Raw genomic sequence first — 57,671 nt, 5'->3', positions numbered from 1 at the left:
TGGCAAGCGGTATTGCCGTCAGGAAAATACGGTGTCCACCGCACGCGGGACCGTCATCCATACCGGGGCGGTGCGGTTCTGTCAGCCAGGCCGAAGAATTTTCGAGAACCGGACCGCTTCCCTGTCATGTCCGGCATCGGTCAGATGCGCGTGGACGCCGTATTTTCCCGCACCCAGTGTTGCCCAGGATTCGGGTAACTGTATTGTCGCGCAGCCATGATGCTGCGCAACATCCTCCATTGCCTCAATCAGGCGCGGGATCGCGGCGGCGCAATCGCCCGAATCCAGCGCGACGAACAGACGAACATATGCCGCACGGATGACGGGAAACGCATTGGCCACATCCTCCCATGAAAGGGGCTTGATTATATTTGACCGGTGCATGACATCTTCACGTAGGTCAATGTAAGTGTGTCATAGTTCCCGCAAGATAGTGAACCTGCATTGATGCAGGTCAATGCAGAGCGGACGGGCACGGCAAATTCACTATCGGGGGGCAGAAATGGACATGAAGGTTAACAGGCAGGCCGCCGCAAGGCCGGACTTGATCTCTAATCCCTGTGCTGCATGTTCCGTCCGCGATTTATCGATCTGCAGTGTCCTCAATGGGGATGAATTGCGGGATATTGCATCCATAGCGACGAATCTGGAATTCTCGCCGCATGATCCGATTATCGATGAAGGCGAACCGGCTGGGTTTTTGTACAACGTTACAGGCGGGACAGTTCGCCTGTACAAGCTGCTTCCCGATGGCCGGCGCCAGATAACGGGATTCCTGAACAACGGTGACTTCATGGGAATCGCCCTTAACAACAGCTATTCGTACAGCGCCGAAGCTGTTGACCGGGTCAAGGTATGCCGTTTTGCGCGCGGCAAGCTGGAAGTGCTGCTCGACAAATACCCGCATCTTGAACGAAGAATGCTCGGTCTGGCGTCGAATGAACTGATTCAGGCGCAGGACCAGATGATGCTGCTTGGCCGCAAGACAGCGAAGGAAAAGATCGTCACCTTCCTGCTGTCGCTCTCGAAGCGGCAGTTGAAGATCGGCGGCAAGGCGTCGCCGGTCGCATTGCCCATGAGCCGGACCGATATCGCGGACTATCTGGGGCTCACGACGGAAACGGTCAGCCGGACATTTTCGCTGCTGAAGCGGGATCACGCGATCCGTATAGAACAGGGCGGCATGGTTTCCCTGCCGGATATCGAGGCATTGCAGGACGTCGCCGACGGCTACTGATCGCAGCCGTCCGGCCGGTCAGGCGGAAAACAGCTTCGTATAGGCGCTGACCATGTCAGCCTGTGAATAGTGGCTTTCGGCATGCCGGCGGTTGGCCTGGCCGATACGGTCGCGCAGATCGGCATCGCCGGCCAGGGTCGACAGGATATCCGCGAGCGCCCGCGCATCGCGATTCACGATCAGCGGCCTGTTCGGGTCGGAAACGATATGCCGGACATCGCCGACATCGACACCGGCGACGGGCAACCGCGCGGCCATGGCTTCCAGTACGCTGATCGGCATCTGTTCCGTATCGGAAGACAGGGCGAATATGTCGAACAGCGACAGCACCGGCGCGGGGTCTGCGATATATCCCGTGAAGGTAACCTTTTCCGCGACGTCGAATTTTATCGCCGCGGCTTCCAGCGCCGGCCGTTCCGCGCCATCGCCGACGATGACGAGGCGGATTGCCGGATTTTTGGCGACGGAAATCGCAAAGGCCTCGATGAGGCGCGTCAGGTTTTTCTCCGGCCGCAACGCCGCGACGGTGCCGATCACGGGTCCCGCACCATCCAGTCCAAGCTGGCGGGCATATGCCGGATCGGGCATATTGTCGAAGCGCGTGCAGTCAATGCCGTTGGGAATAAAGGCGACATCCCCTGGCGGAAGCCGCCAGGTTTTCGTCGCGATTTCATACAGGGTCCGCGACGGGACCACGGTGGTCGTATTGCGCCAGAAGGCCAGCCGCCGGAACAGGACGCGCCGCTGCAACTGGCCCTCTGCTTCTTCGGGGCCAAATCCATCGACGATGTGGATATGAGGGCAGGAGCGCCCGAAATTCGCCATGGCCCATTCGATGGCGCCCCAGTTATAGGTAACCAGAATGTCGGGTCTGAGCGTGTTGAGGGCACGGCGGAAGGCCAGGACGTTGCCGGCGGTATTGCCCTTGGTAAAGCGGGTCTCGAAGATTTCGCAGGGCGCATCTTCATTGAACAGCTTCATGCTTTCGTATTGACCGTCCATGGCGAATAGCCGGTGTACGAATTCGCCAAGCCCGTTATTGACCAGTGTCGCGAAGCGAACCTGCTGGCCGCCGACGCTCAGGGTGGAAAATACATGCAATAGAATGCGGGGTGGTGTCTGGTTCACTGGCGCCATGGCCATGCTTGCTTTCGGAAATATTGGCGAAGAAGTCTCGTCACCCTGAACCGCGGGTCCTGCTGCCGCATGATCCGAGGAGTCGTAATGTGCTTATAGGACAGTTGGTATGGCGATTAAAGCGCGCGCCGCATTCGGCGGGACGACCGAACTCAACGAGCCATACGCTCAGTAATGCGGTGGCGGCGGTTCACCGGGGTCTTTAGACCCGGCAGTATCCCTCAGGTCGGTCAGCCGTTCCTCGAGGCGCTTCAGCTTCTGCATCAACCCGTCAATCATGTCCCATTGCTGGCGCATCATGTCGCTGATGTCGCGGATCGCGCCTTCCTGATGGGTCAGGAGGGATTCAAGCGCGATGAGTCGCTCTTCCAGGTCATCACGTTCCGGCATTTCGGCCACATCCTTTCCGCGGCGGGAAAAACGTCCCTGCCGTAATTGCAGTTATTTTTCCGTCATGACGAAGACGCCGTTCCAGTTGTCGGCCGGCGGGTTGGCGATGTATGCCCGCGCCCGCGCCGCCATGACGGATGCGGGACCGTCTGTATCGGACAGACCGCTCCAGATCGACGCAGCGGCTTCAAAATCCCGGTTCCGGTAGCGCGCCAGCGCTTCTCCATACGCTGCGTCGGGCGGGTTTCCGGTCGCCGGAACCGGTTCGAATATCCGCAGCGGCGCCGCCTTGCCCTTGACCGCAACCGCGTCGATTTCCCGTAGCGCAAAGACACCCTTCAGCCTGTCCGCCGTATCCGGCCCGACGATAATACGGCATTTATAGACGCCCGGCAGGCCTTCCAGCCGCGCGGCGATGTTCACGGCCTCGCCGACAGCCGTGTAATTGTACCGCTTTTCAGAACCGACATTGCCGACCACCGCCGGACCGGAATTGATGCCGACCTTGACGTCGAAGGCGTGTTCGCCCCGCGCAAGGGCCGCTTCGCGTTTACGCGCGATGATGTCGGCAATCTTCAGGGCGGCGGCGACCGCGTGTTCGGCATGATCGTCGTCGGCCACGGGGGCGCCCCAGATCGCCATGACGGCGTCGCCGATAAACTTGTCGATATACCCGCCTGAGGCATCCACCTCGTCGGCGATGATCTTCAGATAGGCATTCGTCGTCTCCACCAGGGCTTCCGGGCCAAGAATGCCAGACAGCGCCGTAAAGCCCGACAGATCGGCAAACATGATCGTCACGTCGCGCTGCTCGCCGCCCAGTTGCAGGGCGTTCTCGCTGTCCGCAAGACGGTCGACCAGTGTCGGCGCAAGGTAATGGCCAAAGGCGTTCTGGATGCGCTTGCGGCTGCGCTCCTCGACGACGTAGCGGACCATGTAGGCGGCAACTGCAGCGGCGCTCAATGCGATAACCGGGTTGGCGGCATCGAGCCACAGGTCCCGGATCAGGGCCAGGCTTTCCAGGCCCCACAGCAGAAGGCCGCCCAGTACCGTGGCGGCGACAGCGAAGACAGGCGCCAGCGTAAATCCGATCATTACGCCGGCAAGGGCCGCAACGCCGGACAGCGCGGCGGTTTCAAATGCCGCGACGCGTGCCACGATATGCCCGTCCAGCACCGATTGCGCGGCAACCGCAAACAAGTGCACACCCGGACTATTGCCCGATTCCGGCGCCGATGCCGGAAGACGCCGAAGCGTGCAGTCCCCGGCCGTCGCCGATGGCGCGTCGGGCGCCGGCAGAAACCGGCTGCTTGAAACGATGCGGTCCTCCTCCGGCAGGTTCGTGCCGACAAAGACGATCTTTCCCGCGAAGGCTGCTTGCAGGGTCTGCGGCGCCGCTCCGGCGCAGCGCAGCACCTCGATCAGGGAATAGGTCGGCAGGGCCTCGGGGTGCCGGGTGGGCGCCAGAATGATTTCCGCCGGAATTTCGGAAATTCCGGCACGGGCCAGTGCTGCGCCGGCGAGGCCGAGGAACGTTTCGCCCTCCGGGGATTCCCGACGGCCGATATGGGTGCGCAGAATGCCGTCATTCTGCGGGAACAGATCGAGCGAGCCAAGCGCGTTCTGGTCCAGGGCGAGGGCCGCCATATGGGTCTGCGTCGGCAGGAGACGCGACGAGTAACCGATGACGATTCTATCCCTGGCGGCGTTGAGGGCTTCCAGGAACGTCCGGTCGTAATCGTTTTGGAACCGGTTAGCCGAATAGGAAAATACCGCATCGAACACGATAGTCCTGGCGCCCGCCTCCTCCAGTGCCGGGATCATCAGCGCCCAGACCGGCCCGAACAGGGCGCGCGGATAGGGTGCCAGTTCCGGCGAATCCAGGCTTTCGGCGTCAATGGCGATGATGGCGACCTGCGGTTCCCTGCCGCCGTCCGCGTCCTGCCGTGCGGCGGCGCTTGCGGAAACCGCGGTATCGAACAACAGGCCCGCCAGCCATCCGGGCGATCCCAGGAAATAGCCGCCAACCGCCGCAGTTGTCGCGCACAGAACAGCCGTCGCGACGACATGCCGCCATTTTCTCGCGCGGGCCATCGGTACCGGCCGTTCAGTCGAGGCGGATCAGCGTAAGCGTTTCCGAATTGCCGCCGCTTTTCGATTCGACGGTGAAGGTTTCCGGCGCTTCCTTGCCCCGGATTTTAACCGTAACCGAATAGGCCTGCCCGTTTTCCAGCGGCGGCGCATCGTCCGGCCAGGCGAAGGTGCGGCCGGGATTTGCGGCTTCGGTGATTTTCGTCCCGTCCAGCGACACCGTGATCGACTCGACGGATTCGCTGCGGTCGCCCACCAGTACGAAGGTCGGATTGGCGCCGACACGCAAGCGGCCCGCATTCGAAGCGCTGCGCAGGACAAGGCCGCCGATTTGCGATGCGCCGGCCAAAACAATTGTCTTCGGACATTTCGCCCGTTTTGTGGTGACGATATTGCCGCCGCGCAGGAGGAACCGCTCCGATGTAAAGCTGAGATCGCCGCCTTTTACGACAACGGTCTGGCACGTCGCGTAATGGACGAATTCGATTTCGGTATCCGCGTTTAGCGTCAGTTTCGTATCGGTTTGCAGTTCCGAGAAATTCTCGATCGCCGGGCTGGTTTCCCCGTTAATCGACGTTGCCAGCGCGGCCGGGCTCGCTGCGAAAGACTCAACCGGCAGCGCCAGTGCGGACAGGGCCATGAATAGCCCCGCAAGTATCGACCTGCTCATCATATTCGGTCCCCATGTCGGTATCGTTCCGGAAACGGTACCGCAAGTACAATCTGTTGGAAATTCCGCGCCTGTTTAAGTACAATCGATCATATCACAGATCGCGATGGGAACGAAATCGCGGTACTGTCGGGAACTGTGGCGTTGCAGGGGTGGTGAGGAAACGCAGTGCCGTTTTTACGACGCATCGTGCTTTGCGCTGCCCTTGCCGGGATGCTGGTCATTGCGCCCGGTGGTTCGGGGGCGCACGCGCAGGACGCGGCAGGGAACGCGGACGATCTTCTGGTTGTCGATTGCCTGTTGCCGGGCAAGGTCCGGCGGCTGGGCACGCGCGTCACCTATGTCAGCGAGCGCAAGGCCGTCAAGACGACGGCGTCAGAATGCGCGATCCGGGGCGGCGAGTATACCCAGGCGGATCGCGCCAGCTACACAACAGCGCTGAAGATCTGGCTGCCGCTGGCCAATGAGGGCGATCCCGTTGCCCAGACCTATGTCGGCGAAATCTATGAAAAAGGACTGGGCGTCGAGCCGCAGCACAGTATTGCCGCGGAATGGTACGCCAAAGCGGCCGAGAAGGATTTCGTCCGGGCGCTGCTGAGCCTGGGCGCCCTGTATGAGGAAGGCCGGGGCGTTCCGCAGGACAAGGAAAAGGCTGTCGAACTGTATCGCCGGGCGTCGGGCCTCGGTTCGGCCGATGTGCCCTTCGTTCCCAGCGAGGTGAAGCAGGAACTGGCATCCCTGCGGGCGGAAAAGCAGCAGCTCGAAGCGGAACGCGATGCCCTGCGCCGCGAACTGGACGCCATTCGCCGCAATCTGCAGGACGCGCAGGCCAAACTGCGCGACGGCGAAGCCCGGGCGCGCGACGCGCAGAAGGCACTGCAGGCGACCCGCGACGAATTGATGCGCGAAGTCACCGCCGGCCGCCAGGACCGCATACTGGAAATCACCGAATCGATGACCGAGCGGTCCCGCGAACTGGAACGCAGCGAAAGCGAGGTGTCGCGCCTCAAGCAGCAGCTTTCGTCATTGCAGCAGAAGGCGACGACCCTGCAGGCGTCGATGGGGGCGGCGCTGCAGGACAGCGAGGCCAGGGTCGCGCAATACAAGGCGGAGGCTGACTCGGCCAGGGCGGCGCTGACCGAATCGCGCGAACAGCTCGCCAGCGCGGAAAAATCCCTCCGGGAGCAGCAGCGTCGCATGGCCGCGCAAAACAGCGAGGTGGCGCAGCTGAAGCAGCAGCTCGCCGCCACCGGCGACAGGTCCAGAACGAGCGCGAATCGCGAAAAGGAACTGGCCGACCAACTGGCGGCGCAGGAGGCGGCGCTGGAATCCGAGCGCGCCCGCGTGGAAACCCTGCGGACGGACCTTGCCGCGGTGCAGGGCGCCGCTACGGCGTTGAAGGCGGAATCGGAAAAACGGGCGGCGGCCGAGGCCAGGCTCCGGAAGCTGAAAGAACGCGCCGCGCGGGCGGAACAGGCGTTGCGCGAACAGCGCAAGGTGACGGGCACGAACCGGGATGAAATCGAGGCGCTGCGTGCCGCGCTGAATGCGGAACGGGAATCCGCAAGCGGCGACCGCGCGCGGGAAGCCGAACTGGCCCGGGAACTGGCCGGACGCGAGGCCGCCCTGCAGGCGGAACGGGACCGGATCGCGATGCTGTCCGCCGAGGTCGATACACTGACGACCGATGCGGCGGCGCTGCGCCAGGAAGCGGACCGCCGCGCCGAAGCGGAAGCAAAGCTGAAGGAATCGTCCGCCCGCCTTGCGGCAGTGGAACAGGCGCTGGCGGAAGAGGAAAAGCGCCGGGCGGGACGCGGTCTCCAGGTTGCCACGCTTCGCAAGAATCTCGCCACGGAGCGCGCCGCGCGCGAACGGGAAAAGGCGAAACAGCAGGAACTCCGGCAGCGGCTGGATAGCCGCGAAGCCGAACTGGCGCGGGAACGCGAGCGGGTGGCGCAGCTGTCCGCGAATGTATCCTCCCTGAAGGATCGGGCCGACGCGCTGCAACAGGCCGCCGACAGGCAGGCGGCGGCGGAAGCGAAACAACTGGCCGCGGGACCGGTAATCGAAATGATCGACCCGCCGCTGCCGGAGACCCGTACGGCCGGCCTGCCGACGATAACGGCGGAGGCCGGTGACGAACGGTTGATCATCGGACGGGTCAGGGGCGCCGGCGGAATCATGGCGCTGCTGGTCAACGATGCCGAACACAAGCCGGACGATGCGGGCCTGTTCCGGATCAGCGTGCCGCTGTCCGACGAAAAGACCACGGTCCGGGTTGTCGCCGTGGACGCGAACGGGAAACGGTCGACGGAATCCTTCATGCTGCTGCGCAAGGCGGTGGCGGCGCGCAGCGCCGTCGGGGCGGTGGCGCCGTTGTCGGTCGCTGCGGATGTGAATTTCGGCCGTTTTCATGCGCTCGTTATCGGCAATAACGACTACCGGATGCTGCCGCAACTCAAGACGGCGGTCGGCGACGCGCAGGCCGTCGCCGCGCTGCTGAAGCAGCGATACGGCTATGACGTGACACTGCTGGTGAATGCGGACCGCTATGCGATCCTGGCGGCGCTGAACAGGATCCGCGAGGACCTGAGCGAGGATGACAACCTGCTGATCTATTACGCCGGGCATGGGGAACTCGACCGGGTCAATAACCGGGGTCACTGGCTGCCGGTGGATGCGGAGCCGACGAGCACGGCGAACTGGATTTCGAATATCCAGATTACCGATGTCCTCAACGCGATGGCGGTGCGGCAAATCCTCGTGGTGGCCGATTCCTGTTATTCCGGCACGCTGACGCGGGCATCGTTGGCGCGGATCGATGCGGGCATGTCCGACGTGGCGCGCCAGAACTGGATCAGGCTGATGGCGCAGAAACGGGCGCGCCTTGTTCTGTCGTCCGGCGGCGTACAGCCCGTGCTGGACAGCGGCGGCGGCAAGCATTCGGTGTTCGCGAGTGCTTTTCTGGGTGCTCTTGAAGCGAATACGGGTATAGTCGAGGGGCAAAGACTGTACCGAATGGTATCGGAGCGGGTGACGAATATTGCCGCTGCAAAGGATTTTGAGCAGGTGCCGCAATATTCGCCGATCAAGTATGCGGGGCATGAGGCCGGGGATTTCTTCTTTGTACCGACAGTTAACTAGCGGATATACCGGGGTGGGATGATGATAGGCTGGGACCGATCCGGAAACGGAATTCGAAATGCAGGCCCGATTCGGGCTTTGACGGTCGCGGCGGGCAGTGCGGTCCTGTTTGCGGCGCAAGGCGCGTTCGCCGCGAACCAGGCGCTCGAAGACCTGTTCATTACCGCCTGTACCGGCGCGGTTGGCGACATGGCGACCTCATGCGGCAACGCGCCCGGATCGCTGTTGTCGGGCGACGCGGAATCATCCATGAACCCGTCACAGGCGCTGACAAGCAACGACCTGTCGCTCAGCCGGGCGAAGACGATGATGCGCGAAGCGCAGGAGCGGCTCGACAGGGAACGACAGGAAAAGGCCGGAATCCCGACCGGCCGCAATGCCGGCAATTCGGTGGAATTCGGCGCGCTCAGCCTGTTTCTGAACCTGACGGGCGAAATCTTCGACCGCGACCGGCTGCTCGATATCGACAACGAAAAAGGCTATGACGGCTGGAAAACCGGCTTTCAGTTCGGCGGCGACTACCGCGTCGGCGACAAGCTGGTGGTCGGCGCGCTGCTGGGCTACGACCACAGCGAGTCGAAATTCGATCCGGACCAGCCCGGTGTGGGCTTCAATCCGGGCGGCGACGAGGGCGGTACACGATCGGACAGCCTGCTGGTCAACGTCTACTCCAGCTACAACGTGACCGACAGCTTCCATATCGACGGAACGCTGGGCTACGGCTACACGGATTACACCTTCGACCGCAACGCGATCTTCCAGAACACGGCGCGGAATTTCGCGGCCGGAATCAGCACGGTCGGCGAAACCCATGGCCAGGAATACAGCGCCAGCGTCGGCATGGGGTACGACTTCTACCGCAATGCGTTCAGCTTTGGCCCCTATGTCCGGGTCAGTTACAGCCGCAGCGTGATCCAGGGCTATACCGAGGAGGATCGCAGCGGAACGGGGCTCAACATGACCATCGGCGAAGACTCCGTGACGTCGCTGACGACGACAGCCGGGTTCCAGGGCAGCTATGCCGCCAGCACCGACTGGGGCGTCCTGGTGCCGCAGATGCGCGTCGAATACGAGCATGAATTCGACAGGGACGTGCGCTCCATCACCACCTCCTTCGCGCAGACCGGGGCGGCGAACAGCCTCGCGGTTTCCACCGACAAACCGGACCGCGACTATGTCAACCTGGGCGCCAGCCTGCTGTTCGTCCTGCCGAACGGCTGGATGCCCTTCGTCGATGTGGAAACGCTGGTGTCTTACAAGGACCTCGACCGCCAGCGGTATACCGCCGGGCTGCGCGTCGAATTCTGACCCGGCGCATCCATCTTCGCCAGATGCCGTGTCGTGTTTAACCCGCCTCCCCGCCTGACCGGCGGGCCGGGAACAAAGCATTGGCCAATCCGGCGGGTCGTCTCCTAAAGTCACGGCAATACAGAAACATGATGGGGGAAAGCCATGTCGATGCAGTTCGGGATCATGATGCGGGGCCAGTTTCCGGCGGGGGACAATGTCGCCGACCGGTTCGCGGAAATGATGGAACAGGCGCGCCTGGCGGAAAGGCTGGGCTACCACTCCATCACCAAGGGCGCGCATTACAGCACCCATCCCCTGCAGGACCTGCAGCAGGTTCCCTTCCTGTGCCGGGTCGCCGCCGAGGCGCCCGGCCTGCGGCTTAACACCGGGGTGCTGCTGCTGCCGCTGCACAAGCCGCTGGACGTGGCCGAACAGCTGGGTACGCTGGACATCATCACCAACGGCAAGCTGATCTTCGGCTGCGGCGTCGGCTACCGCGATGTCGAACTGGCCGCCTTCGGCACCTCGAAGGCCGAGCGCGCCGGCCGCTTCGAGGAGAACCTGACCGCCATCAAACGGCTGTGGACCGAGGAAACGGTCACCATGAAGGGCTCCCATTTCGAACTGATCGACGCCGGCTGTTCGGCCAAGCCGGTGCAGAAGCCGATGCCGCCCATCTGGATCGGCGGCAGCGCCGACGCGGTCATCCGCCGGGCGGCGCGCATGGGCAACTGCTGGTATGTCGGTCCGAACGACCGGCTGGAGGAACTGGAAAGCCAGGTCGAGACCTACAGGCGCGCGCTGGACGCCGAAGGCAAGCCCTTCCCCGACGAGTTCCCGCTGCGCCGCGAGGTATTCTGCGCCCCCACCCGCGAGGAAGCCTATCGCCTCGCCGCTGGGCCGATCATGACCAAGTACAGGGCCTATCACGAATGGGGCCTCGGCCGGTCGCGGTCGGATTCGAAGGACGAGCTGGGCCAGCCCTTCGAGGAACTGCTGAAGGACCGCTTCTTCATCGGCTCGCCGGACGATGTGGCCGAGCAGATCGTCAGGTTCAACAGGCGCGTCGGCATGAACCACATCGTGATGAGCATGCACTGGCCGGGGCTGGAGGTCGCCCGCTCCATGGAGAGCATGCAGCTGCTGGCCGAGGAGGTCTTCCCCCGCGTCCGGCAGGGGCTCTGACCGCATGACCGCCGAAGCCGAACGTTGCGCCACCGGTCGGGCGATCCGCGAAATGGCATGAGCCGCCGTAACGGATTGCACCGCCGCCGCGTTGCCCCTATATCCACGCCGGGCGGGAGCAAGCGGAAGGACGGCGGCCGATGACAGACAGCGTGAACACGACGACACTGACAGACAGGATGCGGGCGGCGGTCGAATCGACGGTATTCCAGCGCGCCATCACGGCGCTGATCGTGGTCAACGCGATCACCCTCGGGCTGGAAACCAGCGCCGCGGTCATGGACGCGGTCGGCGGGCTGCTGGTCGCGCTGGACCGGGCGGTGCTGGGCGTCTTCGTGCTGGAACTGGCGATCAAGATCGCCGTCTACCGCACCCGGTTCTACCGCGATCCGTGGAACCTGTTCGACTTCATCGTCGTCGGCATCGCCCTGATCCCGGCGACCGGCAGCCTGTCCGTGCTGCGTGCGCTGCGGGTGCTGCGCGTGCTGCGGCTGGTCTCCACCGTGCCGTCGATGCGCCGGGTGATCGGCGCGCTGCTGCATGCAATCCCCGGCATGGGCTCGATCATCGCGCTGCTGGCGCTGGTCTTCTATGTCTTCTCGGTGATGGCGACCAACCTGTTCGGCGCGGCCTTCCCGGACTGGTTCGGCGGCGTCGGCGCCTCGGCCTTCACCCTGTTCCAGATCATGACGCTGGAAAGCTGGTCGATGGGCGTGGTGCGGCCGCTGATGGAAACCTTCCCGCTGGCCTGGATGTTCTTCGTGCCCTTCATCCTGCTGACGACCTTCACCGTGCTGAACCTGTTCATCGGCATCGTGGTGGATGCGATGCAGTCCCAGCACGCGGAGGAAAACGCGGCGGTCCGCGCCGCCGAACAGGCGCAGGTCGCGCAGGGGCAGAAAGACCGGGACGAGATCCTGGCCGAAATCCGCGCCCTGCGCGCGGAAGTGGCGGCGCTGCGCACACGCTGAGGCGCGCCCCCCGATTCCCCCGCCTGAAGGAGAGAGAAAAAGTATCGGATTATTGGCTTTTATTGGCATTTCCTGGCATCCCGCGCCGCGCAGACGGCTCCGCCGCCCCACCTCACCCCGACCCTCTCCGCCCCAATGGGGCAGAGAGGGAGTGCAGGCCGCCCTCGTCCACCCATTTCTTTGCACCCTCGCCCCAATTTGGGGGAGAGGGCAGGGTGAGGGGGCGCCGGGTCGAAATCTGCTGAAAGCGCATAATTTCCACGCGCCGCGTGTCCCCCACCCTCATCGTCCGGCCGCCCTCGCCGCCTTCGCCGCCTTCGCCAGCGTGTGTTCGCGCCAGGCGATGTAGCTGACGCTGGCCATCACGATCAGCCCCCCGGCCCAGACATACACATCCGGCGGGTCGCCGAAGATGAAGATGCCGATCAGCGTCGCCCAGATCAGGCGGAAGAACTCGAACGGCGAGACCACATGCGTCGGCGCGCGGCGCAGGGCCTCCGCCATCAGCAGATGCGCCAGCGCCCCCGACAGCCCGATGGCGATCAGCCAGGCGTATTGTTCCGGCGTCGGCCAGGTCCAGTCGATCAGCGCCGCCGCCAGCGTGACCGGCGTCATCAGCAGGTACATATAGGCGGTGATGGTCACGCTGGAATCGGTCCGCCCCAGGGTCTTGATGACGATGATCGCCCCGGCCCAGCACAGCGCCGAGCCCAGCACCAGCAGCGTGCCCCATTCGAAGCTGGCGGCGTCCGGCCGGATGATCACCACCGTCCCGGCGAAGCCCGCGATGATCGCCGACCAGCGCCGCACGCTCACCCGCTCGCCCAGCACGACGATGCCGATCAGCACGGCGAAGATCGGCGTGGTGAACTGCAGCGCCGTCACCGTCGCCAGCGGCGCCACCGACAGGGCGATGAAGAAGCCGAAGGCGGACAGCGTCTGCAGCCCGGCGCGGCACATATGCAGCCCCAGCCGCTCGGTCCGGAAGATCGCCAGGCCGGAGCGGAAAATCCACGGCACGAAGAACAGCAGCGCCGTGACCGTGCGGAAGAACACGATCTCCAGCATCGACAGGTCCGCCGACAGCCACTTGGCGGTGGAATGCTGGAAGATCAGCACCACCGACGCCGCGATCATCAGCGCGATCCCGCCGAGGCTGCCGGACAGCGCCCCCGCTTTCGGCGGCGCGGTCACGGCGCGTGGCCGCCGGCGGCGAAAAAGTGTTTTTCATCGGCATTTATCGGCATTTATCGGCTTTTCCTGGCATCGCGGCAGGCGCGACGCGCGCCGCGCCCCCCGATATCTAGCACCGATCGGTAAAAATTGGCATCGGTTCGCGGTTGCGGGCGTTCCGCAACGGCCGGCGAAAAAATTCTCCTCGATTAACATCGCTTAACATCGCTTAACATCGGTCATCATTTTTTATCGTTCCCGGCGGTACGCGTCTTCCACGGTTTGCCACGCACGGTTTGCCTCGTCCTGTGCGGCGAAAACTTTCCGCCCCGATTAACATTGCTTGACATTTGTTATCATCCCGGCCCGCGCGGCGCTGGCATGATTGACCGGCATTGGCGGGCATACAGCCGCTCAAGGCGGACCCCGTCTCGTCGAAGGCTGAACCGTCTTCGGGGGGAGCGGGAAGGGTGAGGGGCTCTCCGGTCCTGGAACGTCTCTGCCCTGCCCGCCAGGAAATAGGAAAAAATACATCAAACTATGTAAAATGTCAAGAAGTATGGGAAACGGGTAGCGTCTCGGTTTGTGCATTGATGCAATACACCACCCCGGACCCGCTGCACTGACCCGCTACGCGCAACGGGAGAAAAGATCATGAATCAGGACACAAAGACGTTCCGAGCGGCGGAAGGTGTGCTATTTATGCGATATGAACCGTCGCACATTCCTCTCTTTGTCAACGGGATTCGCCCTGTCCGGCGCGCTGGCGGCGCGGGGTTCAGTCATGGGTAACGTGCTCGTCAACGGCGATTTCCGCTATGCGCAACGATCCATGGTGCAGCCCGGCACACAGGTCATGTTCGATGGCCCTGGGGGCTTCACCTTCGACCGCTGGTGGGTCAATCAGAACAGCGATCAGGTGGACGTCAAGCAAATCCCGGGATTCATGGGCTTCCCGCACGCCTGCCGCCTCCACCGGAAGCCGGGCAGCGTTTACGAGGGGGACTGCTGCATCATGCAGACCATTCCTTCAGACGTTTCCATGCGGCTGGCGGGCGGGCAGATCACCGTCCCGATCGCGGCGCGCAAGTCGACGGGCTGGACCGATGGGGACGGGCTGATGTCGGTATCCGTGTTCTATGGCACCGGGTTCGACGAAGGCAGCCAGGCCTTCGGTAACGGGTCGTGGGCAGGGCAGGCGCTGGCCGGGCGGGCTCGTTACCCGCTGACCGCTGCCGGCGCGCAGTATTTCCCGACATTCGATATTCCATCGAATGCAACGGAGATGGCAGTCGTTATTGACGGCCATTTCGCCGGGACGGCCGGGCCTGAAGACTGGTTCGACGTGACCGGAATCCGGGCAATACCCGGCATTGCGGATTACGCGCCTATCCTGAATGCCCGCGCGGATCTGCAAGACTGTTTATCCTATTACCAGCGGCTAAACCGTTTCGGAAATGCAACGGTCATCCCCGGCGCCCTGGTTTGCGCGGATGCGACCAACGCTTTCGGCGTGATCCGACTGAAGTCCCCTCTCCGGACAAATATCGGATACGACGTGCATTTCAGCGCGATGGACACGTTCCATTTCAATCATCCGAATGCGCTGGTGCCGAGCAGCTTGTCATTCTTCGGGCATGAGGATTTCGACAAGTTCTACCTCTGGGCCATGTTCCCCGACACGTTCGACCTGAAAAGCGGGTTCGCCATGTACCTGACATGCAATGCATGGCCGGCGAAGGCGTATATCGACGTGGACGCGGACCTTTAGCGCGCCAATTGGTTCTCATCCCCGAGTACCGGACAAGATGGCGGGACGGTGGCGGCAATTCCGAAATCGGTGACAGTGCACTATTTTTGGCGCGAGGAAATAAAAAGTGCACTGTCACCGATTTCGCATCGACCTTTAACGCAGGTTGGCGGTGCATTACTGACGGATGTCAGCAAAGTACTTTCACTGGTTTTGATCGCCGCCATCCTTGGGAGTTGTCTCGCGATAAGTTACCTGACAGAGCGCCGCCTAGCTACATGGCGGCGTGCGGTAAACGCCTTGTTAGTTAGCAGGAAGCCGAGTTCACCTTTGGCGGAGCGTCCATAACAACTTTAGGTGGCAGCATTTCCGCTGCGCGCTTTCCTGGCGCCGCACCCGCCCCGCCGCCAAACCCGGAAACGTCTCATACCCGGCTTCCCGCACCGCGTCACACCGTCTGTGCGCCCCTGGCGTTCTCGACGCCATTTAGCATGGTCAGCCCGTCGAAAAGCTCCATGAACTGCGCATGGCGCAATTCGGCGCCGTATTCCGCGACATACCACTTCCAGAGATTGACGCTGTGCGTCGCGACGGACACGTGCGCCGCAAGGCCGAGGTATGAGTTTTCCGCATCGCCCAGGAACTTGATGAACAGCTGGGGCATGTCGTCCTCGACGAATCTCTGGTAGCTGAGCTCATAGGAGCTGATGACTCTTTGCGCGGCGACATAGCCCTCTTTCATCTTCTCCCGCAAGGCGCCGCGCCGCGCCCTTATACGCGATTGCTGTTCCTGCGGCAGCCTGACATGGTCGACCGGGTAGCAGAGCTGGTTATGCCCCACCCACTGGTACATCGTCTTCAGCCTGTCGAGCAGTTCGCTGAACCGGACCTGATAATAGCAGACGGCCTTCCAGGCGAAGAACACCTCGGGCGCCTTTTCGGGCGATATCTGCATCGCCCTGATGAAGGGTTCGATGCCCTCCACGTCGCGCGCCTGCCAGATTTTCGTGAGGAACCGTTCCACATACTGTTCGCGCGCCCTGTCGCCTGTCCCTTCCGCGACGGAACCCAGCGCCATCGTGACCAGCCGGGAGATCTTCTCCCGGATCGGGATCCTGATCTTGTCCCATTCCTGGTTGGAAATCGCGAAATAGTAAGGGTGAATGCCGCCTGCGATTTCCGCCTGCTCGGCCTTGCTCTTGAACAGGAACGGATCGAGGCTGTGCATCGAATCGAGCAGTGCAAGGATATTCATGTCCTGTTCAATGCGTTCGCGGATCTCATCGGTCTGGCTGCCGCTGGAAACCTTCTCCCCCAGGGCCCTGTAGAACCTGCCGTCGCTGAAGCTCAGCGATTCGCCGCCGTCATAGGGGTTGTCGAAATCATAGGGAAAATAGACGAGCGTGTTGACGATCATCGACTGGCGCGCCGTCGGCAGCGCCTTTTCGTAGCGCTTTATCAGGACGGATTTGTTCAGCACATCGTTCCGGAACAGCCGACCCACCGAGTCGTCGGGGGGAATCGACCTGCCGATCGCGTAGCAGTCGAGCGCGACCGACCGGCCCGACTCGATCATGTTGCGGAGTTGCGAGCGATCCATGTTCCGTGCCACCTGCGGCTGTTTTGCTACTTCATAATATATCCGGTTGATACAGGGAAGGTTTTAAAGCACCCGTTTGCATTGCTGGGTCGCCCGCTTGACGGCCATTGTCCGTCCGGCCTGTTCCGTGGCAACGCCATCGCCATCGCCATTCCCCGCCATATGGCGCGGCGAGGCGTGGAACCCGACGCCCGGTCCCGACGTTAAAGAAAAATATGACGGACATATGCCGCCGCGCGTCAAAGGCAGGAAAGGAGATGACACATGTGGTTCTGGTTGCTGATGCTCCTGTTGCTGGCCGTCATCCTCGCATGGCCGACCTGGCCCTATACGTATGAGCGCGGGGTGTATCGCCGCGGCGGCTACTGGCGGTACGGGCCGTCCGCCGCCGCCGCCGCAACAGCGGCGTTGATCCTGATACTCTTCTGGCTTGGTCTGCTCGTGATCGCCTGGCCGTGGGCGGCGACGCCGGTCGCTGTCGGGTGACGCCTGCGGGTCCGCACGGGGGCGCGGGCCGAAGCCTGAACCGAAATTTGCAAAACCTGAACGATGGAGGACGACAATGAACATCGAATCACTCAAGGATCTGTATGTGGCCGAGCTTCAGGAAGCCCGCTCGGTCGAGGCGCAGCTTTCCGACGCCCTGCCGAAAATGAAGGAGACGGCGAGCGCCGGAAACCTGAAGCAGGCCTTCGACAAACAGCTGGGCGAAACGCGCTCTCATCTGGAAAAAATGGACGCGATCCTGCAACGCCATGGCGCCGAGCCGCGCGCGCATCGCGACCAGTCGATGCAGACGATCCTTGCCGAGGCCGATAAATGGGCCGGCATGGTCGACGATCCCGCCTGCCGCGACGCCGGGCTTATCGCCTCGGCGCAACGTGTCGAACACTACGGGATGGCGGTCTACGGATCGCTCGCCACCTGGGCGAACCAGCTGGGCCTCGACGACGACGCAGGCGCGCTGCACGCGATCCTCGACGAGGCGAAGGCGGCCGACAGTTCGCTGACCCAGCTGGCGAAGGCCAGCGTCAACCCCGAGGCGCTGTAACGCCCTTACTTCGCCGCGGCGCCATGGCAGGTGCCAGGTCCCGCGCAGCGGTGCACTCTGTTCGGGACCTGCCCTAATTCGTCAGGACGGGCGGGAAGGCGATAAAGCCGCTGGAATTGCCGGACAGCTGGATACCCCCGTTCGGCAGGAAGGGCAGCAGGAACTGGTATTCGTAATTGACCTGGACCGACAGCAGGCTGGTGCCCGTCACGGGATCGATGGGCGCGGCGGCGGCGATCACGGCGGCGTCGCGATCGAACACGCCGGTCAGTTTCGACGCGGCATACGCCTCGATATCCGCCGCGGTGATCTGCCCCTCGCGCACGATGGCGAACCGGGTCGCTTCCTCCGCCGCATGCTGCAGGGCGGCCTGCGTGAAGCCCATCCGGCCCAGTTCCATGGTGCCGAAGATGGCCGTCAGCATGATGGGAACGGTCAACGCGAATTCCACGGCGATCGCGCCGCGGGCTTCCCTGCCCAGCCGGCGCAGGATGGCGGCGCAGGCGGCGGTAAGGTCGCCGGCTGTTTTCTTCATCGTCATCACGGTCGGGGTCATGTGCCGCATCCCTAGTTCAGGCGGACGGAGTTGGAGGCTTCCAGCGGGATCGTGTCCGGGACCAGCGGGTAGTTGAAGATCGGCGTATAGTCGCTCTTCAGCGTGATCTGCAGAAACGTCCGGCGCGGGCTGCAGGCCAGCGGCACGTCCGGTTCGGACACGCAGGTCACGGCCTGTTCATCGGGGCACTGGCAGAACACCGAGGCGCTGAGCTTGTCCGCGCCCGGGTCGCCGTCCAGGTAGCTGGCGGAATTGATCACCGCCTCCCGGATCGTCTGCAGGGATATGATCGACTCCTGTTCATCCGCGCTGGGGCCGATGGAGGGCCGCCGGACCAGGGCGAACTGCACGCCGGCCCGCACCGCGTTCGACAGTTCCGACTGCCGGGTGTAGGCCATCGAGAAGTCGAACACGCCAAGCGCCAGCACCGAGATCACCGACGCCATCACCGCGGTCTCGATCGAGACGATGCCGCGGCTGTCCCGCAGCAGGCGTCGCGGCGACACCGTGCGAAGGGCGCGCGCTTTGAATGACTGGAACATGAAACACTCCTCCTTCACGGTCGGGTCTACTGCAGCAGGACGACCTGCTCCTGGGGGGCGGAATCGCCGTCCAGCCCGACGGATTCGCACAGCGATACGGTATTGCGCAGATAGGACGTGCCGCTGAACTTCACGATGCGGGCGACGATCATGGTGCAGCCGTCGATATCCGATCCGCCGTTATAGGTGACCGGCTGGTTCTTGATGTAGACTGCCCCGACGAAGGTGAGCGCCGCGCCGCCGTTGAACTTGTTGTCGCCGGATTCGCCGGCGGCGGCATCCTGGTGCACGACGATCCCGGCGTATTCGCCGATGGTCGGCGCGGTCAGGGTGACGACGCTCTGCGCCCGGATGTCGATTTCGCCGATACTGGCCGGATTTTCGCTGGTCAGGACGATCGTGACGCCGTCGCCGGTCACATTGCCCTGGAACAGCACGTTACCGCTGTCGACGAAGTAGATGCCGGCCTGCATCGTGAGGGTCCGGTTCGGCTTGACCGTGAAATCGCCGCAGATCCGCACCGTGCCGCCCGACAGGGCGGGGCCGATGGTCTGGTCGCTGTCGACGGTGAGGCCGTTGAAGTCGCACGAGCCGCTGAGCGGCGGGAACTGCCTGTCCTTGAACGGGTCCGGGACGCGCGGCGAGAACGGCATCGGCGGCTGCTGGGTGATCAGTTCGCCGCTGCCGTCGACGACGATATCGCCGAACGACTGCGCCGGGTTGGCGATCAGCGTCGCGTTGCCGCCGACATACAGCGCGTCATTGCTGCTCGAATTCGAGGCGACGCCGCAGCCGACATTCGCATAGGTATTGCCGATGAATTCCACGGTCCGTCCGGCATCCTCGTCCAGCCCGATGACGCAGATACTGCCCAGCGTGCGGACGCCGCCGGTCGCGCTGGCGGAAACCGAGGGCTCGTCGTCCAGGAACAGGCCGGCCAGAAAGAAGGGCACCTTGCGCGTCACGGTGATATTGGCCAGGGGGATGGCGCTGCCCGGCGTCGCAAGGGGATCGGCATTGGCGACGGTCAGAAGATTGCCGGAGGTTTCCGTAAATCCGTTGCGGATCGCCTCGACCCGCGCGGCGGAATCCACGCCGGTCAGGTCGGCGCCTTCCCGTATCGCATAGGTCGCGGCGACGGCGGCGGCGTCGGCGATGGTCTGGGTCTGGCGCTTTTCCGAATACCACATGGCGACATCGATGCCCATGCCGGTAAAGCCGAGCACCGCCGTCATGGAAACCGCCGCCAGCGTGATCATCGAGCCGCGCCGGTCGGACAAGAGGTCCCTGAACCTGGATTGAACGGCGGGTCCGAACCTGATTTTCTTCATGATTCCCTCACGTATAGCCACGGCGTTTCCGCCCGGAACATGCAAAAATGAAACGAGTAATAACGGGCAGTAACACCTTCGTCATTACAATAATGACTGTTTTACAGGACAGTCAAAATAAATTTATTGTAATAATATCGGGGAAAAATGAGGTATTGTTTGAATAAATATTACGAATAATTTTCAGTGTATTTTGCGTATTTTGTGCATTTTGCGAATGCCGCAAACCGGGCGCGAACCGGCGCCTTCCCATAATCATGGAAAAAGGCCCGCCGGGGCCGCTCTGCCGGTGGCGGGCGCCCGGTTCAGGCGGAGGGGGCGTTCAATCCCCTTCAGCCATGGCGGTGGCGCGGCGCGACGGTTCCGAAGCCCGGCTGGTGCGCGTAATTGGCGCTCCAGAATTCCTGGATCAGGTCGGCCATCAGCGCCGGCTCGTATTTCGGCGGGTGGTCCGCGTCGACGAAGGGCGGCAGCACCGAAATCACGTTGGTCGATGTCGGGCTGTGGAAATAGGCGATGGCGTAGCGGTCCGCATCGCCCTCCACGATCACCCCGTGCGGGGTGGACAGGAAGCGGTCGTTGCTCATGCGCCGTGCGTAATTGCCGATATTGACCAGCAGCGTGCCGGGAATCAGCGGCGGCACCACCCACTCGCCGGACGGCATGCGGATGCGCAGCCCCGGCACGTCCATGCGCGCGAGGATGGTGAAGAAGCTGTTGTCCGTATGCGGCCCGGTGCCGAAGTCGTTGTCGCCGATCCGCGTCGGCGGGTAATGCAGGAAGCGCAGCTGCACATGGCCGCCATCGGTGAACATCGGCGCGAGGAAATCCGGCGCCATGCCCAGCGAAACCGAAAACGCCGGCAGCATCTTCTGCGCCAGCGCGTGCACCGCGTCGAAATACGCCATCACCCCTTCGCGGAACCCGGGCAGCCCGTCGGGCCAGGCGTTGCGCCCGCGCTTCGGCGTCAGCGGCATGGCGCCGGGCGCGGCCGGGTCGGTTTCGTGGGTGACGAAATAGGATTCGTTCTGGTTCGGCTTCGTCGCCCTGTGCACCGTCGAATGGCCCTGGGTGCTGGCGTTCATCGCCAGGTAGCCGATATTCCCCGCATCCAGCGACAGCGCCTGCTTGGCGGCCAGCGGCAGGGCGTGGAAGCGCTTCGATTCGGCGAAGGCGCGGGCGATCGGCGCGTCCGGAATGCCGTGGCGGCGAATGTAGAAAAAGCCCACATCCTCGCAGGCTTGCCGGATTTCCGCCGCCAGCGCCGCGCGCGCCCCCGCAGCCCCGGCGAAATACGGCCCGAGGTCGAGCACCGGAATCCGCGCCGCCGCCGCGTCCATATCCGCCGGTGCGTGCCGTTCGAACAGATGCATCGCCGTCCTCCCTTTTCGCCGCCACCGGGCGATGATAGCCGATGCGCCGCCCGGTTGTCAGCGCCCCGGATATGCGGCACGATTTGGGGAGGATGTCCCGCGCATCGCCTGTCCCCTTGCAGCACCTGTCAGGAAGCCCCCATGCATGAGCAGATGACCGGCCCGATCACCGACCCTTCCGCCTGGCGCGGTCCCGAATATGCGGGGCGCGACGACTGGGCCCATCACCTCAGCGCGGCCGAACTGGCCGAACTCGACGCGGCGCTGGACGGCGTCACCCGGGCCGGGCTGGCGCCGCTGGAATTCACCCGCGAGGCCTTTCCCCTGCCGACCCTCGGCCCGGCGCTGGCCGGCGTGCTGGACGAGCTGGAGACCGGCCGCGGCTTCGCGCTGCTGCGCGGCATCCCGGTCGACCGCCATGACGAGGCGGCGCTGTACCGGCTGTACTGGGGCATCGCCGTGCATCTCGGCGACATGATCTCGCAGAACGCGAAGGGCGACCTGATCGGCCGGGTGGAGGATGTCGGGGTCGATATCGACGCGGCCAACGCCCGCGGCTACACCACCAGCGCGCGGCTGCACCCGCACAACGATTCCTCCGACATCGTCGGGCTGCTTTGCGTGCGCCAGGCGCGGGAGGGCGGGCAGAGCACCATCGCCAGCAGCATGGCGATCTACAACGACATCCTGGCGCGCCATCCGGAATGGATCGACCTGCTGTATCGCGGCTTCCATTACGACGTGCGCGGCGAGGGCGTGACCGGCAAGGCGAACGAGGTGACAAGCCACCGCGTGCCGGTCTACAGCTTCTACGACGGCCGCCTGTCCTGCCGCTACAACAAACGCGCCATCGAGACAGCGGCGGAAAAGATGGGCCAGCCGCTCTCGGGGATGGAGAAGGCGGCGGTGGACGAAATCGCCCGCCTGACCCTCGACCCGGCCATGCGGCTGGATTTCGAGATGCGCCCCGGCGACCTGCAACTGCTCAACAACCACATGGTGCTGCACGCGCGTTCCAACTTCACCGACTGGCCGGAACGCGACCGCCGGCGCCTGCTGCTGCGCCTGTGGGTCAACCGCCGCGACGGTGAGGGCCGCCAACTCGCGCCCGATTTCGCCAACCGCTATAATACGGGGTCGCGGCGGGGGGTGGCGGTTGCGGAGTGAGGGCCCCGGTGGGGATGCGGCCAATGTGCGTAAGGCAAGGATCGCGGAGGACGGGCTAAGGTATTGGTGGCGGACCGGCATCATGGCGTAGGTGGCTTAGGGAGCGAGGGAAAAACATGCGGCGGACGAGTTCGGCGCGTTATAAATAATCGATGAGTATTTTGAAGTAATTTTAAAAATAAAAACCACTATTAAGCTCAAATATGAAGTTTGTATAATATTTCATTGCCTATAAAAGTAAAATTACAGTGGATGCACAATGGAGCATGGTTTAATTCTTTTTCTGTAGAATATTGAAATGAACGTTAGAATTGTTAACTAAATCATTTAAACGCAGAAAATTGTTTAGATTTTTATGTATTATGTAATATAACATAACTGGACACTATTATAATGAGGCTGCGAATGGCGACGCTGATTCGACAGGTAATATTAAAGAACTTTAAAAGTATATCAACTTGTCGGGTCGATTTACGTGATATTTCTCTTTTGGTTGGACCAAATGGCGCTGGAAAAAGTAATTTTATTGACGGCTTTCGATTAATTTCAGATGCACTTAATTCTACATTAGAATACGCGATACGCCAGCGTGGTGGGATTAACGAAGTTAGGAGAAGATCAGGTGGTCATCCGACGCATTTTGCAATTAGCCTACGTCTAAACTTGGGAAATGGGATGAATGGTCATTACGCTTTGCGCGTAGGGGCTAAGCCTGAGGGTGCCTTCACAGTTCAGCGCGAACAAGCGACTGTCTCTAAAGAAGGATTGACAGACGCGTTTTTTGTTGTCGAGGATGGCAATGTAATCAATGCTAGTGAAGAATTTCAAACACTCAGGCCTAAAGTAGAATCTGACCGATTGTATCTGACTTCGATTTCAGGTGTTGCAGAATTTCGGGTTTTGTTTGATGCCCTATCAGGGATGAGTTTTTATAATATTCATCCAGAACCGATTAAAGAGTTACAACCTCATGACAGCGGTGATAGGCTTGATCGAAATGGTTGGAATCTAGCGGCTGTGATTAAGAGGCTTCGGGAGGATCAGCCAGAAAATCTTCAGAGAATACAAGAATATTTAAAACAAATTGTTCCAGGAATTGAAGAAGTAAGCCATAAAAGCTATGGTCCAAGAGAGACTTTGGAGTTTCGACAGGCGGTACAAGGTCAATCTCATCCTTGGAGATTTCATGCAGCATATATGTCAGATGGGACATTGCGCTCTTTAGGTATACTTACAGCGCTATTTCATCAAACAGTTACTGAAGGTAAATCAATACCGTTTGTAGCAATTGAAGAACCCGAAATCACTATTCACCCCGCGGCTGCAAGTATAATTATGGACGCATTATTTGAAGCGTCAAAAAAAGAGCAGGTATTAGCAACGACGCATAGTCCTGACTTGCTTGATCATCCAGATATCAAGAGCGATTCAATTTTGGCGGTTCAAAATATAGAAGGTGAAACTCAGATTTTGCCTGTGGATGAAGCTGCAGTATCGGCTATTAGAGAATCTCTTTATACTGCGGGAGATTTACTTAGAGTGAACCAGTTAACACCTAATTCTAAATTAAAACCTAAGAGAATATCGGATAGAGACCTTTTTGGCCAATCCTAATGGCAGCAATATATTCAATTGTAGAAGGGCATGGAGAGGTGCGAGCTGTTCCTGTTTTGCTCAGGAGGATAGCTCAAGAGTTTTGTGGAATTTATGACTTAGATATTTTGGATCCTCATCGAGTTCCACGTGGACGAATGTTGTCCGATAATAGTGAAGATCTCAAGAAAGCTATCGAGCTTGGAAAACGACGAATTAGTAGTAAAGATGTCCCTGGGTTTATACTGGTTTTGTTAGATGCGGATGACGACTGCCCAGTAACGCTAGCGCAATCAATCTTTGGTCGAATTAAGAGGGATGATATAACTATTATTGTTGTTATAGCGAATAAAGAGTATGAATCTTGGTTCTTGAAAGCGATTAAGTCACTTAGAGGGACTCGGGGTATTTCTGATATAGCAGAACCACCAGATGATTCGGAGTCTATTCGTGATGCCAAAGGATACCTTGAACGAAATTACTTTGGGGATAATGAATTTTATCAAGAAACAGTAGATCAAGCTAGATTAACGTCAATATTCGATATTAATGAAGCACGATTATCTTCATCATTTGATAAATTTTACCGGGAAATATATGGTAACCTTATGGCTGATTAAATTTTAATAAAGCATATTGAATTTGTAGAGTGATGGTTTGTCTTCTTAACCTTCTTGCATTACTGAATTATGTACAGTGTGTACAGTGATGGTATTCGCGTGACAGTCGCCGCTCCGTCCGGGGTATTTTAAGCGGCTTTCTATTTCTAGTCCTCCTTTAGTTTCGTTGTTGCGGTATTGGGCGTCGGCAGGCCGTCGGTGAAGGTCTTGACCGGAATCACCGCATTCGAAGTTAATCACCACCGCCGCCCCATCATGCTTTCCGACACCGCCAATTCGGACTAGGGTTCCGTCTCAACAAAACAAAGCCACTGCCCTGCCCCGCCATTCCGGGGCGGCGTCAAAGGAGCCCCGCCATGCCGACACAAGCGTCAACCCCCGGAAGCCTCACCATCCGGGAGCCGGATGACTGGCATCTGCATCTGCGCGACGGGGCCATGCTGGCGGGGATCGTCGATTTCACGGCGCGGCAGTTCGCGCGGGCCATTATCATGCCCAACCTCGCGCCGCCGGTGACCACCATCGCCGCCGCCGAGGCCTACCGGGCGCGTATCCTCGCGGCGCTGCCGGCGGGGCGGCGCTTCACGCCGCTGATGACCGCCTACCTGACCGACGAGATCGATGCCGGCGAGATCGCGGCCGGGTTCGAGCGCGGGGTCTTTACCGCCTGCAAGCTCTACCCGGCGGGCGCGACGACCAATTCGGCCTTCGGCGTCACCGATGTGCGCAATATCCATGCGGTGCTGGCGCGGATGCAGGAGATCGGCATGCCGCTGCTGGTGCATGGCGAGGTGACCTCGCCCGATATCGATATCTTCGACCGCGAGGCGCGGTTCCTGGAGGATGTGCTGGCGCCGCTGCTGCGCGATTTTCCGGCGCTGAAACTGGTGCTGGAGCATATCACCACGGCGGAATCGGTGCAGTTCGTCCGCGCCGCCGGGCCCACCGTGGCGGCCACCATCACCCCGCACCACCTGCGCATCGACCGCAACGCCCTGTTCGCGGGCGGGATGCGGCCGCATGCCTATTGCCTGCCGGTGGCGAAACGCCGCCATCACCGCACGGCGCTGCGCGAGGCCGCGACTTCGGGCGATCCGAAGTTCTTCCTCGGCACCGATTCCGCGCCGCACCCCCGGCACGACAAGGAAAGCGCCTGCGGCTGCGCCGGCATCTTCTGCGCCCCCGCCGCGCTGGAAAGCTACGCGCTGACCTTCGACGAGGAAGGGGCGCTCGACCGGCTGGAGGGGTTCGCGTCGGAATTCGGGCCGCGCTTCTACGGGTTGCCGCTGAACGAGGGCACCGTCACCCTGCACCGCGAGGACCTTGCGGTGCCGGAGGCGGTGACGGGGGATGGCGGGGTCTGCGTCGTGCCGTTCCACGCGGGCGAAACGATCGGATGGCGCGCGGCGGAACGCGGCGGCAAGTGGAGCCGCGAGACGGGCGCGTGATGTTGAACAATGACAACTGGGGCAGCCGGGCGCGGTTCGGCATGTTCATTGTCGGCAGCGAGGCGGTGCCGGAAGCCGAATGGTGGGCCATGCTGCCGCCCGGCGTATCGGTGCACGCCGCGCGCGTTTCCGCATCGGCGCCCTGGGCGCGCTGGCGGGCGGGCCGGGCAGCGGTCGATCCGGCGGAGGATCTGGTCCGGGGCGCCCGGCAGTTCGCGGCCATGCGGCTGTCCGCCGTCGTGGTCGGGCACAGTTCCAGCAGCTTCATGGGCGGCAAGGGCTGGGACGAGGCGGTGGCGCGGAACCTGTCCGGCATGCTCGGCCCGGATATCGCCGTCACCACGAACGGGCTGGATACGATGGCGGCGCTGCGCGCCTCGGGCGTGCGGCGGCCCCTGCTGGTCATGCCGCCCTGGTACAATGACGAGGCGATGGCGGCCGGCATGCGCTATTACGAGGATCACGGCTTCGCGCCGGCGGGCGCGCTGCGCCATGACCCGGGCCCGGACTGGCGGGACGTGCCGCCGGGCGAGATGTACCCGCGCGGCATGGGATTCGCGCAGGAGGTCGAACCGCTGCGGGCGCAGATCGCCGCCGGCTGCCCGGCGGAGGCGGATGGCGTGCTCATCGCCGGGACGGGGTTCCGCTGCGTGGCGATCCTGGACGCGCTGGAGGCGGACCTGAAACGGCCGGTCCTGTCGGCGAACCAGGCCAGCCTGTGGCGCTGCCTGCAACTGTCCGGCGTGCGGGCCGATATTCCGGGCTACGGCAAGCTGTTGCGGCTTTGAGTCGTCACCGGTTCCGGTTCCGGTCGTACACCGTCCCGGCCTTCCATTCCGCCATCACCGGCTTGAAGCCGTCCTTTTCCAGCTTCGCGGTCCATTCCTCGCGCGTGTTGCTGAAATGACCGGCGAGGCTCATCTCGAAGTTGATCTCCATCATCTCGCGGAAGCCCATCTGGTTGGCGCTGCGGTTGATGGCGCGTTTCTTCATCATCAGGATTTCCAGCGGCACGCGGGCGATTTCCGCCGCCATGTCGTCGACCAGGTCGGCCAGTTCCGCCGCCGGGACCGATTTCGTCGCCCAGCCGCAACCCGCCGCCTCGATCCCGTTCATCGTGCCGTGCAGGAAGGCGAAATCCTTGGTCTTGCGCAGGCCCACCAGCGGCAGCCAGCTGCCCCAGATCAGCCCCTGCACCATGCCGGGCGCGGCCTCCACCGGGCCGATCTTCGCGTCATGCGCCACCGCGACGATATCCGCCAGCCCGGCCAGGATCGTGCCCGCCGCGATGCAGGGCCCGTGCACCTGGGCGATCACCGGCTTGGGGATTTCCCAGACCCGCATATAGGCGCGCAGCCGCTTGGAGAAATCGATCCGGTGGCCCTCGGTATCGGCGCCGGTCTCGCGCTCGCCGGGGACGAAATGCTCCCGGCCGTAGTCATGCCCGGAACAGAAGCCGCGCCCCGCGCCTTTCAGGACCACGACCTTGATGTCGTCGTCATCCTCGGCGGCGAGCATCGCGGTTTCGAACTCGCGGGTCAGCGCCTCGTTCAGCGCGTTGATCCTTTCCGGGCGGTTAAGGGTGATGGTGAGGCGCGATTCCGCCTTCTCGTAGATCAGGTGTTGGTAGGCGGTCATGTCAGCCTTTCTCCTTCGCCGGCACGGTGGCGATTTCATCGACCCAAGGCAGGGCGGAGCGGCGCCAGATCTGTCCCGCCGGGCGGAACCGCGCGCGCTGGGCGATCATGCCGACGCGCAACGAATAGGCGGGCGGGTTGTCCGGCGCGCTGGACGATATCGGCGCGCCGCAATCGCCGCAGAACATGTGCCGCCGCTTGCTGCCGCTTTCCGCCGTCTTGATATAGCTTTTCGGGCTCCCGCGCAGCAGCCGGAAGCTCTCCGCCGGCGCGCTCACATTGGCGCGGAAGGGCGATCCGCTGAGCTGCTGGCAATCGGTGCAGTGGCAGAGGCGGATGGAATCGGGGTCGACCTCCGCCTCATAGGCGATCGCCCCGCAATGGCACTGTCCGTCGATCTTCATGGGTTTCCTCCCGTGATGGCCGTCCTGCGGGAAAGCCTACCCCTGCGGCGATTGTGCCGCAATCGGGGGGCGCGGATCGGACTCGGGCGGGCGGGCGTCGGGCGGCGACATATGCGCGCAAGCCCGACGCCCCGCATATGCGCGCAATGCCGACACCCCGCATCGTGTCATCCCGGGCCTGACCCGGGATCCATGCGGCGGCTGATCTTTCAGTGCGGGTCGAGGCGCGATGCGGCGATGGATCCCGGATCGGGGTCCGGGATGACGGGTGCGGGGGCGCAGCCGGTCCGGGTTGACGGGACGCCGGGATGACGGGTGCGGGGGCGCGGCCTGTCCGGGATGACGGGGCGCCGGGATGACGCGCGGCGGGACGCGGACCGGACTCGGGCGGGGGTTCTGTGGTAGGGTGCGGGCGATGGGGCGGATTCTTTCGCTCCCGCAAATGAAATGGATAATTTATGACTGAATCGACCTCCATACGAAACATCCTCGACGGCGTGTCCGGCAAGCGGCTGTTGCAGGGTCTCGTGATCGGCGTCGTCGGTACGATCGGCTTCGGCTTCGGGCTGGGCGGCTGGACCCTCAGCGGCACCGTCGCCGAAAGGGTTCAGGTCGCCGAGGACGCGGCGGTTGTCGCGGTGCTGGCGCCGATCTGCGCCGAACGGTTCGAAAAGGCCGCGACGGCCGAAAACGGCATGGTGGCGGAACTCAGGGGCGTGAACGCCTGGGAACGCAACACCCATCTGATGCAGGCCGGCTGGGCCACCTTCCCCGGCGGCGAAAAGCCGGAATACATGGTGGCGCGGGAATGCGCCAGCCTGCTGAACATGGCCTACAAGTTCGAATAGGCGGTTCGCGGCGCGATGACGGCGCCGGCAGGACCCGCCTGCTCACTATCGCGAGGAACCTGCCGGAACCGGCGGGGCCACCAGTTCCTCGGCGGCGTCGTGCAAGGCCGCGCCGAGCGCTGCAAAGAAGCGGCAGGTGAAGGCCGCCCGCATCGCCGCCGCCTGGCGGGGGATATCCAGTTCCATTTCGCCGCTCGTGAGGGCGGAAAACGCGGTGGCGGCCGTCAGGTGGCGCAGGGCTTCCTGCTGTTCGGGCGTGCTGGGGAATGCGGTCATTTTCGACTCTCCTTTTGTTTTGTAACCGGTGTCGCAACGGTGCTGCGAATACGGGTGGTATTATCCCATCGGAATTTATTAATGCAATAAAAACACGATACGATATATTAATACGGTATACGTATGAATAGAGGCGTCGCATGATCCGTGACAGACTGCCCGACCTGGGGGTTCGCGAACTCCGCGCGCTGGTGTCGCTGGCCCGCTACGGCAATTTCGCCGCCGCCGCCGCCGATGTGGGGGTGTCGCAGCCGACCCTGACGCGGACCGTCCGCCGGGCCGAGGACGCGATCGGCGCCGCCATGTTCATGCGCACCACGCGCCGGGTGGCGCTGACGCCGGCGGGGCGCGAATTCATCCCGCTGGCCGAACGGCTGCTGGACGATATCGGGCTGGGCATGCGCAACATCCGCGAACTGGCCCTTGTGGAGCGCGGGCAGGTCGTGATCGCCTCGCAGATATCCATCGCGCAGGGTATCCTGCCGGCGGCGATCCGGACGTATTCGCACCGCTTTTCCAGCGTCGAGATCCGGCTGATGGAAGGGGTGCAGTCCAGCGTGCTGGAAGCGGTGCGCGGCGGCGGCGCGGATTTCGGCCTGGGCGACACGACCGGCGTTACCGACCCCCTGTCGGGCGAACCGCTGGGCGACCAGTCCTTTCGCGTCGTGCTGCCCCGGGGGCATCGGCTGCTGCGCCGCCGGACGGTGACGCTGCAGGACCTCGACGGCGAATCCCTGATCCGGATGACCCCGGATTCGGCCGCCTGGCAGTTGATGGACAGCGCCATCGTCTCCTCGGGAATCCGGATGTCGTCGCACCATACGGTGGGCCTGTTCACCACCGCCTTCCGGCTGGTGGCGGAAGGGCTCGGGATCGTGATCGCGCCCGCGATGATCCTCTCCAGCGTGCATCCCGAAGGGGTGGGGTCGCGGCCGCTGGCGTCGGGCGAGATGGTGCAGCATCAGGGAATCATCGTCCGCCGCGACCGGGAACTCACCCCGGCGGCGGCGGCCTTCCTCGGCGTATTGCGCGATATCTGGCCGCAGGACCGCGATATCGCATCGCCGGACTGACCGGCTGGTCTTGACAGGCGGGCCCCGCCGGCAGCGTAATTACGCCACGGGCTATGTTGCGGGAGTATTGGTATGGCGCTGACGGCGGAACACGACAGTCTCGGCATTGCGGCGCTCGATGGCGCCTTTGGCGCGGCGGTAGCCGGGGTCGACCTCGGCGGCACGCTGGCCGATGCCGAATTCGCCACGATCCGTGACGCGTTCCTGGCGAGCCAGATACTCGTCTTTCGCGGCCAGCAACTGGACAAGCCCGCGCAGATCCGGTTCACGGAAAGATTCGGGGAACTCGAACTGCCGCTCAACCGCGACTATCTCGGCGCGGACTATCCGGCGCTGCACGTCGTCACGAACCTCGATACAGAGGGCCGGCTGAAGGACAGAAAGGTACTGGCCAATCCCGGCAACTATTTCTGGCACACGGATGCATCCTACATGGCGGTGCCGGCGATGGCGACGCTGCTCTATGCCGTGCAGGTACCGCCCGCGGGCGGCGATACCGCCTTTGCGAACCTGCACCTTGCCTACGAAGCGTTGCCGGAAACAACAAAGGCCCGGATCGACGGAATGAAGGCGGTGCACAGCTGGGCGCAGTCGCGGATCAATTCGGGCAGCCGTCCCGCGACCGAAGAGGAGGCCCGGAGCGCGCCGCCGGTCGCCCATCCACTGGTGCGCACGCATCCCGATACCGGTCGCAAGGCGCTGTATCTGGGCAATCACACATCGCATATCGAAGGACTGCCCGTCGAAGAGGGGCGCGCCCTGCTGGGGGAACTGCTGGCGCATGCGACGGCGCCGCGTTTCGTCTACCGGCACCGGTGGCAGCCGGGCGACCTTGTCATGTGGGACAATCGCTGTCTTGTGCACCGGGCGTCGGACGATTTCGACTTCACCACACATGCGCGCGTCCTGCATCGCACCGTGTTGCGCGGAACCGTTCCGGTGTAGGGCTGCTGCGCGCCAGGCAGAAGGCAGGTTGCGTGATGCCCGGGGTTATCGGGCGGATGCGATAGCGGCGCTCAGTCCGCCGCCTGCGCCCCCGCCGCGCCGAAGCCGGCGTCCGGGCGCGCCAGCCCGTAATGGTCGCGCAGCGTCGCGCCTTCGTATTCCGTGCGGAACAGCCCGCGCTGCTGCAGGATCGGCACGACCTGTTCGATGAAGGTGTCCAGCATGGCCGGAAGGACCGGCGGCATGATGTTGAAGCCGTCGGCGGCGCCGTTGTCGAACCAGTTCTGGATCAGGTCGGCGGTCTGTTCCGGCGTGCCGGCAAAGGTGAAATGCCCGCGCGCCCCGGCCAGTTTCGACAACAGCTGCCGCAGGGTCAGCCCTTCGCGCCGGACCAGCCCGACGATCAGTTCGGTGCGGCTGCGCGCCGCCTCCACCGTGGCGGGATCGGGGAAATCCTCCGGTTTCAGCGGCGTATCCATCGGCAGGTGGGTGAAATCATGCCCGCCGAACCGGGCCGACAGCCGCTGGCGGCCGACTTCGGGATCGGCCAGGTCGTTGAGTTCCTGCTCCATGCGCTGCGCTTCGGCTTCGGTCGCGGCGACGATCGGGCTCAGCCCCGGCAGGACGACGGTCTGGTCCGCGGCGCGGCCTTCCGCCGCCGCGCGTCGTTTCAGGTCGGCGTAGAATTCCTGCGCCGTCGCCAGTTCCATATGCGCGGTGAACACCGCTTCCGCGTGGCGCGCGGCGAAGCCCCGCCCAGCATCGGAGGATCCGGCCTGCACCAGCACCGGCCGGCCCTGCGGCCCGCGCGGCATGTTCAGCGGACCCTCGACCCGGTAATGCGCGCTGACATGGTTGATCGGGCGGATCCGGTCCGTATCGGCGTACAGCCCGCTGTCGCGGTCGTCGAGGATCGCGTCATCGGCCCAGCTGTCCCACAGCGCCTTGGCGGCCTGCAGGTATTCCTCGGCGATGGCGTAGCGGTCCGCATGGCTGACCTGGCTGTCGCCGCCGTAATTCCGCGCGGCGTCGGCGGACCATGACGTGACGATGTTCCAGCCGGCGCGGCCGCCGCTGATATGGTCCAGCGAGGCGAACTGCCGGGCCAGGTTGAACGGCTCGGAATAGGTGGTCGAGGCGGTGGCGATCAGGCCGATGCGTTCGGTGGCCATGGCCAGCGCGCCCAGCGCCGTGATCGGTTCCAGCCAGACGCGCGGCGCCCGCTTCACATCCCAGCGCAGCGACAGCTGGTCCGCCAGGAAGATGGAATCGAACAGCCCGGCTTCGGCCCGCTGGGCCAGATCCGCATAATAGCGGATGTCGCTCAATGCCAGGGGCGAGGCGTCCTTATGCCGCCACGCGGCTTCGTGATGGCCACGGGTATGGATAAACAGGTTGAGATGCAGTTTTCGTGTCATGCGCGGATAATAAGGACCGGCGCGAGCTTCGTCCATGGGGCCCGCCTGTGATAAATTGTCATACCCGTATTGACTGTTCGCGACGTTCCGGAGCCGCTGTTCGGGCCGGATCAGGCGGTGCCGCGCGAAAATGTGAATGCCTGTACCGCGCAGGGGCCATATTCCGCTTGACGGGATACCGGGCCGGATCGACTCTCGGGCCCGGAAGTCCACCCGGTTCTTCGAAGGAGGCGTGCCATGCGTCATCTGTCAATTACGGTATTGGCGGGGGCGCTGTCGTGCCTTGCCGCCCCGTTGGCGCCGGTCGTGGCGCAGGACCTTCCGGCGGGGAAAGCCCGCGAACTGGTCGAAGCCGTCTGCACATCCTGCCACCTGCCCAACCAGATTTCGCGGAGTTCCGGCTACACCGCCGATGGCTGGCGCGAACTGGTATTGACCATGGTCGATCTGTCCGAAGCGCCGGCGGAGCGCGCCGCCATCATCGCCTATCTTGCCGAGAATTTTCCGCCGCATGAAAGGCGCGCGCCGAAACTGGTTTCCGGGCCGTCGCGGGTCGCCTTCACCGAATGGCAGGTGCCGACCCTGGGCCAGCGGTCGCGCGACCCGGTACAGGCGCCGGACGGTTCGATCTGGTGGGCGGGGCAGTTCGCCAACCTTGTCGGGAAAATCGATCCCGCGACCGGGGCGATGACCGAATTTCCGCTGCCGGACAATGCGATGCCGCACTCGGTGGACCTCGATGCGGCGGGCATGGTCTGGTACACGGGCAACAGGAACGGCACGGTCGGGCGGCTCGACCCCGCGACCGGCGCGGTCACGGAATTCCCGATGCCCGACCCCGCGGCGCGCGACCCGCATACGCATATATTCGACGCAAACGGAATCCTGTGGTTCACCCTGCAGCAGAGCAACATGATCGGTCGGCTCGACCCGGCGAGCGGCGACGTGCGGCTCGTGCCGACGGCGCCGGGCGCGAAGCCCTATGGCGTCAAGATCGACGCGGCGGGCACGCCCTGGATCGCCTGCAACGGCAGCAACTGCCTGATCCGGGTCGATCCGCAAAGCATGGCGCTGACCGAGGTCAAACTGCCGAACCCGGCGACGAGGGTCCGGCGGCTCGATATCGCCGGTGACGGCACGGTCTGGTACGTCAATTCCTCGCAGGGGCGGATCGGCCGCTACGACCCGGCGACCGGCGACATCCGCGAATGGCCGTCTCCCAGCGGGCCGAAATCGCACCCCTACGCCATCGCGGTGGTGGACGGCATCGTCTGGTACAATGAATCCGGGATGCGCCCCGATGCGCTGGTCCGGTTCGACCCGGCCACGGAACGCTTCCAGAGCTGGGCCATTCCGTCCGGCGGGGTCCATGCGGGCATCGTCCGGCACATGCGGCCGACGCGGGACGGCAACCTGCTGATCCACCAGAGCAGCACCAACCGGATCATTCGGGTCGACCTGAAACCGGCGGCGACGCAATAGGCGGGGGCGTTGGCGCCACCCCCTTGTGCGGGCATGGTCTTTCCTGAAAGAATTGGGACGCGCAACAGGGAGGGAGCCCGATGCATACGGCGCCACTGCATGGCGAATTCGCGGTCCGGATCGAGGGCATCGACCTGTCCGAACCGCTGGACGCGGCGGCGCTGGACGAAGTGCGCGACGTCTGGATGCGCCACCGGGTTGCGGTGTTTCCCGGGCAGGATCTGGATGACGAGGCGCTGGCGCGTTTCGCCGAACGGCTGGGGCCGCTTTTCGTGCATGTGCAGAAGCAGTTGCTGCGCCCCACCGGCCGCAAGGAAATCATGGAGCTGTCGAACCTGCCGGGGGCCCATGCGCCGGTGACCAGCGAACTGGACTGGCATACGGACCAGAGCTACACCCCGAAGCCGGTCTTCGGCACGATTTTGCATGGGCTGATTGTGACCGAGGATGGCGGCGAGACCGCCTTCGCCGATCTGGCCGGCGCCTGGGCCAGCATGCCGGACGATCTGCGCGCGCGGGTCGAGGGCGTGACCGCGGTTTACGCGGCGGAAGGGCCGCGGGTCCGGCCGCGCATCGTGCTGACCGACGAACAGCGCAAGGAAATCCCGCCGGTGCCCCATCCGCTGGTCCGCACCCATCCCTATCTGGACCGCAAATCGCTGTATCTCAGCCCGATGCATATCCGCACCATCGACGGCATGTCGGAGGAGGACACGGCGGCGCTGATGGCCGAACTGATCGCGCATGCCACGCAGCCGGCGCATGTCTATACCCATAAATGGACCGTCGGCGATGTGGTGATGTGGGACAACACCTCGGTCATGCATCGCCGCCTGCCCTTCCCGGCGGACCAGAAGCGCTACCTGATCCGCGCCGGATTCCACCTGCCGGAGGACCGCGCCGTGCCGTACTGAGAACCGGTCTGTCGCGCCCGCGTATTCAGGACGGCACAACCAGTTCGAGTTTCGGTTCATCGTGAATATCGGGCAGGGTGGAGAATGATTCCTTCAGCGCCTGCGACCAGCGCACGCTGATCGTCGCAAAATCCGGATCGCCGGTTTCAATCCGCCGCTGCATGCCGAATTCGAACGTATCCTTGCGGATGATGGTCAGGTCGAGGGGCATGCCGACGGACAGGTTGCTGCGCAGGGTCGAATCCATGGAAACCAGCACCGCTTTCAGGGCGTCCTTCAGGGGTGTTTCGATGGTGAGGACACGGTCCAGGATGGGTTTGCCGTATTTGTGTTCGCCAAGCTGGAAATAGGGCGTTTCGGCGGTCGCTTCGATGAAATTGCCGGCGGAATAGACATGGAAAAGGCGGTGGCGGCCGCCCCGCCGCTGGCCGCCCACGATCATCGATGCGCCCGAAGGCACGCCCTGCGCCCGCAAGGCGTCGCGATAGCGGCCCTGGACAACGCGCATGGTATCGCTGACCAGTTCGGCAACCCGGTACATGTTTTCCACGTTCAGGATGCATTCGACATCTTCTGTCTGCGCGCGCTGAATCGCCTGGTTGATCCGGGTGATAACGCCTTGCGTAATGGACAGGTTTCCGGCGCAGACAATCGTGATCGCCCGCTCGTTGTCGACCGCCCAGTTGAACGTCTTGCGGAAGCGCGCAATGTCGTCGAGCCCCGCGTTTGTGCGGGTGTCCGACAGGAACACCAGACCTTCCGAAATCGTCAGACCCACGCAATACGTCATTGCGGGGCCGCGATTTTGCGGCGCCGGGAAGACCGGGGGCCGGACTGGATAACGTCAGGATAGATGATGGGAGTTTCCTTTGGTTTGATTGCGGGCATTTGGCATTTCGCCCCTGAGGCGATGCCGCGGAAGCGGAAAGCCGGCAGGGCTTTTGCCAGGCATGCGCCGTTCAGGCCGGTCCGGTGACTTCGTCCGCCCAGACCCGAAAACCCTGCAGGGTGTTGGGGCCGAAGGTGGTGGCGATGGCGACATCGGCCGCGTCCCGCCCGCGCGCAATCAGGATCCGGCCGATCCGGGGCGTATTGTTGCGCGGGTCGAACATATGCCATTCACCGCCAAGATATGCTTCGAACCATGCGGCGAAATCGCCGGGGGGTAAGGGCGGCGGCGTTCCGATATCGCTGAGATAACCGGTACAGTAGCGCGCCGGAATATTGAGCGCCCGGCAAAAGGCGACAGCCAGATGCGCGAAGTCCCGGCACACGCCGATGCCTTCCTTATAGCCCTCGGATGCGGTTCGGGTCACCCGCGCATGCTCGTAGCCGAAGGTGATGTGGTTGTGAACGAAATCGCAGATCGCCTGGACCCGGGACCATCCCGGCGCGGTATTGCCGAACTGGCGCCACGCCAGGTCGAGCAGCCGGTCGCTTTCGCAAAACCTGCTGGGTAAGAGAAAGACCAGCGCCTCCTCCGGCAGCGACTCGACAGGGATCTGCATCGCATTGGGGGAAACCGGGTCGGGCAATCCGGAATCGCGCACGCTGTTGTCAGCCGAAATTCGAAAAACGCCCTCGGGCGCAAGCAGCCGGGTGCACCAGTTGCCATACCCGTCCCGGTAGCCGGAAACCGGCACGGAAGGATTGACCAGCACGTGATCCGGCATCGCAAGATCGGACACGCGGCTAAAATGGACGCTCAGCATCAGGATGACCGGAGTCGGCTGTGGGAAAGCGTATTGCAGTTCGTAACCGACTCGAAGATTCATCATGTGCTCCGTTGCAACGGAAAACCGGGAACGATCGGGACTGCAAGCGGCGGGCAGGCAAATCCCGAAACGTCGTTCTGCGATTTAAGAAGATACCGGTTCGGGATCGAAAATGCGTCGATCCCCGTTTGGATCAGATCGTGGTTTGAATGGAACCTGTTATGGTTCTATTCGAACCGGATGTGCCCCAGGTCCTGTGCGTCATATGGGCATCGTTCCGAAAATGACAAGGCGGCACTATTGACCCCGGGGCGATTTCAGCAGGAAGACCAGCGGCATCGCCGCGAAGGCGACCAGCACCAGAAAGGTGAAGGCGTTCAGATAGGCGATGGTTTCCGCCTGTGTCGCGACCAGTTTCTGCAGGGATGCGAGGCCGGTCATCACGTCCAGCTCCCACACGGCGGCCGCGCCGGGCTGGTGCAGGGATTCGTTGAACGGGTTGATATGGTCGCGCAGCTCGCTGTAATTGACCTGGGTCGAGCGCACCAGGATCGCGACGATGATCGAGGTGCCCATGCTGGCGCCGATGGCCCGGATCAGCGCGAACAGCGCCGCCCCCTCGGTCCGGAATTCGGGCATCAGGGTGGAAAATGTCACCGTGGTCAGGGTCACCCACATGATGCCGACGCCAAAGCCGTTGATCATCGTCAGCCAGGCGATTTCGACGGCGGAGACTTCGGCATTCCATCCGGTCATGAAGATGGCGCTGACGCCGACGCAGACCAGGCCGCTGAGGATCAGGTATTTCGCCGGGACCCTGCCGGCCAGCATCCCGCCCGCCAGCATGGCGATCATGGTGCCGACCCCGCGCACGGATACCATCCACCCCGCGGCCAGCACCGGGTAATCCTGCACGTTCTGCAGGAACAGCGGCAGGATGAACAGGCTGGCAAACACGGCGATGCCGAAGATGAAGATCAGGCAGACGCCGACGACATAGTTGCGGTCGCGGAAGATCGACAGGTTGATATACGGCGCCGACGCGGTCAGGCTGTGCGCGATGAAGATATAGAACGCAAGTGCTGCGACCGCCCCTTCGATGACGATCTCCAGCGATTCGAACCAGTCCAGCCGTTCGCCGCGATCCAGCACCATCTGCAGGCAGACCACGGCCACGATCAGGGAAATGACGCCGATCCAGTCGAGGCCGTGCCGCCGCGACGGGGTCGCCGGAAGCGTCAGGAAAATTCCGGCGAAGGCGAGCAGGCCCAGCGGCACATTCATGTAAAACACGTAGCGCCAGTCATACCATTCGGTCAGCATCGCGCCGAGCGTCGGCCCCACCACGGGCCCCAGGATCATGCCCATCGACCAGATGCTCATGGCGAATCCGTGCCGGTGTTTGGGATAGGTATCCAGCATGATCGCCTGCGATACGGGCAGCAGGGGGGCGCTGACGAAACCCTGCAGCGCGCGCATCAGTACGACCTCGCCCAGGCTGGTCGATATCGCGCACAGCATCGAGGTGACGGTAAAACCGACGATCGACGCGAGGAACAGCCGCCGCCGGCCGATCCGCTGGCTCACCCAGCCGGTCAGGACGGTGCCGACGGCGCTGGCGACCACGAAGGCGGTGATGACCCAGCTGATCTGGTCCGGGCTGGCGGACAGGTTGCCCTGCATGCTGGGCAGCGCCACATAGGCGGTGCTCATGTTGACCGCGTGCAGCAGCGACGCCGCCAGCACGGGAATCGTGATGATCACCAGTTCCGATGTGGTGAAGGGTCCGTCGGCCGGCCTGCTTACGGTGTACAATCCCGCAGCCTACGCTTCCGCCAGTACGGGGGCGCCCGCCCGGTCGGGCCGGATATCGATTCCGTAGCCGGGGCCGGAAACCTGCAGCACCCCACCCAGCAGCCGCTCGCCCTGCGCCAGCCGGGTGCGCCAGGAAACTTCGCCATAGGGAAATTCAAGGATCTCCGCGTTCGGATTGGCGGCGACCACATGGGCGCTCGCCGCCGTGCAGAGCGGGCCGCTGGGATTATGCGGGGCGAAGGCGACGCCATGCCGGGCCGCCATCTTGCACATGCGGTCCAGTTCGCCGGTGCCGCCGACGAATTTCACATCGGCGATGGCGACGTCGATACAGCCGCTTGCGATCAGTTTTTCCAGCGCCTCGCAGGTGTACAGGTCCTCGCCGCCGGTGACCCGCGCGCCGGACAGTTTGCGCAGCCTGTCGGCGGCTGCCCGGTCCCAGGTTTCGAACGGGTCCTCGATCCACCGGATATCCAGCGATTTCGCGATTTCGGCCAGCAGCGGGCCGGTTGCATGGGTGAAGCGCCAGTGGCAGTCGATCATCAGGTCGGCGGCGCCGCCGATCGCATCGCGCAGCGCCCGCAGCCGCGCCACGCCGGGTTCGACGACCCGCGCGCCGTCGCTGGCCAGCGCCCCGGGCGACACCTCGTCGAAGGGCGCGAATTTCACCTTCGTGATGCCGGCGTCGATGACCTGTTTTCCCGCCGCCGCGATGGTCGCCGCATCCCGGCTGGCGCACATCCGGTTGACATTGGCGTAGACCGGCACGGTGGACCTGACCGTCGCGTTTCCCGCCAGCATCCCGGCGACCGGCATGCCCTTCTGCCGCGCCGCCAGATCGTACAGGGCCTGGGCGACGGCGCTGGGCGGCGTCCGCGCCAGCCGGTCCTCGGCCGCAATGCCCTTCATCAGGCCGGCGGCGGCGTCCAGCGGCGCGATCTCCCGCCCCGCGAGGCGCCGGCCGATCCGCTCGATTTCGGCGATGCAGGCGGTTTCGTCGCGGGAATCGCTGGCTTCGCCCCAGCCGCTCCGCCCGTCCGCCGCCGTGACCTCGACCAGGACCCAGTTGCCGCGATGGTTGACGGGAATCGTGTGGATCTTCGTTTCGACGATTTTCATGCCGGATAATTGCGCCTTGCCGCGCCGCGGATCAAGCCATCACTTTAAACCGCTGCTCTTCATCCGCCGCCATCTGGTTGACCAGTTCAATTTCCCAGGCCAGGTATTCGCGCATCGCCGCCTCGACATCCTTGCCCTGTTCGCGCGCCTTCAGGCGGATATCGGCCGGGGTGCTGGCCATACGGCCGTCGCCGGTTTCCAGCGGCAGCCCCGCCGCTTTCCATCCAAGGGTGCCGCCGTTCAGCGCCATCGCCGCGCCGCCGGCATCCGCCGCCGCCAGCCGCGCCAGCGCGCCATCCGGCGAGGTAAAGACGAGCGTATCATGCGCCGGCAGCTTCGTGAGGGCGGTTTCAAGTTCCGTTCGCATCGCATACCAGGCGCCGGGGATATGGCCCTCGCGGTAGGGACGGCTGTAGTCCAGGTCGACGACGACCGTTCCGCCCGCCGCCAGCCGGTCGTGCAGCGCCGCCGGTTCGATGGTCGCGACCGATACGCTGTCGGCGCCCAGCACCTTCGGCGCATGCGGCCCGGTTTCCAGCCCCGGCGCCGCCGGGTCGAAGGTCATCACGACCGCGTCCCAGCCCATCTGCCGCATCCAGGACGCGGTCATGGTGGCGCGGACGCCGTTGTCGTCGACCAGCACGACCCGTGCGCCCCAGGCGCCGCAGAAGACATCGGTTTCCTGAATCAGCTGCCCGCCCGGCGCCGACCGGACGCCCGGCAGGCGCCCTGCCTCGTATTCCTCGGGCGTGCGTACATCCAGCACATACAGCGTCCGTGCCGGATCGGCGCGCCAGGACTCCAGCGTCGCGGCGTCGATGGTCCGGATAGCGGCGCGCTGCGCGACCCGCCGGGCGGCCTCCTGCGCCGCCTTCAAGCCTTCCGGCGAAACCGGCGGCGGGCGGCGCGTCGCGTCCCTGACCACCTCGTATCCGGCCAGGTGCCAGTCCTGCGTGCCGTTCATCAGGGAAACGACCCTGTTGGGCACTCCTGCGTTGATCAGCGACTGCGCGCCGATGATGCTGCGCGTGCGCCCGCCGCAATTGACGATCACCATCGTATCCGGCGACGGCGTCAGGTCCCTGAAGCGGTACACCAGTTCCGCGCCCGGCACGCTGATCGCGCCGGGGATGCTGTTGCTGTGATATTCCTCGTAGGATCGGCTGTCGAAGATCGCGATATCCGCCTTGCGGTCCATCAGGTCCTTCAGTTCCGCCGCCGAAATATAGGGCGTGCCGGCTTCGTGCTCGACGACTTCGGCGAAGGCCTTGCTGGGCACGTGCACGCCGCTGTACATCGGAAACCCGGCCGCGTCCCAGGCGTCGATGCCGCCGTCCAGCACCGATACATCGGTCCAGCCCAGCGCCGCCATGCGCGCCGCCGCCCGTTCGGCATAGCCTTCGCCGTCGTCGCACCACACGATGCGCGTATCGCGGCGCGGCGCCAGATCGCCGACCAGCGCCTCCAGCCGGCCCAGCGGCACGCAGGAGGCCATCAGCAGGTGGCGCGCGTCGAACGGCACTTCCTCGCGCGCATCCAGCAGCGCGATTTCGCCGCCGTCATGGAATGCCGCCTTCAGCGCTTTTGCGTCGATCCGTTTCACCGTGCCGCCCATCGTGTATCTCTCCCGTATCCGGTTCGCTATTGCCGGCGCGTATCATGGCGCGGAAGGGGACGGGAAAGCTAGTGCACCCCGGATACGGAAACCCGCCCGGCCATCACCCCGTGACGCTGACTTCCACGCTCATGTCCTCGAAGGCGTCGGCAGGGCCGATGAAGCTGCCGGATACCGGGATGACCTGGCGGATATCGCGGGCGACCGCGACGGGGATCAGGTTCAATCCGCCGACGCTGCGGTTGGTCGGATCGAAGGTGATCCAGCCCGCGCCGGGGATGTAGACTTCGGCCCAGGCATGGGTCGACCCGGCGCCGGTCGACCCGGTGAGGTGCTGCTGGGGATTGTGCAGATAGCCCGAAACGATCCGCGCCCCGAAGCCGAGGCTGCGCACCGCCTCGACGAACAGGACCGCGAAATCGCGGCAGGAGCCAAGGCCGCGCCGCAGCGTCTCGACCGGCGACTGGGTGCCCTCGTCCTCCCGGATTTCATAGGCCAGCGCTTGCGAGACGCCGGCGCTCAGATCCTTGAGCAGCGACAGGGTGTCGGTCGGGTTGCCGCGCACGAAACCCTGCGCCCAGGCCTGCAACCGTCGGTCCGGATCCGGATACTGGCGGACCGACAGGGCGCCGAGGTCGGTCCATTCGTCATCCGCGTAGCGGAAGGGAAAACTGATGGCGCTGGCGGCAATGTCGAAAACCGGCCAGGCGTCGGTGGCGATCTGGAGTTCGGTATGGCTGACGATCACCAGCGAATCGGCCATATCCCGGAAACTCGCGGTTGCGACGGCGTTGCCGGACACGTCATAGGCCCAGCTGATCGTGGCCGCCGGGGCAATGGTGATGTCGTTCGAAATCAGCCGCAGGTCGCGGCTTTCGCGCGGCCGCAGCATCAGCCGGTGCGGCGTCAGGCCGACCGGCTGCCGGTAGCGGTAAGTCGTCGTGTGGTGAATGCTGAGCGCGTACAACGGTTGCTCCGTAGGGCGTCATGCCCTTGTCAGACTATATGTAAGCCAAAATGCCCGGCGCCGCACGGCGAATTCGCGCAAAAGCGCCCTAACCGGCTGTGGCCATGACGACGGTGCGGATGGCCAGCGCCGCGGCGGCGGTGCGGTTTTCCACGCCCAGCTTGGTGAAAATCTGTTCCAGGTGCTTGTTCACCGTCCGGGGGCTGAGCTCCAGTATGGCGGCAATGTCGCGGTTCGATTTTCCCTGCGATATCCACAGCAGCACCTCGGCCTCCCGCGGCGTCAGCGCCAGTTCGGCCTGCAACACCTGTTTTTCGTCGGGGCTTTCCGTATCCGCGACGCGGAACAGGAATTCATCGGGTCCGGTCTGGCCGCTATAGACAAAGCGCAGGCCGCCGGTCGTGAACACCGCGCCGAAGGAGTCGCGGTTCGCGCGGGCAGGGGAGGCGGCGACCAGTTTGCGGATCCAGGCCCGCACGTCGTCGGGCAGGTTCAGGGCGCCGCTGCCGCCGCCTGTGCGGTCGTCGCAGCATCGTTCGGCGGCCTGGGGCGTGCACCACAGGATATCGACCGCGCGCGTGACCGCCAGCAGCGAACGGCCGGCGGCATCCAGCGCGACCCGGGCGCTCTGGCCCAGCCGCGCATTGGCGATATGGACGCTGATCCGGGCGATCAGTTCGTCGGGGACGATGGGCTTGGTGACATAGTCGACGCCACCGGCGCTCAATCCTTCGATGATGTGCTCGGTTTCGCTGAGGCCGGTCATGAAGACGATGGGGATATGCGACAGGTCGTTACGCTTCTTCAGATGGCGGCAGGTTTCGAACCCGTTCATGCCCGGCATGATGGCGTCCATCAGGATGATGTCCGGCATGACCCGGCCGGCCAGTTCCATCCCCTTCTCGCCGCTCTGCGCCACCACCACCATGATTCCGGATTCCTCCAGGGCATCGGTCAGAACCTTGAGCGTTTCGGGTGAATCGTCCACGACCAGGGCGATATCGCGTTTAATCGACATATTCACGCTGCAAGTCTCCCAACATGGTATCGAGCTGCTCGAAGTCGAACCGGTCGGTCAGCCGCCGGAACTCGCTCGTCAACGTTTCAAGTTCCGGATGCGCCAATTCGATATCCGAGAGTTTTTCCTGGACGCCGCGGGCATGGCCGATCTGCGCCAGGCCGCGCAGCGCGTGCAGGTCGTCCGCCGGCAACCGGCCGCTTTCCGCAATCAGCGTGTCGATGTTCCGCGCCAGCGCCGGCATCGGCATCGGCAATTCGTATATCCACTCGATTTTCAGCAGCTTGCCGATGCGGATCAGAAGCTCGTCGATCCGGACCGGCTTGGTCACGATGGCGTCGTGGTGATGGGCGCCCATCGCGTCGATCGATTCGCCGCCCGCGACGGCCGATATCATGACGATCGGGGTATTGGGGTAACCGCTGCGCCGCAATTGCGATGTCACCTCCCAGCCGCTCATGCCCGGCAGGGAAATATCCAGCAGGAACAGGTCCGCGTCGTACCGTTCGGCCAGTTCGAGGCATTGCGGGCCGTCATGGGCCGCGAAGACGATAAAACCGAGCGGCGAGAGGATTTCACTGATCATCTCGCGGTGGTCCGGCTCGTCATCCATGGCGATGACCGTCAGCCGGCGGCCGCGATAACCGTGCATGCGCTGGATGCCGCGGGGCTTGCGAACCGGGTGATGCGGGGTCGACAGCATCATCTTGACCCGGAACAGGCTGCCCTTGCCATAGGTGCTTTCAAGCGTGATTTCGCCGCCCAGCACCTCGGTCAGCAGCTTGGTAATGGTCAGGCCGAGGCCGGTGCCCGGCGGCGCCTGCAGGCCCGGCTCGTGGATGCGTTCGAAGGGACGGAAAATCCGCTCCCTGTCTTCTTCGCGGATGCCGCGCCCGGTATCCTCGACGATGAAATCGGCGACTTCGCCGCCGAACAGGACGGTGAATTTCACGCGGCCGCTATCGGTGTACTTGATCGCGTTGGACAGCAGGTTGATCAGGATCTGGCGCAGCCGCTTTTCATCCGAATGGACGACCTCGGGCAGGATACGGGGCCGTTCGAATTCCAGCTGGATATTCTTCGCCCTGGCCTGCAGGCGGAACATGTCGACCAGCTGGTCCAGGAACTCGCCGAGCCGGAATTCGTCCCGGTAGATATTGAGCTGCCCCGCCTCGATCTTGGAAATGTCCAGCAGCCCCTCGATCAGTCCGGCCAGATGTTCGCCGCTCTGCCGGATTGTCCGCACCGAATCCTCCCGGTGCCGCGGCAGCGCCGGGTCGTTTTCCAGGATCTGCGCATAGCCGAGAATGGTGTTCAGCGGCGTCCGCAATTCATGGCTGATGCCGGCCATGTAGCGGCTCTTGGCTTCATTGGCGGCTTCCGCCGCTTCCTTTGCCTTCTGCAATTCCTGGTCGGTGCGTTCATGGGCCCGGATTTCCCGCACCAGCAGGTTGGTCTGCTGGGTGGATTCCTCCTGCGCCACGCGGCGGCTTTCGGTGGCGAGGACGAACAGCCAGCAGGTCACGCCGGCGACCAGCCCCAGGACAAAGAACACGTTCCATAACGTTGTCGCGATGGCGTCCCTGGGCGCCGTCGGGTCGAGCGTCGCCTGGATATAGATCAGCCCGAAGAACAGCCCCGAGATACCGCAGACCAGCGCCATGAGGCTGGCATACCGGCCCAGCCGCGTGTTGAGGCTGGCGACGATCCGTTCCGGCAGGAACGACGCCATGAAGGCGAATACCTGTTCGTGAAACCGCGCGTCGACCTTGCAGCGGTCATGGCAGCGGGCGTCGAGCGAACAGCAAAGCGAGCAGATCGGCCCCGAATAGACCGGGCAATGCGCCATGTCTTCCGCATCGAACCGGAGTTCGCAGATACAGCATTCCGCCCGCGTGCCGTTCCCCGCGACCGTGACGGGGGTCCGGGCCAGATAATATTTTCCGCGCGTCGCCAGCGCGATGACGGGGGCGAGGACGAAGGCGGTGCCGAGCGCGAGGAAACTGGCCATCGCCTGCATCACCTCGCCGAACAGGCCGAGATAGGCGCTGATGGACAGGATCGACGCGGCCAGCATGGACCCCACGCCGACCGGGTTGATGTCGTACAGATGGGCGCGCTTGAATTCGATATGCGGCGGGCTGAGGCCCAGCGGCTTGTTGATGACGAGGTCGGCAACGATGGCGCCGACCCAGGCGACGGCGATATTGGCGTACAGGCCAAGGATATGCTCCAGCGCCTGGAAGATGCCCATTTCCATCAGCACCAGCGCGATGGCGACGTTGAACACCAGCCACACGACACGGCCCGGATGGCTGTGGGTCAGGCGGGAAAAGAAATTCGACCAGGCGATGGACCCCGCATAGGCGTTGGTCACGTTGATCTTGATCTGCGACAGGATGACGAAGACGCCCATCAGGCCGAGGGCGATTTCCGGCGACCGGACCATCTGCTGAAACGCGATCAGGTACATCTGGGTGGGTTCGGCGGCGTGTTCCGCGGGCACGCCGCCGGACAGCGCGAAATAGGCCAGGAAGGAACCCGCGAACAGCTTGATCGCGCCCAGCACGATCCATCCGGGACCGGCGGCCATCAGCGCCGCCCACCATTGCAGTCGGCGGCCCTTGCGCTGCCGGGGTAGGAAGCGCAGGAAATCCACCTGCTCGCCGATCTGGGCGACCAGCGAGAAGACGACGGCGGCGGCGGCGCCGAAGACCAGGATATTGAACGACCCGTCGGCGGGCCCGGCCCGGCCCGCATAACGGGTCCAGTCGTCGATCGAGGCGATGCCGTTCGCGCCGATGAACAGGAACGGCAGCAGATGCAGGACGATCCAGAAGGGCTGGGTCCACAGCTGGAAGCGGCTGATGAAGGTGATGCCGTGCGTCACCAGGGGAATCACAATCAGCGCGCTGATCAGGTAGCCGATACTCAGCGGCACCCCGAAGCACATTTCCAGCGCCAGCGACATGATGGCGGCTTCGAGCGCGAAGAAGATGAAAGTGAACGACGCGTAGATCAGCGATGTGATCGTCGAACCGAGATAGCCGAAACCGGCGCCCCGCGTCAGCAGGTCGATATCGACGCCGTATCTGGCGGCGTAATAGGAAATCGGGACACTGGTCAGGAAGATCAGCAACCCGACGACGGCGATGGCCAGCGCCGCGTTCGAAAACCCGTATTGCAGCGTGATCATGCCGCCGATGGCTTCGAGCGCGAGGAAGGATATGGCGCCGATCGCCGTATTGGCGACCCGGAAGGACGACCATTTGCGCGCGCTCAGCGCCGTGAACCGCAGGGCGTAGTCTTCCAGGGTCTGGTTGGCGACCCATTTGTTGTATTGCCGTCGAACCCGGACGACTCTTTGCTGCGATGTCATGACCGGTGGTGTCCACCCGTGTTGCCGGCGCCAGTTCTCCCCCGGTAATGGCCTCCGTCAATATGTTGCATTGCAGTATAACCTGTCCGGTAGCCGTTTGTCGCCCGTTTTGTGGAATTGTCCCACCGGATTCCGCCGCCGCGCCCGGATACCGGACTCTATCCGCGCATTCGAAAAATAATACAATAATATCAATTCAATAAATCGTAATTGGCGCGAAATGAAACCGCCGGAATGGCGCAATTTCTCGTGTCTTACCCTGTTGCAGGGAACCCTACCCGGTCAATTGACGCACCGCCATACGTCATTCGACGTATTGCTGCACTGCACATATTTTATGGATGCTTCTCTCCATCGGGTGTTGAGCCGCCCGGTTCGACAAGAAACCAGATGTATAGGAAGGAGCCACCATGCAACGCGACAACAGACCGGCTTCGACGCCCCGTTCCCCCGCCCGACGCAAGGTATCGTTGGGCGCTGCGGCACTGATCGTCGGATCGATGATGCCATTTTCCGCCTTCGCGGCGGATTTTCCGACAGACAAGGTGAATACGACGGGCCTCGCCGTCACGGACGATGTGGTGAAGGTCGGCATTCTGCATTCCGTCACCGGCACGATGTCGATTTCGGAAACCGGCTCGGTCCAGGCCGAAAAGCTCGCCATCTCGCAGATCAACGCGATGGGCGGGGTGTTCGGCCGCAAGATCGAGTTCATCCAGGAGGACGGCGCCAGCGACTGGCCGACCTTCGCCGAGAAGGCCAAGAAACTGCTGGTCAGCGACAAGGTCGCCGCGGTTTTCGGCTGCTGGACCTCGGCATCCCGCAAGGCCGTGCTGCCGGTTTTCGAGCAGTATAACGGCATGCTCTACTACCCGACCTTCTATGAGGGCCTCGAAGAATCGCCGAACGTGATCTACACGGGCCAGGAAGCGACCCAGCAGATCATCGCCGGCATCGACTGGATCGTGAAGGAAAAGCAGGCCAAGAGCTTCTACCTGCTCGGTTCCGACTATATCTGGCCGCGCACCTCCAACAAGATCGCGCGCAAGCACATTGAAAAGCTCGGCCTGAAGGTCGTCGGCGAAGAATACTATCCGCTTGGCCACACGCAGTTCAATTCGGTCATCAACAAGATCAAGCTGAGAAAGCCGGACGTGATCTACGCGATCGTCGTCGGCGGCTCCAACGTTGCCTTCTACAAGCAGCTCAATGCGGCCGGCATCGACATGACCAGGGAAAAGCCGGCCCTGCTGACCATCTCCGTGACCGAGGATGAAATCCGCGGCATCGGCGGCGAGAACATCGTCGGCGCCTATGCGGCGATGAAGTATTTCCAGAGCCTGCCGAATGAAAACAACATGGCGTTCGTCAAGGCCTTCAAGGAGATGTGGGGCCAGGACATCGTCATCGGCGACGTGACCCAGGCCGCCTATCTGGGCCCGTGGCTGTGGAAGGCCGCCGTCGAAAAGGCCGGCAGCTTCGATATCGACAGGATCAAGGAAGCATCGCCGGGCATCGAACTGACGACCGCGCCCGAAGGCTATGTCCGCATCCACGAAAACCATCACCTGTGGAGCAAGACCCGCGTCGGTCTGGCGCAGGCGGATGGCCAGTACAAGGTCGTCTACGAAACCGAAGATCTGATGGAGCCCGATCCGTTCCCGAAGGGTTACCAGTAGGTCTTCGCGCCGGTGGAAAGGGGCGGGACCTCCTCCTCCCAGGGTATCGCGCGCCCGGCCCTTTCCACCACTTTTCCTGCCGTTTCCTGACGTTCCGTCTTCCAACCACCCGCCCCGTCCGGTGAATGCGGGCAAGATAAAGGGTCAAGGACATGTTCAGCGATTACACGATGGCCGAGCTGGGTTCGATTTTCGCGATGCAGGGTTTTGCGGGGCTGAGTCTCTTCTCGGTATTCGTCCTGATGGCGCTGGGGCTCGCGATCATCTTCGGCCAGATGGGGGTCATCAACATGGCCCATGGCGAATTCATGATCCTCGGCGCCTATGTCACCTATCTCTGTTCCAGCCTGTTTTCCGAATACCTGCCGGGTCTGTTCAGCATCTATTTTTTCCTCGCCATGATCTGCGCCTTCATTGCCTCCGGCGCGCTCGGCATGCTGGTCGAATGGGCGATGATCCGGCACCTTTACAAAAGACCGCTGGATACGCTGCTGGCGACCTGGGGCCTCAGCCTCATCCTGCAGCAGATATACCGTTCGGTCTTCGGCGCCCGTGAAGTCGGCGTCACCATTCCCGACTGGATGATGGGCGCGCTGCCGATAACCGACACGATCGAAATGCCGATCAACGGCATCTTCGTGATGATCCTGACCATTTCGATCACCGTCGCCGTCTATCTGCTGATGTACCGGTCCGGCTGGGGCAAGCAGGTGCGCGCGGTGACGCAGAACCGCATCATGGCCGGCGCCGTCGGCATCGATACCGAACGCACCGACCGGCTGACCTTCGGTATCGGGTGCGGCATCGCCGGGGTGGCTGGCAGCGCCTTCACGATGATCGGCTCGACCGGTCCGACCGCGGGCCAGCTCTATATCGTCGATACCTTCCTGGTCGTTGTGTTCGGCGGCGCCAGCAGCCTGCTGGGCACCATCGCATCCGCCTTCACGATCAGCCAGGCGCAGTCTTCCATCGAATTCTTCCTGAGTGGCTCCATGGCGAAAGTCCTCACGCTGCTGACCGTCGTCGGCATCCTGATGCTGCGTCCCCAGGGCCTGTTCACCCTCAAAGTCCGTCGCTGAGGAGGCCGAAATGAAAGCCGGATTTACCCTTTTCAACCGAAGCGAAGTTCTGTTCCTCGTCCTTCTGGTTGGCCTGATCTTCGTCGTTCTGCCCGTCGGACTGGACATCTTCCGCCTGAACCTGATCGGCAAGTACCTCACCTACGCCTTCGTCGCGCTCGGCCTGGTCCTGTGCTGGGGCTCCGGCGGGATCCTCAGCCTGGGGCAGGGGCTCTTCTTCGGCCTTGGCGGTTACTGCATGGCCATGTTCCTGAAGCTGGAGGCCTCGACCCCCGAAGCCACCAGTATCCAGTCGACGCCGGGCATCCCCGACTTCATGGACTGGAACCAGATCACGGAACTGCCCTGGTTCTGGGAGCCGTTCCACTCGCTGCCCTTCACCCTGGTCGCGATCGTCGCCGTGCCGACGCTCTTCGCCTTCATCATCGGTGTCGCGATGTTTACCCGGCGGGTCGGCGGCGTCTACTTCGCCATCATCACCCAGGCCTTCGCCGCGATCCTGACAATCCTGATCATCGGGCAGCAGGGCTATACCGGCGGCGTCAACGGCATCACCGACCTGCGGACCCTGCTGGGCTGGGATATCCGCACCGACGATGCGAAATACATCCTCTACTTCGTCAATGGCGGCCTGCTGATCGCCTGCCTGCTGCTCGCCCAGTTCATCCGCCGCTGCAAGCTGGGCCGGCTGCTGGTCGCCATGCGCGACCAGGAGGACCGGGTGCGGTTCTCCGGCTACAACGTCGCCAACCTGAAGATCTTCGTGTTCTGCCTGGCGGCGGGTATTTCCGCGGTCGGCGGGGCCATGTTCACCCTGCAGGTCGGGTTCATGTCGCCTTCCTTCGTCGGCATCGTGCCGTCAATCGAGATGGTGATCTTCTGCGCCGTCGGCGGCCGCCTGTCGCTGTTCGGGGCGATCTACGGAACCCTGCTGGTCAATTACGCCAAGACGGTCTTCTCCGAAAGTCTTCCGGAAGTCTGGCTGTTCGCCATGGGCGCCCTGTTCATCGGCGTCGTGATGGCCTTCCCGAACGGCATCGCCGGACTCTACCAGACCTATCTGGAACCGTCGGTGCGCCGGATGCTGGACCGCAAGGTGCGGGATCCCGAACCCGCCATCGACACCCCAACCATCGCCGCGCGTCCGGCTGAGTAAGGAGGAGAAATCCATGGCCACGGAAAACGATTTCCTGCTCGCCATCGAGGGGCTGACGGTTTCCTTCGACGGGTTCAGGGCGGTGGACGACCTGTCGCTCTATATCGACCCGAACGAGATCCGGGTGATCATCGGGCCGAACGGCGCCGGCAAGACCACGGTGCTGGACCTGATCTGCGGCAAGACCCGCGCAACCGCGGGGTCGATCAGGTTCAAGGGTCAGGAACTCACGGCGATGCGCGAGCACGAGATCGTCACGGCCGGGGTCGGCCGCAAGTTCCAGACCCCGTCGATCTACGAGGATCTGACGGTCTTCGAAAACCTTGAAATCTCCTACCCGCAGGGCCGGACCGTCTTCGGCGCGATCATGTTCCGCCGCGACCAGACCGTCATCGACCGGGTCAACGAGATCGCGGAAATGATCTTCCTGGACGGGCTGCTGGACCTGCGGGCGGCCTTTCTGAGCCACGGGCAGAAGCAATGGCTGGAGATCGGCATGCTGCTGATCCAGGATCCGGAACTGCTGATGCTGGACGAACCGGTGGCGGGGATGAGCGTCAGCGAGCGGCAGAAAACCGCCGACCTGCTGAAGAAGATCATCAAGGGCCGCTCCGTCATCGTCATCGAACACGATATGAAATTCGCCGAAGACATCGCCCACCGCGTCACCGTTCTGCACCAGGGAAAGGTGCTGTCGGAAGGGGCCATGGACCGGGTCAAGCACGACCCGAAAGTCGTCGAAGTTTACCTCGGACATTAGGGAATCGGATCATGCTTCAGGTTTCAGACCTCCATGTTGCCTACGGCGAAAGCGAAGTGCTGCACGGTCTCGATTTCACCGTCGCGCCGAACGAGATCGTTGCGATCATGGGCCGCAACGGCATGGGCAAGACCACGCTGATGAAATCGCTGATCGGCGTGGTGCCGACCAGGAGCGGCTCGGTAAAGATCGGCGACATCGAACTTTCCGGGATGAAAAGCTTCGAACGGGTCGCCAGCGGCGTCGCCTATGTGCCGCAGGGCCGGATGATATTCTCCACGATGACCGTGCAGGAAAACGTGGAAACCGGCCTGACCGTGACCGGCGAAAGCGAAGTGCCCGACGATATCTACGAGCTGTTCCCGGTCCTGCTGGAAATGAAAAACCGTCGCGGCGGCAATCTGTCCGGCGGTCAGCAGCAGCAGCTCGCCATCGCCCGGGCGCTGGCGTCGCGCCCCAGGGTCCTGCTGCTGGACGAACCGACCGAAGGCATCCAGCCGTCGATCATCCGGGAAATGGCCCGGACGCTGAAACGCATCCGCGACGAGCGCGGGCTGTCGATCATCGTTTCCGAACAGGTGCTCAGCTTCGCGCTGGAAATCGCCGACCGCGTGCTTGTTCTCGAGAACGGCGAGGTCGTCCATGAGGACGAACGCGCCAATGTGGACGAAGGAAAAGTCGCTCGGTTCCTCTCTGTCTGACCACCGCACCAGAGCAATCAACGCATTACCCAACCCAAACTCCAGAGGGGATTTGAAATGCCAGAAACCATCATCGAAGTAGATCTGAAGGCTTCGCCCTACGACAACGAAAATATCCACAACCGGTGGCATCCGGACATTCCGATGGCCGTGACCGTAAAACCCGGTGACGATTTCATCGTCGAATGCGTCGACTGGACCGGCGGCCAGATCAGGGACAATGACGACGCCTCCGACGTCCGCGATGTCGACCTGACCAAGGTGCATTTCCTGTCCGGCCCCATCGGGGTCGAGGGCGCGGAACCGGGCGACCTTCTGGTCGTGGACATCCTCGATATCGGGACGCTGCAGGACAGCCTGTGGGGCTTCAACGGGTTCTTTTCCAAGCAGAACGGCGGCGGATTCCTGACCGAACACTTCCCCGAAGCGCAGAAAACCATCTGGGATATCTCGGGCCTGTTCACCCGTTCCCGCCATGTGCCGGGCGTCAGTTTCGCCGGCCTCGTCCATCCGGGGCTGATCGGCTGCCTGCCGTCGCGCGAACTGCTGGATGAATGGAACGCCCGCGAAGGGGCGCTGGTCGCCACCGACCCGGGCAGGATCCCGCCGCTGGCGGCGCTGCCGTCGGGCGAGACGGCGCATATGGGCAAGATGACCGGCGATGCGGCGAAGGCCGCGGCGGCGGAAGGCGCGCGCACCGTGCCGCCGCGTGAACATGGCGGCAATTGCGACATCAAGGATCTGTCACGCGGCTCGCGGGTGTTCTTCCCGGTCTATGTCCCCGGCGCCGGGCTGTCGATGGGCGACCTGCATTTCAGCCAGGGGGACGGCGAAATCACCTTCTGCGGCGCCATCGAAATGGCCGGCTGGATCCATATCAAGGTCAGCCTGATCAAGGGCGGGATGCGCAAATACGCGATCAGGAACCCGATCTTCAAGCCCAGCCCGATCACGCCGAACTACAAGGACTACCTGATCTTCGAAGGCATCTCGGTCGACGAGGCCGGCGGGCAGCACTATCTCGACGTGCATATCGCCTACCGCCAGGCCTGCCTGAACGCCATCGAATACCTGAAGAAGTTCGGCTATTCCGGCGCCCAGGCCTACGCCATCCTCGGCACGGCCCCGTGCCAGGGGCACATATCGGGCGTGGTGGACATTCCGAACGCCTGCGCGACGCTGTGGCTGCCGACGGAAATATTCGAGTTCGACATCATGCCGGGCAGCGACGGGCCGAAGAAGTTCGTGACGGGTGACGTCCAGGTGCCGCTCGCGCCGGACCTCTAGGCGTAAATCGGGGCTTGCCCGGACGATCCGGTCGGCCCCGTCGCCTTGCGTTGATCCGAACTCTGGGGAAAACCGATGCCGATGTATGAATATCTCTGTCATTCCTGCGGGCCGTTCGAGGAGATTCGCCCGATCGGCGAATTCGCCGAACCGAATGACTGCCCCGGTTGCGGGACAGAATCGCCGCGGGTCATGCTCACCGCGCCGCGGCTGGCGCTCATGTCCGGCGGCGACCGCCATGCCCACGCCGCCAACGAACGCGCCCGGCATGAACCGCATGTCTCGACGAAGGATTCGCGGGCGGCCGGCGGTCACGAGCCGGGCTGTTCGTGCTGCTCATCGTCGAAATCGGCGAAGAACGGCCGGACGGCCGTCGGCAGGGACGGATCGAAGGCGTTTCCGTCCGCCCGTCCGTGGATGATCTCGCATTGAATCAGATCGTGGTTTGCTGGCATCGCCTCTGGCGATCCGGCGACCACGTGAATCTGATGCGCTCTAACCGGTTCAGGCGGCGCGTTCAGTCCAGGTCGAACGCGCTGCTGTAATCCTGTTTCAGGGCCGGATCCTGGTCGCCCTTGTGCAGCAGGCAGTTCCCGACAGCCAGCAGGTCCAACTCGTTTCCCATGAAGCAGCGGAAGGCGTCTTCCGGCGTGCAGACGATGGGTTCGCCGCGCACGTTGAAGCTGGTGTTGACGAGGATCGGGCAGCCCGTGCGCGCCTTGAACGCCGCGATCAGGGCGTGGTAGCGCGGGTTGGATTCCGCGTGCACGGTCTGGATGCGCGCCGAATAATCCACATGGGTCACGGCGGGAATTTCGGATCGGGCGACATTCAGCTTGTCGATGCCGAACAGGGCTTCCTCCGCCGCGGTCATCGCCTTCTGGCGCTTTTCCGCGACATTCGCGACCATCAGCATATAGGGGCTGTCGCTGTCGATCTGGAACCAGTCCGCGACATCCTCGCGCAGGACGGATGGCGCGAAGGGCCGGAAGCTTTCCCGGTACTTGACCTTGAGGTTGAGCGTCTTCTGCATGGACGGCGAGCGCGGGTCGCCGACGATCGAGCGGTTGCCCAGGGCGCGGGGGCCGAATTCCATGCGGCCCTGAAACCATCCGACGGCCTGTTCCGCCGCCAGCGCGTCGGCGACCTGCCCCACAAGGCCGTCATCGTCCAGGACCGTGTAGCGGGCGCCCGCCGTCGTGAGGCGCGATTCGATTTCGTCCTGGCCGAATTCCGGGCCGAGATAACTTCCCGCCATGCCGTCCATCGCGCCGTTCAGGCGGCGCGGCTGGTTCTGGAAATGATGATAGGCGACACAGGCGGCGCCCAGCGCGCCCCCCGCATCCCCGGCGGCGGGCTGCACCCAGATATTGCCGAAGGCGCCATCGCGCAGCAGCTTGCCGTTGGCGACGCAGTTCAGCGCGACGCCGCCGGCAAGGCAGAGGTTGCGCTGGCCCGTTTCCGTGGCGAGCGAGCGGGTCAGCCGCAGCATCACCTCCTCGGTCACGGCCTGGACCGATGCGGCGAGGTCCATGTGCTTTTGCGTCAGCCGTTCCTCGGGGCCGCGCGCCGGGCCGCCGAACAGCGCGTCGAACCGGCCATTGGTCATGCGCAGCCCGGTGCAGTAATCGAAATAATCCATGTTCAGGCGGAACGACCCGTCCGCCTTGATGTCGATCAGGTTTTCCATAATCAGGTCCCGGTAGACGGGTTCGCCATAGGGGGCGAGGCCCATGACCTTGTATTCGCCCGAATTCACCCGGAATCCGGTGTAATAGGTGAAGGCGGAATACAGCAGGCCCAGCGAATGGGGCCAGTGGATTTCCCGGTTCATGGTCAGGCTGTTGCCGTGGCCTTCCGCGACGGAGGCCGTTGCCCATTCGCCGACGCCGTCCATGGTCAGCACGACGGCGTCCTCGAAGGGGGACGGGTAAAACGCGCTTGCCGCGTGGCTCTGGTGATGTTCGGCGAACAGCAGCCGCGAATCCCAGTCGAAATCCGGCGCCTGTTCCTTCAGTTTGCCGGTCAGCAGCGATTTCTGGAACAGCTTTTCCTTGATCCAGACCGGGATCGCCCTGGAGAAGCTGGGGAACCCCCGGGGGGCAAAGGCCAGATAGGTTTCCAGCAGGCGTTCGAACTTCAGGAACGGCTTGTCGTAGAAGGCCACGAAATCGATGTCGCCGAGACGAAGGCCGCCGGCTCGCAGGCAATAGGCAATGGCCTGCGCGGGGTAGTCGGAGTCGTGTTTCCTGCGGCTGAAGCGTTCTTCCTGGGCCGCGGCGACGATCCGGCCGTCTTCGACAAGGGCGGCCGCGCTGTCGTGGTAAAAGGCCGAAATGCCGAGGATCCGCATCGGCTAGAAGATCGTGTAAATGAAGGGCGCCACGGCGCTGCCCTGGGTCAGGACAACCAGCCCGCCGAAGACGATCATCATCAGGAAGATGGGGAGCAGCCAGAATTTCTTTCTGACCCGCATGAACATCCAGAATTCCTTAAGGAATGACATATTGCCCCGTCAAAATTGTCGTTTCATCGTTTCCGGCGCGGGGCCCGGCGGCTCCCGCCTTACCCAGTAGCTGGCGGCGCCGGCGTCGAGCCCGGTTTGCAGCGGCCGCTTCCCCACCAGCCGCATCAGCATGGCGATGGGCGTCACGACAAGAAAAAACAGAAATCCCATGACAATCGGATTGACGATCCGGTGCAGCAGCAATCCGAACCGGGCCCACAGGCGGTTCGGCAGCGCCAGGACCGGCGGATACGCGATTGCGGCGGCCAGGAATGCGCCGGCGACGGCGGCGGACCACCATCGCGGCGCGTCGCCGGACAGGAGCGGAAAGCAGGCGACGATCGCGAAAACGGCGGCAAACACGAATCCGAAGGAACGTTCCGAAGAGGTTTTTACCGCGTCGTGCGCGTGGTATCGTTTATACATGTCCAGATTTTCCGGCATGGAGGCGAATTAACACCGATTCGACGCCTGATTCCAGTCGCAGTCGGTTTGCGGAGGAACTTGAACGAACGCCGGTTGTGCGCGGCGCGGCCGTCCCGGCGCCGGGGGCTACCCGCCGCCCCGGAACTTTCCCTCCGGGCGTTCGTTGACAGGCGCAACAGGTGAAGCATGGCACAGGAACGCACCTACGCCCTCAGTCAGGTTCTGGATCAGCTGGAAAAGTCGGTCGAAGGCGAGAGCGTCGCCGTCGAACAGGTGACCGAGACTCTCGGGCAGAAATCGTTTGCCTCGCTGATGCTGGTGTTCTCGCTGATCTGTACATCGCCGGCAAGCGCCATTCCCGGACTTACGACGGTCGTGGCGGTTATCGTTTTTTTCCTGGCCGGGCAGATGATCGTCGGACGCGACAGTGTCTGGCTTCCGCGCTTCATTTCCCGTCGTCGGATGTCCACTTCAAAGCTGTGCACGGGGATCCGCTGGCTGCGCAAACCGGTGCGCTTTGTCGAGCGGTTCCTGAAGGAGCGGCTAACCTTTTTCTTTCATCGACGCTGGCTCTGGCTGCCGCTGCTCCTGATCCTGGTACTGACGCTGTTCATGCCGTTCATGGAGGTGGTCCCCACCTCGGGTTCCATCGCATCCGGGGTTATCGCCCTCTTCGCCGCCGGTCTGCTGACCCGGGACGGTGTTATGGTCGTCGCGTCGCTCTTGCTCCTCCTGGCAGTGCCGGTTGCGGTCTGGCAGTTTGTCTCCGGCTCCTAGATCGGGGTCATGGTTTGCCGGAATCGCCTGTTGCGGTTCCATTTGTACAGCAAATTGCTGCGGGATCGCTTGACGGCAATGCCGCGCTCCGCCGCTTTCCAGCGCTTCGTCCACAAGTGTTTGCATGTGCGCGATTTTATCTTTGCGCTCCTGGTCTTGACAACCAGAAAGCCGCAGGCCCCCAAAAGCAAAAGAAAGGAATTCAGCCACCGGCTGTCAGAGACGTCGTGACCCGGGTGATTCCGATTAATCACGATCTGCTTTTAATTTAAAGTTATAGAGCAGATTCACGCCTTTTATCTGACGCAATTATTGCGTCAGATAAAAGGCGATCTGCCCTAGCCGGATGGCAAGAA

The 57,671-nt window shown here is 63.2% G+C and carries 52 protein-coding genes; 26 read left to right on the top strand and 26 right to left on the bottom strand.

Annotation, left to right across the window (positions count from 1 at the left end):
- Positions 1-81 precede the first annotated feature (81 nt).
- Entirely contained in the window at positions 82-384 is a 303-nt protein-coding gene (locus WD767_15245; protein MEX2617447.1) for a hypothetical protein, read from the bottom strand.
- Between the two features lie 232 nt (positions 385-616).
- Between WD767_15245 and WD767_15240 the strand changes: the two genes are divergently transcribed.
- The gene (locus WD767_15240) at positions 617-1,237 is read left to right on the top strand and encodes a cyclic nucleotide-binding domain-containing protein (GenBank protein ID MEX2617446.1); all 621 of its coding nucleotides are present in this window, start codon (positions 617-619) and stop codon (positions 1,235-1,237) included.
- Between the two features lie 18 nt (positions 1,238-1,255).
- On the opposite strand, the gene WD767_15235 is transcribed toward WD767_15240, so the two are convergent.
- The 4 genes from WD767_15235 to WD767_15220 all read right to left on the bottom strand — a co-directional run bounded on the left by WD767_15235 (position 1,256) and on the right by WD767_15220 (position 5,495).
- Positions 1,256-2,380, bottom strand: a complete 1,125-nt coding sequence (locus WD767_15235; GenBank protein ID MEX2617445.1) for a glycosyltransferase — start codon at positions 2,378-2,380, stop codon at positions 1,256-1,258.
- Positions 2,381-2,542: 162 nt separating this feature from the next.
- Complete coding sequence (locus WD767_15230) at positions 2,543-2,764, bottom strand: SlyX family protein (GenBank protein ID MEX2617444.1); 222 nt, start codon at positions 2,762-2,764, stop codon at positions 2,543-2,545.
- Between the two features lie 51 nt (positions 2,765-2,815).
- Complete coding sequence (locus tag WD767_15225) at positions 2,816-4,858, bottom strand: adenylate/guanylate cyclase domain-containing protein (GenBank protein ID MEX2617443.1); 2,043 nt, start codon at positions 4,856-4,858, stop codon at positions 2,816-2,818.
- 13 nt (positions 4,859-4,871) lie between these two features.
- Positions 4,872-5,495: a hypothetical protein gene (locus tag WD767_15220; GenBank protein MEX2617442.1), complete on the bottom strand. Its 624-nt coding sequence runs from the start codon at positions 5,493-5,495 to the stop codon at positions 4,872-4,874.
- Positions 5,496-5,693: 198 nt separating this feature from the next.
- Between WD767_15220 and WD767_15215 the strand changes: the two genes are divergently transcribed.
- From WD767_15215 to WD767_15200, 4 genes are all read left to right on the top strand, one after another.
- Positions 5,694-8,669, top strand: a complete 2,976-nt coding sequence (locus WD767_15215) for a caspase family protein (GenBank protein ID MEX2617441.1) — start codon at positions 5,694-5,696, stop codon at positions 8,667-8,669.
- Between the two features lie 78 nt (positions 8,670-8,747).
- A complete protein-coding gene (locus WD767_15210) occupies positions 8,748-9,977 on the top strand; it encodes an autotransporter outer membrane beta-barrel domain-containing protein (GenBank protein ID MEX2617440.1) in 1,230 nt (409 codons plus the stop codon).
- Between the two features lie 150 nt (positions 9,978-10,127).
- Positions 10,128-11,144: an LLM class flavin-dependent oxidoreductase gene (locus WD767_15205; protein ID MEX2617439.1), complete on the top strand. Its 1,017-nt coding sequence runs from the start codon at positions 10,128-10,130 to the stop codon at positions 11,142-11,144.
- Between the two features lie 140 nt (positions 11,145-11,284).
- Complete coding sequence (locus WD767_15200; GenBank protein MEX2617438.1) at positions 11,285-12,115, top strand: ion transporter; 831 nt, start codon at positions 11,285-11,287, stop codon at positions 12,113-12,115.
- A 282-nt stretch (positions 12,116-12,397) separates the two neighbouring features.
- Here the strand turns inward: WD767_15200 and WD767_15195 are convergent, their stop codons facing one another.
- A complete protein-coding gene (locus WD767_15195; protein ID MEX2617437.1) occupies positions 12,398-13,309 on the bottom strand; it encodes a DMT family transporter in 912 nt (303 codons plus the stop codon).
- A gap of 763 nt (positions 13,310-14,072) precedes the next feature.
- Between WD767_15195 and WD767_15190 the strand changes: the two genes are divergently transcribed.
- Entirely contained in the window at positions 14,073-15,059 is a 987-nt protein-coding gene (locus tag WD767_15190) for a hypothetical protein (GenBank protein MEX2617436.1), read from the top strand.
- A 427-nt stretch (positions 15,060-15,486) separates the two neighbouring features.
- Here WD767_15190 and WD767_15185 read toward each other — a convergent pair whose 3' ends face one another.
- Positions 15,487-16,638 carry a hypothetical protein gene (locus tag WD767_15185; GenBank protein ID MEX2617435.1) on the bottom strand — a complete coding sequence of 384 codons (1,152 nt, stop codon included), beginning with the start codon at positions 16,636-16,638 and terminating at the stop codon, positions 15,487-15,489.
- Positions 16,639-16,902: 264 nt separating this feature from the next.
- Between WD767_15185 and WD767_15180 the strand changes: the two genes are divergently transcribed.
- Together WD767_15180 and WD767_15175 are read left to right on the top strand one after the other, a co-directional pair.
- The gene (locus WD767_15180; protein MEX2617434.1) at positions 16,903-17,124 is read left to right on the top strand and encodes a hypothetical protein; all 222 of its coding nucleotides are present in this window, start codon (positions 16,903-16,905) and stop codon (positions 17,122-17,124) included.
- Positions 17,125-17,200: 76 nt separating this feature from the next.
- The gene (locus WD767_15175) at positions 17,201-17,689 is read left to right on the top strand and encodes a DUF892 family protein (protein MEX2617433.1); all 489 of its coding nucleotides are present in this window, start codon (positions 17,201-17,203) and stop codon (positions 17,687-17,689) included.
- A gap of 73 nt (positions 17,690-17,762) precedes the next feature.
- On the opposite strand, the gene WD767_15170 is transcribed toward WD767_15175, so the two are convergent.
- The 4 genes from WD767_15170 to WD767_15155 form a co-directional block, all read right to left on the bottom strand.
- Positions 17,763-18,245: a TadE/TadG family type IV pilus assembly protein gene (locus WD767_15170; protein ID MEX2617432.1), complete on the bottom strand. Its 483-nt coding sequence runs from the start codon at positions 18,243-18,245 to the stop codon at positions 17,763-17,765.
- Positions 18,246-18,256: 11 nt separating this feature from the next.
- Entirely contained in the window at positions 18,257-18,787 is a 531-nt protein-coding gene (locus WD767_15165; protein MEX2617431.1) for a TadE/TadG family type IV pilus assembly protein, read from the bottom strand.
- Positions 18,788-18,813: 26 nt separating this feature from the next.
- Entirely contained in the window at positions 18,814-20,118 is a 1,305-nt protein-coding gene (locus WD767_15160) for a pilus assembly protein TadG-related protein (protein MEX2617430.1), read from the bottom strand.
- A 332-nt stretch (positions 20,119-20,450) separates the two neighbouring features.
- Positions 20,451-21,491, bottom strand: a complete 1,041-nt coding sequence (locus tag WD767_15155; GenBank protein ID MEX2617429.1) for a 2-oxoglutarate and iron-dependent oxygenase domain-containing protein — start codon at positions 21,489-21,491, stop codon at positions 20,451-20,453.
- A 141-nt stretch (positions 21,492-21,632) separates the two neighbouring features.
- Between WD767_15155 and WD767_15150 the strand changes: the two genes are divergently transcribed.
- The 5 genes from WD767_15150 (at position 21,633) to WD767_15130 (ending at position 27,107) form a co-directional block, all read left to right on the top strand.
- Positions 21,633-22,658 (top strand): TauD/TfdA family dioxygenase, encoded by a 1,026-nt coding sequence (locus tag WD767_15150; GenBank protein ID MEX2617428.1) that lies wholly within the window; start codon positions 21,633-21,635, stop codon positions 22,656-22,658.
- Between the two features lie 405 nt (positions 22,659-23,063).
- Complete coding sequence (locus WD767_15145) at positions 23,064-24,272, top strand: AAA family ATPase (GenBank protein MEX2617427.1); 1,209 nt, start codon at positions 23,064-23,066, stop codon at positions 24,270-24,272.
- On the top strand, positions 24,272-24,871 hold the full coding sequence (locus WD767_15140) for a DUF4276 family protein (protein ID MEX2617426.1): 600 nt from the start codon (positions 24,272-24,274) through the stop codon (positions 24,869-24,871). The genes WD767_15145 and WD767_15140 overlap by 1 nt, the downstream gene beginning before the upstream one ends.
- Before the next feature lie 356 nt (positions 24,872-25,227).
- Positions 25,228-26,319, top strand: coding sequence for a dihydroorotase (pyrC, locus tag WD767_15135; protein ID MEX2617425.1), 1,092 nt, complete (start codon positions 25,228-25,230; stop codon positions 26,317-26,319).
- Positions 26,319-27,107: a hypothetical protein gene (locus tag WD767_15130; GenBank protein ID MEX2617424.1), complete on the top strand. Its 789-nt coding sequence runs from the start codon at positions 26,319-26,321 to the stop codon at positions 27,105-27,107. Before pyrC ends, WD767_15130 begins: the two co-directional genes overlap by 1 nt.
- A 4-nt stretch (positions 27,108-27,111) precedes the next feature.
- Here the strand turns inward: WD767_15130 and WD767_15125 are convergent, their stop codons facing one another.
- Positions 27,112-27,957, bottom strand: coding sequence for an enoyl-CoA hydratase-related protein (locus WD767_15125; protein ID MEX2617423.1), 846 nt, complete (start codon positions 27,955-27,957; stop codon positions 27,112-27,114).
- Position 27,958: 1 nt separating this feature from the next.
- A complete protein-coding gene (locus WD767_15120) occupies positions 27,959-28,360 on the bottom strand; it encodes a GFA family protein (protein ID MEX2617422.1) in 402 nt (133 codons plus the stop codon).
- A gap of 458 nt (positions 28,361-28,818) precedes the next feature.
- Here WD767_15120 and WD767_15115 point away from each other — a divergent pair, with 458 nt between their 5' ends.
- Complete coding sequence (locus tag WD767_15115; protein MEX2617421.1) at positions 28,819-29,208, top strand: hypothetical protein; 390 nt, start codon at positions 28,819-28,821, stop codon at positions 29,206-29,208.
- A gap of 45 nt (positions 29,209-29,253) precedes the next feature.
- Here WD767_15115 and WD767_15110 read toward each other — a convergent pair whose 3' ends face one another.
- The gene (locus WD767_15110) at positions 29,254-29,484 is read right to left on the bottom strand and encodes a hypothetical protein (GenBank protein ID MEX2617420.1); all 231 of its coding nucleotides are present in this window, start codon (positions 29,482-29,484) and stop codon (positions 29,254-29,256) included.
- Positions 29,485-29,624: 140 nt separating this feature from the next.
- On the opposite strand from WD767_15110, the gene WD767_15105 reads away from it, so the two are divergent.
- Both WD767_15105 and WD767_15100 read left to right on the top strand, forming a co-directional pair.
- Positions 29,625-30,557 (top strand): LysR family transcriptional regulator, encoded by a 933-nt coding sequence (locus WD767_15105; protein ID MEX2617419.1) that lies wholly within the window; start codon positions 29,625-29,627, stop codon positions 30,555-30,557.
- Between the two features lie 72 nt (positions 30,558-30,629).
- Positions 30,630-31,502, top strand: a complete 873-nt coding sequence (locus WD767_15100) for a TauD/TfdA family dioxygenase (GenBank protein ID MEX2617418.1) — start codon at positions 30,630-30,632, stop codon at positions 31,500-31,502.
- Between the two features lie 71 nt (positions 31,503-31,573).
- On the opposite strand, the gene WD767_15095 is transcribed toward WD767_15100, so the two are convergent.
- Positions 31,574-32,920, bottom strand: coding sequence for an LLM class flavin-dependent oxidoreductase (locus WD767_15095; protein MEX2617417.1), 1,347 nt, complete (start codon positions 32,918-32,920; stop codon positions 31,574-31,576).
- A 237-nt stretch (positions 32,921-33,157) separates the two neighbouring features.
- On the opposite strand from WD767_15095, the gene WD767_15090 reads away from it, so the two are divergent.
- The gene (locus WD767_15090; GenBank protein MEX2617416.1) at positions 33,158-34,402 is read left to right on the top strand and encodes a cytochrome C; all 1,245 of its coding nucleotides are present in this window, start codon (positions 33,158-33,160) and stop codon (positions 34,400-34,402) included.
- Between the two features lie 80 nt (positions 34,403-34,482).
- Entirely contained in the window at positions 34,483-35,316 is an 834-nt protein-coding gene (locus tag WD767_15085; protein MEX2617415.1) for a TauD/TfdA family dioxygenase, read from the top strand.
- A gap of 25 nt (positions 35,317-35,341) precedes the next feature.
- Here WD767_15085 and WD767_15080 read toward each other — a convergent pair whose 3' ends face one another.
- The 8 genes from WD767_15080 to WD767_15045 all read right to left on the bottom strand — a co-directional run bounded on the left by WD767_15080 (position 35,342) and on the right by WD767_15045 (position 46,944).
- On the bottom strand, positions 35,342-36,106 hold the full coding sequence (locus tag WD767_15080) for a peptidase (GenBank protein ID MEX2617414.1): 765 nt from the start codon (positions 36,104-36,106) through the stop codon (positions 35,342-35,344).
- 169 nt (positions 36,107-36,275) lie between these two features.
- Positions 36,276-37,091 (bottom strand): transglutaminase family protein, encoded by an 816-nt coding sequence (locus WD767_15075; GenBank protein MEX2617413.1) that lies wholly within the window; start codon positions 37,089-37,091, stop codon positions 36,276-36,278.
- A gap of 237 nt (positions 37,092-37,328) precedes the next feature.
- Positions 37,329-38,846, bottom strand: a complete 1,518-nt coding sequence (locus WD767_15070) for a DHA2 family efflux MFS transporter permease subunit (protein MEX2617412.1) — start codon at positions 38,844-38,846, stop codon at positions 37,329-37,331.
- Between the two features lie 9 nt (positions 38,847-38,855).
- Positions 38,856-39,965 carry a mandelate racemase/muconate lactonizing enzyme family protein gene (locus tag WD767_15065; protein ID MEX2617411.1) on the bottom strand — a complete coding sequence of 370 codons (1,110 nt, stop codon included), beginning with the start codon at positions 39,963-39,965 and terminating at the stop codon, positions 38,856-38,858.
- A gap of 31 nt (positions 39,966-39,996) precedes the next feature.
- Positions 39,997-41,580: a rhodanese-like domain-containing protein gene (locus WD767_15060; GenBank protein MEX2617410.1), complete on the bottom strand. Its 1,584-nt coding sequence runs from the start codon at positions 41,578-41,580 to the stop codon at positions 39,997-39,999.
- Between the two features lie 103 nt (positions 41,581-41,683).
- Positions 41,684-42,547 (bottom strand): transglutaminase family protein, encoded by an 864-nt coding sequence (locus tag WD767_15055; GenBank protein MEX2617409.1) that lies wholly within the window; start codon positions 42,545-42,547, stop codon positions 41,684-41,686.
- Positions 42,548-42,635: 88 nt separating this feature from the next.
- On the bottom strand, positions 42,636-43,565 hold the full coding sequence (locus WD767_15050) for a DNA-binding response regulator (GenBank protein ID MEX2617408.1): 930 nt from the start codon (positions 43,563-43,565) through the stop codon (positions 42,636-42,638).
- Positions 43,555-46,944 (bottom strand): ATP-binding protein, encoded by a 3,390-nt coding sequence (locus tag WD767_15045; GenBank protein MEX2617407.1) that lies wholly within the window; start codon positions 46,942-46,944, stop codon positions 43,555-43,557. Before WD767_15045 ends, WD767_15050 begins: the two co-directional genes overlap by 11 nt.
- Before the next feature lie 500 nt (positions 46,945-47,444).
- Between WD767_15045 and urtA the strand changes: the two genes are divergently transcribed.
- From urtA to WD767_15010, 7 genes are all read left to right on the top strand, one after another.
- Complete coding sequence (urtA, locus tag WD767_15040) at positions 47,445-48,623, top strand: urea ABC transporter substrate-binding protein (GenBank protein ID MEX2617406.1); 1,179 nt, start codon at positions 47,445-47,447, stop codon at positions 48,621-48,623.
- A gap of 152 nt (positions 48,624-48,775) precedes the next feature.
- Entirely contained in the window at positions 48,776-49,702 is a 927-nt protein-coding gene (urtB, locus tag WD767_15035) for an urea ABC transporter permease subunit UrtB (protein MEX2617405.1), read from the top strand.
- Positions 49,703-49,712: 10 nt separating this feature from the next.
- On the top strand, positions 49,713-50,858 hold the full coding sequence (urtC, locus tag WD767_15030; GenBank protein ID MEX2617404.1) for an urea ABC transporter permease subunit UrtC: 1,146 nt from the start codon (positions 49,713-49,715) through the stop codon (positions 50,856-50,858).
- Between the two features lie 13 nt (positions 50,859-50,871).
- On the top strand, positions 50,872-51,618 hold the full coding sequence (gene urtD, locus WD767_15025) for an urea ABC transporter ATP-binding protein UrtD (protein MEX2617403.1): 747 nt from the start codon (positions 50,872-50,874) through the stop codon (positions 51,616-51,618).
- Positions 51,619-51,629: 11 nt separating this feature from the next.
- Positions 51,630-52,319, top strand: coding sequence for an urea ABC transporter ATP-binding subunit UrtE (gene urtE / locus WD767_15020; protein MEX2617402.1), 690 nt, complete (start codon positions 51,630-51,632; stop codon positions 52,317-52,319).
- Between the two features lie 57 nt (positions 52,320-52,376).
- A complete protein-coding gene (fmdA, locus tag WD767_15015; GenBank protein MEX2617401.1) occupies positions 52,377-53,606 on the top strand; it encodes a formamidase in 1,230 nt (409 codons plus the stop codon).
- Positions 53,607-53,681: 75 nt separating this feature from the next.
- Entirely contained in the window at positions 53,682-54,038 is a 357-nt protein-coding gene (locus WD767_15010) for a zinc ribbon domain-containing protein (protein MEX2617400.1), read from the top strand.
- Positions 54,039-54,123: 85 nt separating this feature from the next.
- Here the strand turns inward: WD767_15010 and WD767_15005 are convergent, their stop codons facing one another.
- The 3 genes from WD767_15005 to WD767_14995 are packed head-to-tail and all read right to left on the bottom strand — an operon-like array spanning position 54,124 to position 56,538.
- A complete protein-coding gene (locus tag WD767_15005; protein MEX2617399.1) occupies positions 54,124-55,959 on the bottom strand; it encodes a carbamoyltransferase in 1,836 nt (611 codons plus the stop codon).
- A 3-nt stretch (positions 55,960-55,962) separates the two neighbouring features.
- Positions 55,963-56,112 carry a DUF5989 family protein gene (locus WD767_15000; protein ID MEX2617398.1) on the bottom strand — a complete coding sequence of 50 codons (150 nt, stop codon included), beginning with the start codon at positions 56,110-56,112 and terminating at the stop codon, positions 55,963-55,965.
- A gap of 9 nt (positions 56,113-56,121) precedes the next feature.
- Positions 56,122-56,538 (bottom strand): SxtJ family membrane protein, encoded by a 417-nt coding sequence (locus WD767_14995; GenBank protein MEX2617397.1) that lies wholly within the window; start codon positions 56,536-56,538, stop codon positions 56,122-56,124.
- Between the two features lie 186 nt (positions 56,539-56,724).
- On the opposite strand from WD767_14995, the gene WD767_14990 reads away from it, so the two are divergent.
- Complete coding sequence (locus tag WD767_14990) at positions 56,725-57,315, top strand: exopolysaccharide biosynthesis protein (GenBank protein MEX2617396.1); 591 nt, start codon at positions 56,725-56,727, stop codon at positions 57,313-57,315.
- Positions 57,316-57,671 lie beyond the last annotated feature (356 nt).

The sequence above is a fragment of the Alphaproteobacteria bacterium genome (assembly GCA_040905865.1).
Classification (GTDB): domain Bacteria; phylum Pseudomonadota; class Alphaproteobacteria; order UBA8366.
The sequence above is the reverse complement of the archived record's forward strand: the minus strand, read 5'-3'. Positions and strand labels throughout refer to the sequence as shown.

Bases quoted from the DNA above. Each gene is read 5' to 3' on its own strand.
- WD767_15095 (MEX2617417.1), bottom strand. From the start codon at position 32,920: ATGACACGAAAACTGCATCTCAACCTGTTTATCCATACCCGTGGCCAT.
- WD767_15220 (MEX2617442.1), bottom strand. From the start codon at position 5,495: ATGGCCCTGTCCGCACTGGCGCTGCCGGTTGAGTCTTTCGCAGCGAGC.
- WD767_15200 (MEX2617438.1), top strand. From the start codon at position 11,285: ATGACAGACAGCGTGAACACGACGACACTGACAGACAGGATGCGGGCG.
- WD767_15120 (MEX2617422.1), bottom strand. From the start codon at position 28,360: ATGAAGATCGACGGACAGTGCCATTGCGGGGCGATCGCCTATGAGGCG.
- WD767_15155 (MEX2617429.1), bottom strand. From the start codon at position 21,491: ATGCATCTGTTCGAACGGCACGCACCGGCGGATATGGACGCGGCGGCG.
- WD767_15060 (MEX2617410.1), bottom strand. From the start codon at position 41,580: ATGGGCGGCACGGTGAAACGGATCGACGCAAAAGCGCTGAAGGCGGCA.
- urtB (MEX2617405.1), top strand. From the start codon at position 48,776: ATGTTCAGCGATTACACGATGGCCGAGCTGGGTTCGATTTTCGCGATG.
- WD767_15150 (MEX2617428.1), top strand. From the start codon at position 21,633: ATGCATGAGCAGATGACCGGCCCGATCACCGACCCTTCCGCCTGGCGC.
- WD767_15125 (MEX2617423.1), bottom strand. From the start codon at position 27,957: ATGACCGCCTACCAACACCTGATCTACGAGAAGGCGGAATCGCGCCTC.
- WD767_15090 (MEX2617416.1), top strand. From the start codon at position 33,158: ATGCGTCATCTGTCAATTACGGTATTGGCGGGGGCGCTGTCGTGCCTT.
- WD767_15045 (MEX2617407.1), bottom strand. From the start codon at position 46,944: ATGACATCGCAGCAAAGAGTCGTCCGGGTTCGACGGCAATACAACAAA.
- WD767_15205 (MEX2617439.1), top strand. From the start codon at position 10,128: ATGCAGTTCGGGATCATGATGCGGGGCCAGTTTCCGGCGGGGGACAAT.
- WD767_15050 (MEX2617408.1), bottom strand. From the start codon at position 43,565: ATGTCGATTAAACGCGATATCGCCCTGGTCGTGGACGATTCACCCGAA.
- WD767_15000 (MEX2617398.1), bottom strand. From the start codon at position 56,112: ATGTCATTCCTTAAGGAATTCTGGATGTTCATGCGGGTCAGAAAGAAA.
- WD767_15170 (MEX2617432.1), bottom strand. From the start codon at position 18,245: ATGACCCCGACCGTGATGACGATGAAGAAAACAGCCGGCGACCTTACC.
- WD767_15105 (MEX2617419.1), top strand. From the start codon at position 29,625: ATGATCCGTGACAGACTGCCCGACCTGGGGGTTCGCGAACTCCGCGCG.
- urtD (MEX2617403.1), top strand. From the start codon at position 50,872: ATGGCCACGGAAAACGATTTCCTGCTCGCCATCGAGGGGCTGACGGTT.
- WD767_15080 (MEX2617414.1), bottom strand. From the start codon at position 36,106: ATGACGTATTGCGTGGGTCTGACGATTTCGGAAGGTCTGGTGTTCCTG.
- WD767_15140 (MEX2617426.1), top strand. From the start codon at position 24,272: ATGGCAGCAATATATTCAATTGTAGAAGGGCATGGAGAGGTGCGAGCT.
- WD767_15130 (MEX2617424.1), top strand. From the start codon at position 26,319: ATGTTGAACAATGACAACTGGGGCAGCCGGGCGCGGTTCGGCATGTTC.
- WD767_15085 (MEX2617415.1), top strand. From the start codon at position 34,483: ATGCATACGGCGCCACTGCATGGCGAATTCGCGGTCCGGATCGAGGGC.
- WD767_15185 (MEX2617435.1), bottom strand. From the start codon at position 16,638: ATGGATCGCTCGCAACTCCGCAACATGATCGAGTCGGGCCGGTCGGTC.
- WD767_14995 (MEX2617397.1), bottom strand. From the start codon at position 56,538: ATGTATAAACGATACCACGCGCACGACGCGGTAAAAACCTCTTCGGAA.
- WD767_15110 (MEX2617420.1), bottom strand. From the start codon at position 29,484: ATGACCGCATTCCCCAGCACGCCCGAACAGCAGGAAGCCCTGCGCCAC.
- WD767_15235 (MEX2617445.1), bottom strand. From the start codon at position 2,380: ATGGCCATGGCGCCAGTGAACCAGACACCACCCCGCATTCTATTGCAT.
- WD767_15065 (MEX2617411.1), bottom strand. From the start codon at position 39,965: ATGAAAATCGTCGAAACGAAGATCCACACGATTCCCGTCAACCATCGC.
- WD767_15225 (MEX2617443.1), bottom strand. From the start codon at position 4,858: ATGGCCCGCGCGAGAAAATGGCGGCATGTCGTCGCGACGGCTGTTCTG.
- WD767_15145 (MEX2617427.1), top strand. From the start codon at position 23,064: ATGGCGACGCTGATTCGACAGGTAATATTAAAGAACTTTAAAAGTATA.
- WD767_15160 (MEX2617430.1), bottom strand. From the start codon at position 20,118: ATGAAGAAAATCAGGTTCGGACCCGCCGTTCAATCCAGGTTCAGGGAC.
- WD767_15190 (MEX2617436.1), top strand. From the start codon at position 14,073: ATGGGTAACGTGCTCGTCAACGGCGATTTCCGCTATGCGCAACGATCC.
- WD767_15005 (MEX2617399.1), bottom strand. From the start codon at position 55,959: ATGCGGATCCTCGGCATTTCGGCCTTTTACCACGACAGCGCGGCCGCC.
- WD767_15100 (MEX2617418.1), top strand. From the start codon at position 30,630: ATGGCGCTGACGGCGGAACACGACAGTCTCGGCATTGCGGCGCTCGAT.
- fmdA (MEX2617401.1), top strand. From the start codon at position 52,377: ATGCCAGAAACCATCATCGAAGTAGATCTGAAGGCTTCGCCCTACGAC.
- WD767_15115 (MEX2617421.1), top strand. From the start codon at position 28,819: ATGACTGAATCGACCTCCATACGAAACATCCTCGACGGCGTGTCCGGC.
- WD767_15180 (MEX2617434.1), top strand. From the start codon at position 16,903: ATGTGGTTCTGGTTGCTGATGCTCCTGTTGCTGGCCGTCATCCTCGCA.
- WD767_15245 (MEX2617447.1), bottom strand. From the start codon at position 384: ATGCACCGGTCAAATATAATCAAGCCCCTTTCATGGGAGGATGTGGCC.
- WD767_15165 (MEX2617431.1), bottom strand. From the start codon at position 18,787: ATGTTCCAGTCATTCAAAGCGCGCGCCCTTCGCACGGTGTCGCCGCGA.
- urtE (MEX2617402.1), top strand. From the start codon at position 51,630: ATGCTTCAGGTTTCAGACCTCCATGTTGCCTACGGCGAAAGCGAAGTG.
- WD767_15010 (MEX2617400.1), top strand. From the start codon at position 53,682: ATGCCGATGTATGAATATCTCTGTCATTCCTGCGGGCCGTTCGAGGAG.
- WD767_15175 (MEX2617433.1), top strand. From the start codon at position 17,201: ATGAACATCGAATCACTCAAGGATCTGTATGTGGCCGAGCTTCAGGAA.
- pyrC (MEX2617425.1), top strand. From the start codon at position 25,228: ATGCCGACACAAGCGTCAACCCCCGGAAGCCTCACCATCCGGGAGCCG.
- urtC (MEX2617404.1), top strand. From the start codon at position 49,713: ATGAAAGCCGGATTTACCCTTTTCAACCGAAGCGAAGTTCTGTTCCTC.
- WD767_15230 (MEX2617444.1), bottom strand. From the start codon at position 2,764: ATGCCGGAACGTGATGACCTGGAAGAGCGACTCATCGCGCTTGAATCC.
- WD767_15075 (MEX2617413.1), bottom strand. From the start codon at position 37,091: ATGAATCTTCGAGTCGGTTACGAACTGCAATACGCTTTCCCACAGCCG.
- urtA (MEX2617406.1), top strand. From the start codon at position 47,445: ATGATGCCATTTTCCGCCTTCGCGGCGGATTTTCCGACAGACAAGGTG.
- WD767_14990 (MEX2617396.1), top strand. From the start codon at position 56,725: ATGGCACAGGAACGCACCTACGCCCTCAGTCAGGTTCTGGATCAGCTG.